The organism is Micromonospora sp. CPCC 206060, from assembly GCF_036906895.1.
Lineage (GTDB): Bacteria > Actinomycetota > Actinomycetes > Mycobacteriales > Micromonosporaceae > Micromonospora.
In genome coordinates, this window is the sequence record NZ_JBAKHU010000026.1 from 1 (window position 1) to 56,665 (window position 56,665).

Annotated in this window: 53 protein-coding genes and 1 pseudogene (1 of these 54 cut by a window edge); 21 read left to right on the top strand and 33 right to left on the bottom strand. The window is 72.6% G+C overall.

The window, feature by feature from the left end:
• The first annotated feature begins 293 nt into the window (after window positions 1–293).
• A complete protein-coding gene (locus V6U90_RS17580; protein WP_334437634.1) occupies window positions 294–1,445 on the top strand; it encodes a hypothetical protein in 1,152 nt (383 codons plus the stop codon).
• A gap of 50 nt (window positions 1,446–1,495) precedes the next feature.
• On the opposite strand, the gene dxs is transcribed toward V6U90_RS17580, so the two are convergent.
• Window positions 1,496–3,466 carry a 1-deoxy-D-xylulose-5-phosphate synthase gene (dxs, locus tag V6U90_RS17585; RefSeq protein WP_334437350.1) on the bottom strand — a complete coding sequence of 657 codons (1,971 nt, stop codon included), beginning with the start codon at window positions 3,464–3,466 and terminating at the stop codon, window positions 1,496–1,498.
• 130 nt (window positions 3,467–3,596) lie between these two features.
• On the opposite strand from dxs, the gene V6U90_RS17590 reads away from it, so the two are divergent.
• Window positions 3,597–3,779 (top strand): hypothetical protein, encoded by a 183-nt coding sequence (locus tag V6U90_RS17590; RefSeq protein ID WP_334437353.1) that lies wholly within the window; start codon window positions 3,597–3,599, stop codon window positions 3,777–3,779.
• 10 nt (window positions 3,780–3,789) lie between these two features.
• On the opposite strand, the gene V6U90_RS17595 is transcribed toward V6U90_RS17590, so the two are convergent.
• From V6U90_RS17595 to V6U90_RS17605, 3 genes are read right to left on the bottom strand one after another with little or no spacing between them, the layout of a single operon-like run.
• On the bottom strand, window positions 3,790–4,953 hold the full coding sequence (locus tag V6U90_RS17595; protein WP_334437357.1) for an anhydro-N-acetylmuramic acid kinase: 1,164 nt from the start codon (window positions 4,951–4,953) through the stop codon (window positions 3,790–3,792).
• Window positions 4,954–5,002: 49 nt separating this feature from the next.
• Entirely contained in the window at window positions 5,003–6,229 is a 1,227-nt protein-coding gene (locus tag V6U90_RS17600) for a class I SAM-dependent RNA methyltransferase (RefSeq protein WP_334437360.1), read from the bottom strand.
• The gene (locus tag V6U90_RS17605; protein WP_334437363.1) at window positions 6,226–8,391 is read right to left on the bottom strand and encodes an APC family permease; all 2,166 of its coding nucleotides are present in this window, start codon (window positions 8,389–8,391) and stop codon (window positions 6,226–6,228) included. The genes V6U90_RS17600 and V6U90_RS17605 overlap by 4 nt, the downstream gene beginning before the upstream one ends.
• 188 nt (window positions 8,392–8,579) lie before the next feature.
• Between V6U90_RS17605 and V6U90_RS17610 the strand changes: the two genes are divergently transcribed.
• Window positions 8,580–9,245: a potassium channel family protein gene (locus tag V6U90_RS17610; protein ID WP_334437366.1), complete on the top strand. Its 666-nt coding sequence runs from the start codon at window positions 8,580–8,582 to the stop codon at window positions 9,243–9,245.
• A complete protein-coding gene (locus V6U90_RS17615) occupies window positions 9,242–9,937 on the top strand; it encodes a potassium channel family protein (protein ID WP_334437637.1) in 696 nt (231 codons plus the stop codon). Before V6U90_RS17610 ends, V6U90_RS17615 begins: the two co-directional genes overlap by 4 nt.
• Before the next feature lie 26 nt (window positions 9,938–9,963).
• On the opposite strand, the gene V6U90_RS17620 is transcribed toward V6U90_RS17615, so the two are convergent.
• The 4 genes from V6U90_RS17620 to dut form a co-directional block, all read right to left on the bottom strand.
• A complete protein-coding gene (locus tag V6U90_RS17620; protein WP_334437368.1) occupies window positions 9,964–10,638 on the bottom strand; it encodes a DUF3159 domain-containing protein in 675 nt (224 codons plus the stop codon).
• A gap of 41 nt (window positions 10,639–10,679) precedes the next feature.
• Window positions 10,680–11,060, bottom strand: a complete 381-nt coding sequence (locus V6U90_RS17625; protein WP_334437370.1) for an OB-fold nucleic acid binding domain-containing protein — start codon at window positions 11,058–11,060, stop codon at window positions 10,680–10,682.
• 179 nt (window positions 11,061–11,239) lie between these two features.
• The gene (locus V6U90_RS17630; RefSeq protein WP_334437374.1) at window positions 11,240–11,911 is read right to left on the bottom strand and encodes a DUF3710 domain-containing protein; all 672 of its coding nucleotides are present in this window, start codon (window positions 11,909–11,911) and stop codon (window positions 11,240–11,242) included.
• A gap of 25 nt (window positions 11,912–11,936) precedes the next feature.
• On the bottom strand, window positions 11,937–12,434 hold the full coding sequence (gene dut, locus V6U90_RS17635) for a dUTP diphosphatase (RefSeq protein WP_334437376.1): 498 nt from the start codon (window positions 12,432–12,434) through the stop codon (window positions 11,937–11,939).
• Between the two features lie 85 nt (window positions 12,435–12,519).
• On the opposite strand from dut, the gene V6U90_RS17640 reads away from it, so the two are divergent.
• Window positions 12,520–13,011, top strand: a complete 492-nt coding sequence (locus V6U90_RS17640) for a DUF3093 domain-containing protein (protein WP_334437379.1) — start codon at window positions 12,520–12,522, stop codon at window positions 13,009–13,011.
• Between the two features lie 70 nt (window positions 13,012–13,081).
• On the opposite strand, the gene V6U90_RS17645 is transcribed toward V6U90_RS17640, so the two are convergent.
• Complete coding sequence (locus V6U90_RS17645; protein WP_334437382.1) at window positions 13,082–14,032, bottom strand: hypothetical protein; 951 nt, start codon at window positions 14,030–14,032, stop codon at window positions 13,082–13,084.
• Window positions 14,033–14,164: 132 nt separating this feature from the next.
• On the bottom strand, window positions 14,165–14,461 hold the full coding sequence (locus V6U90_RS17650; RefSeq protein WP_007075406.1) for a DUF4193 domain-containing protein: 297 nt from the start codon (window positions 14,459–14,461) through the stop codon (window positions 14,165–14,167).
• A 439-nt stretch (window positions 14,462–14,900) separates the two neighbouring features.
• On the opposite strand from V6U90_RS17650, the gene V6U90_RS17655 reads away from it, so the two are divergent.
• Window positions 14,901–15,422, top strand: coding sequence for a LytR C-terminal domain-containing protein (locus V6U90_RS17655; protein ID WP_334437639.1), 522 nt, complete (start codon window positions 14,901–14,903; stop codon window positions 15,420–15,422).
• A gap of 98 nt (window positions 15,423–15,520) precedes the next feature.
• Here V6U90_RS17655 and V6U90_RS17660 read toward each other — a convergent pair whose 3' ends face one another.
• Window positions 15,521–16,333 carry an inositol monophosphatase family protein gene (locus tag V6U90_RS17660; protein WP_334437480.1) on the bottom strand — a complete coding sequence of 271 codons (813 nt, stop codon included), beginning with the start codon at window positions 16,331–16,333 and terminating at the stop codon, window positions 15,521–15,523.
• A 287-nt stretch (window positions 16,334–16,620) separates the two neighbouring features.
• Here V6U90_RS17660 and V6U90_RS17665 point away from each other — a divergent pair, with 287 nt between their 5' ends.
• Both V6U90_RS17665 and V6U90_RS17670 read left to right on the top strand, forming a co-directional pair.
• On the top strand, window positions 16,621–18,225 hold the full coding sequence (locus V6U90_RS17665; RefSeq protein ID WP_334437482.1) for an RNA polymerase sigma factor: 1,605 nt from the start codon (window positions 16,621–16,623) through the stop codon (window positions 18,223–18,225).
• Window positions 18,226–18,469: 244 nt separating this feature from the next.
• A complete protein-coding gene (locus V6U90_RS17670) occupies window positions 18,470–18,703 on the top strand; it encodes a DUF7455 domain-containing protein (RefSeq protein WP_074474066.1) in 234 nt (77 codons plus the stop codon).
• A gap of 139 nt (window positions 18,704–18,842) precedes the next feature.
• Here the strand turns inward: V6U90_RS17670 and V6U90_RS17675 are convergent, their stop codons facing one another.
• The 3 genes from V6U90_RS17675 to V6U90_RS17685 form a co-directional block, all read right to left on the bottom strand.
• Window positions 18,843–20,564 (bottom strand): DEAD/DEAH box helicase, encoded by a 1,722-nt coding sequence (locus V6U90_RS17675; protein ID WP_334437485.1) that lies wholly within the window; start codon window positions 20,562–20,564, stop codon window positions 18,843–18,845.
• Between the two features lie 241 nt (window positions 20,565–20,805).
• A complete protein-coding gene (locus V6U90_RS17680; RefSeq protein ID WP_334437487.1) occupies window positions 20,806–21,456 on the bottom strand; it encodes a trimeric intracellular cation channel family protein in 651 nt (216 codons plus the stop codon).
• A gap of 39 nt (window positions 21,457–21,495) precedes the next feature.
• A complete protein-coding gene (locus V6U90_RS17685) occupies window positions 21,496–21,714 on the bottom strand; it encodes a DUF3039 domain-containing protein (protein WP_334437489.1) in 219 nt (72 codons plus the stop codon).
• Between the two features lie 85 nt (window positions 21,715–21,799).
• Between V6U90_RS17685 and V6U90_RS17690 the strand changes: the two genes are divergently transcribed.
• The gene (locus V6U90_RS17690) at window positions 21,800–22,735 is read left to right on the top strand and encodes a pseudouridine-5'-phosphate glycosidase (protein ID WP_334437491.1); all 936 of its coding nucleotides are present in this window, start codon (window positions 21,800–21,802) and stop codon (window positions 22,733–22,735) included.
• Window positions 22,732–23,655: a carbohydrate kinase family protein gene (locus V6U90_RS17695; RefSeq protein ID WP_334437494.1), complete on the top strand. Its 924-nt coding sequence runs from the start codon at window positions 22,732–22,734 to the stop codon at window positions 23,653–23,655. Before V6U90_RS17690 ends, V6U90_RS17695 begins: the two co-directional genes overlap by 4 nt.
• A 34-nt stretch (window positions 23,656–23,689) precedes the next feature.
• Here the strand turns inward: V6U90_RS17695 and V6U90_RS17700 are convergent, their stop codons facing one another.
• Window positions 23,690–24,064: a DUF3099 domain-containing protein gene (locus tag V6U90_RS17700; RefSeq protein WP_334437496.1), complete on the bottom strand. Its 375-nt coding sequence runs from the start codon at window positions 24,062–24,064 to the stop codon at window positions 23,690–23,692.
• A 165-nt stretch (window positions 24,065–24,229) separates the two neighbouring features.
• Between V6U90_RS17700 and V6U90_RS17705 the strand changes: the two genes are divergently transcribed.
• Window positions 24,230–24,517 carry a hypothetical protein gene (locus V6U90_RS17705; RefSeq protein ID WP_334437499.1) on the top strand — a complete coding sequence of 96 codons (288 nt, stop codon included), beginning with the start codon at window positions 24,230–24,232 and terminating at the stop codon, window positions 24,515–24,517.
• A 13-nt stretch (window positions 24,518–24,530) separates the two neighbouring features.
• Entirely contained in the window at window positions 24,531–24,842 is a 312-nt protein-coding gene (locus tag V6U90_RS17710) for a hypothetical protein (RefSeq protein ID WP_334437501.1), read from the top strand.
• 54 nt (window positions 24,843–24,896) lie between these two features.
• Here the strand turns inward: V6U90_RS17710 and V6U90_RS17715 are convergent, their stop codons facing one another.
• Complete coding sequence (locus tag V6U90_RS17715) at window positions 24,897–25,481, bottom strand: HhH-GPD-type base excision DNA repair protein (protein ID WP_334437503.1); 585 nt, start codon at window positions 25,479–25,481, stop codon at window positions 24,897–24,899.
• A gap of 112 nt (window positions 25,482–25,593) precedes the next feature.
• Window positions 25,594–26,481, bottom strand: coding sequence for a helix-turn-helix domain-containing protein (locus V6U90_RS17720; RefSeq protein ID WP_334437505.1), 888 nt, complete (start codon window positions 26,479–26,481; stop codon window positions 25,594–25,596).
• Window positions 26,482–27,095: 614 nt separating this feature from the next.
• Between V6U90_RS17720 and V6U90_RS17725 the strand changes: the two genes are divergently transcribed.
• Both V6U90_RS17725 and dtd read left to right on the top strand, forming a co-directional pair.
• On the top strand, window positions 27,096–28,580 hold the full coding sequence (locus tag V6U90_RS17725) for a DUF7782 domain-containing protein (RefSeq protein ID WP_334437508.1): 1,485 nt from the start codon (window positions 27,096–27,098) through the stop codon (window positions 28,578–28,580).
• 4 nt (window positions 28,581–28,584) lie between these two features.
• Complete coding sequence (dtd, locus tag V6U90_RS17730; protein WP_334437510.1) at window positions 28,585–29,007, top strand: D-aminoacyl-tRNA deacylase; 423 nt, start codon at window positions 28,585–28,587, stop codon at window positions 29,005–29,007.
• Between the two features lie 70 nt (window positions 29,008–29,077).
• On the opposite strand, the gene V6U90_RS17735 is transcribed toward dtd, so the two are convergent.
• Window positions 29,078–29,866: a sporulation protein gene (locus tag V6U90_RS17735; protein ID WP_334437512.1), complete on the bottom strand. Its 789-nt coding sequence runs from the start codon at window positions 29,864–29,866 to the stop codon at window positions 29,078–29,080.
• Between the two features lie 387 nt (window positions 29,867–30,253).
• Between V6U90_RS17735 and sigB the strand changes: the two genes are divergently transcribed.
• Window positions 30,254–31,222, top strand: a complete 969-nt coding sequence (sigB, locus tag V6U90_RS17740) for an RNA polymerase sigma factor SigB (protein WP_442933609.1) — start codon at window positions 30,254–30,256, stop codon at window positions 31,220–31,222.
• 59 nt (window positions 31,223–31,281) lie between these two features.
• On the opposite strand, the gene V6U90_RS17745 is transcribed toward sigB, so the two are convergent.
• Complete coding sequence (locus tag V6U90_RS17745) at window positions 31,282–31,782, bottom strand: MarR family winged helix-turn-helix transcriptional regulator (RefSeq protein WP_334437518.1); 501 nt, start codon at window positions 31,780–31,782, stop codon at window positions 31,282–31,284.
• Between the two features lie 88 nt (window positions 31,783–31,870).
• Between V6U90_RS17745 and V6U90_RS17750 the strand changes: the two genes are divergently transcribed.
• Window positions 31,871–33,199, top strand: a complete 1,329-nt coding sequence (locus V6U90_RS17750) for an MFS transporter (RefSeq protein WP_334437520.1) — start codon at window positions 31,871–31,873, stop codon at window positions 33,197–33,199.
• Window positions 33,200–33,254: 55 nt separating this feature from the next.
• Window positions 33,255–33,592, top strand: a pseudogene (locus tag V6U90_RS17755) (VOC family protein).
• 69 nt (window positions 33,593–33,661) lie between these two features.
• Here the strand turns inward: V6U90_RS17755 and V6U90_RS17760 are convergent.
• The 3 genes from V6U90_RS17760 to V6U90_RS17770 all read right to left on the bottom strand — a co-directional run bounded on the left by V6U90_RS17760 (window position 33,662) and on the right by V6U90_RS17770 (window position 38,385).
• Window positions 33,662–36,223: a bifunctional acetate--CoA ligase family protein/GNAT family N-acetyltransferase gene (locus V6U90_RS17760; protein WP_334437522.1), complete on the bottom strand. Its 2,562-nt coding sequence runs from the start codon at window positions 36,221–36,223 to the stop codon at window positions 33,662–33,664.
• A gap of 23 nt (window positions 36,224–36,246) precedes the next feature.
• The gene (locus tag V6U90_RS17765; protein WP_334437525.1) at window positions 36,247–37,428 is read right to left on the bottom strand and encodes an acetoin utilization protein AcuC; all 1,182 of its coding nucleotides are present in this window, start codon (window positions 37,426–37,428) and stop codon (window positions 36,247–36,249) included.
• A gap of 114 nt (window positions 37,429–37,542) precedes the next feature.
• Complete coding sequence (locus V6U90_RS17770) at window positions 37,543–38,385, bottom strand: sulfurtransferase (protein WP_334437528.1); 843 nt, start codon at window positions 38,383–38,385, stop codon at window positions 37,543–37,545.
• A gap of 156 nt (window positions 38,386–38,541) precedes the next feature.
• Between V6U90_RS17770 and V6U90_RS17775 the strand changes: the two genes are divergently transcribed.
• The gene (locus V6U90_RS17775) at window positions 38,542–39,237 is read left to right on the top strand and encodes a metal-dependent transcriptional regulator (protein WP_442933606.1); all 696 of its coding nucleotides are present in this window, start codon (window positions 38,542–38,544) and stop codon (window positions 39,235–39,237) included.
• 64 nt (window positions 39,238–39,301) lie between these two features.
• On the opposite strand, the gene V6U90_RS17780 is transcribed toward V6U90_RS17775, so the two are convergent.
• From V6U90_RS17780 to nrdR, 5 genes are all read right to left on the bottom strand, one after another.
• Window positions 39,302–39,847, bottom strand: a complete 546-nt coding sequence (locus V6U90_RS17780; RefSeq protein WP_334437535.1) for a hypothetical protein — start codon at window positions 39,845–39,847, stop codon at window positions 39,302–39,304.
• A 129-nt stretch (window positions 39,848–39,976) separates the two neighbouring features.
• A complete protein-coding gene (gene lhgO, locus V6U90_RS17785; protein WP_334437538.1) occupies window positions 39,977–41,161 on the bottom strand; it encodes an L-2-hydroxyglutarate oxidase in 1,185 nt (394 codons plus the stop codon).
• Between the two features lie 11 nt (window positions 41,162–41,172).
• A complete protein-coding gene (locus V6U90_RS17790) occupies window positions 41,173–41,445 on the bottom strand; it encodes a DUF5522 domain-containing protein (RefSeq protein WP_334437540.1) in 273 nt (90 codons plus the stop codon).
• Window positions 41,446–41,535: 90 nt separating this feature from the next.
• Window positions 41,536–44,415, bottom strand: coding sequence for a vitamin B12-dependent ribonucleotide reductase (locus tag V6U90_RS17795; RefSeq protein ID WP_334437542.1), 2,880 nt, complete (start codon window positions 44,413–44,415; stop codon window positions 41,536–41,538).
• A gap of 64 nt (window positions 44,416–44,479) precedes the next feature.
• Window positions 44,480–44,989: a transcriptional regulator NrdR gene (nrdR, locus tag V6U90_RS17800; protein ID WP_208815542.1), complete on the bottom strand. Its 510-nt coding sequence runs from the start codon at window positions 44,987–44,989 to the stop codon at window positions 44,480–44,482.
• 648 nt (window positions 44,990–45,637) lie between these two features.
• On the opposite strand from nrdR, the gene lexA reads away from it, so the two are divergent.
• Window positions 45,638–46,429 carry a transcriptional repressor LexA gene (gene lexA, locus V6U90_RS17805; RefSeq protein WP_442933607.1) on the top strand — a complete coding sequence of 264 codons (792 nt, stop codon included), beginning with the start codon at window positions 45,638–45,640 and terminating at the stop codon, window positions 46,427–46,429.
• Between the two features lie 127 nt (window positions 46,430–46,556).
• On the opposite strand, the gene V6U90_RS17810 is transcribed toward lexA, so the two are convergent.
• Window positions 46,557–48,218, bottom strand: coding sequence for a hypothetical protein (locus V6U90_RS17810; protein ID WP_334437547.1), 1,662 nt, complete (start codon window positions 48,216–48,218; stop codon window positions 46,557–46,559).
• A gap of 154 nt (window positions 48,219–48,372) precedes the next feature.
• Window positions 48,373–49,794: a GTPase HflX gene (gene hflX / locus V6U90_RS17815; protein WP_334437549.1), complete on the bottom strand. Its 1,422-nt coding sequence runs from the start codon at window positions 49,792–49,794 to the stop codon at window positions 48,373–48,375.
• A 254-nt stretch (window positions 49,795–50,048) separates the two neighbouring features.
• Here hflX and V6U90_RS17820 point away from each other — a divergent pair, with 254 nt between their 5' ends.
• Window positions 50,049–51,530: an NAD-dependent malic enzyme gene (locus V6U90_RS17820; RefSeq protein ID WP_334437551.1), complete on the top strand. Its 1,482-nt coding sequence runs from the start codon at window positions 50,049–50,051 to the stop codon at window positions 51,528–51,530.
• A gap of 175 nt (window positions 51,531–51,705) precedes the next feature.
• On the opposite strand, the gene dapF is transcribed toward V6U90_RS17820, so the two are convergent.
• Genes dapF through V6U90_RS17835 form a run of 3 tightly spaced genes read right to left on the bottom strand, consistent with a single transcriptional unit; the run spans window position 51,706 to window position 54,354 of the window.
• A complete protein-coding gene (gene dapF / locus V6U90_RS17825) occupies window positions 51,706–52,557 on the bottom strand; it encodes a diaminopimelate epimerase (protein ID WP_334437553.1) in 852 nt (283 codons plus the stop codon).
• A gap of 7 nt (window positions 52,558–52,564) precedes the next feature.
• A complete protein-coding gene (gene miaA, locus V6U90_RS17830) occupies window positions 52,565–53,521 on the bottom strand; it encodes a tRNA (adenosine(37)-N6)-dimethylallyltransferase MiaA (RefSeq protein WP_334437556.1) in 957 nt (318 codons plus the stop codon).
• On the bottom strand, window positions 53,518–54,354 hold the full coding sequence (locus V6U90_RS17835) for a class III extradiol dioxygenase subunit B-like domain-containing protein (protein WP_442933608.1): 837 nt from the start codon (window positions 54,352–54,354) through the stop codon (window positions 53,518–53,520). The genes miaA and V6U90_RS17835 overlap by 4 nt, the downstream gene beginning before the upstream one ends.
• Before the next feature lie 265 nt (window positions 54,355–54,619).
• Between V6U90_RS17835 and V6U90_RS17840 the strand changes: the two genes are divergently transcribed.
• A complete protein-coding gene (locus V6U90_RS17840; RefSeq protein WP_334437561.1) occupies window positions 54,620–55,828 on the top strand; it encodes a DUF349 domain-containing protein in 1,209 nt (402 codons plus the stop codon).
• Window positions 55,829–56,076: 248 nt separating this feature from the next.
• Here the strand turns inward: V6U90_RS17840 and miaB are convergent, their stop codons facing one another.
• Window positions 56,077–56,665: the end of a tRNA (N6-isopentenyl adenosine(37)-C2)-methylthiotransferase MiaB gene (gene miaB, locus V6U90_RS17845; protein WP_334437564.1), read on the bottom strand. 908 nt of this gene lie beyond the right edge of the window; only the last 589 of its 1,497 coding nucleotides appear in the window; the start codon falls outside the window, past its right edge; the stop codon is at window positions 56,077–56,079.

Sequence of the window (56,665 nt, forward strand, 5' to 3'; positions counted from 1 at the left end):
CGATCCGACTTCTCCCCTATATCCGTGCGTCTGTCCTTTGTGGCGGTCACCCGGGCGCACAGCGCCGGCGCGGGCGGGGCCGGGCCGGCGCGGGCGGGGCCGGGCCGGCGCGGGCGGGGCCGGGCCGGCGGCCTAGGTGCCGCCTTTCACTCACTTCTGGTCTCGTACGATGTGGCTTCCGCAGAGCACCGAGGATCGGGGGCGCACCCGTGGGTTCAGCCCGTCGTCGTGACGGCAGCCGAGGGACGAGTCGCGGTGGCGGCCGGGGCGGCACCGGTCGCCGGGCCGGTGCGGTGCTGACCCTGACCCTGCTGGTGGCCGCGTGCGGGCCGGTCCCCGAGCGGCCGGCGACCCTGCCGGCCGGCTACGACACCCTCGACGGGTCGTTGCGGGTCTGGCCGGCCCGGGGTGGGCTGGCCGGCGACCCGGCCGTCACCGCCGCGATCACCGATGCGGTACGCGACTGGCGGTCCCCCGGCGACGACCAGGTGCACCTGCCCTCCTCCGGCATCCTCTGGGCCGGGCTGGTGGACGGGAGCCCGCTCGCGCTGGTCGCCGCCGACGTGCCCGGCGGGAGCGCATCCTGGCTGTTGCAGCTCACCGGGTCCGACGGCCGGTACACGGTCAGCCGGGCCGCCGAGTACACCGACCCCGGTTACCTGGTCTACGCGGACGTGCTGCCGGTGCAACTGGCTGACGGCCGGCGCTACCTGACCTCCGCCCGGGTGGATCGGCTGACCGGCCCGGACGGGGCCGCCCTGACCGGCACGGACGGCCTCACCGGCCCGGTGACCGTACCGGCCTGCGCCGCGGTACCGGTCACCGCGAGCCTGCGGGCCACCGAGTCGCTGCCCCAGGGCCGGCCCGCCCATCACCTGCTCGACCTGGGCACCGGCGTCCCGGCACCGCGCTATCCGCTGGTCGACGACGCCTCCGGGGCCGGCCGGGAGGCGCTGGCCGGGCTGGACACCTGCGCACTCGGTGCCGAGGAGGGGCCGTTCGGCAGCATCGTCCGGCGGGACGGTGAACGGGAGGTCCCGGAGGCGGCGCCCGATTCCTGGCCGATGGACTCGGTCACCCTGCGCCCGCTCGCTGAGCTGCCGGCCGGCGTCGGGACGGTGGGCGAGCTGCACGAGCTGAGCTGGCGCAGCGCGACCGGCACGATGACAGCGGTGGTGTACCGCGCCGCCACCGGCACACCGGTGGTGGTCTCCCCGGCCGACCGGGCCAACCAGCTCCAGGTGTACGAGGTGCCCGTGCCGGGTCGGCCGGTCGTCGTACTGACCTGGCGTCCCGGCCCGGACAGCGCCCTCGCGGTGCCGCCGGACCTGCCCCGACTGGTCGACCGGCCGGGGCTGGTGGTGGTGCCGGCGCCGGCGGACGACACGACGTTCAGCCTGGCCGAGCCGGATCGCACCCACCAGCGCTCGGTGGACGGCCGCTGAGGGCTCCGGTCGGTGGGGACCTGTCCGTCAGGTCCCCACCGACCGGATCGTCAGTTCTGCGAGGTGCGCTGCGGCATCCCGAGCCCGCCGGCCGGCAGCCGTACCGGCTCGATCGGTTCGGCGTCGAGCTGGGAGATCCAGCCGGTGACGTCCCGGGCCACGTCCTGCGCGGTCAGCCCGAGGTCGCCGAGGATCTGCGCGCGGGTGCCGTGCGGGTGCCAGTCGGCCGGCACCCCGAGGTCCCGCAGCGGGACCCGGATGTCGGCGTCCCGCATCGCCTGGGCGAGCGCCGAGCCGACCCCGCCCACCCGGACCCCGTCCTCGACGGTGACCACGAGCCGGTGCGCGGCAGCCAACTCGACCAGTTCGGCCGCGACCGGGCGGACCCAGCGCGGATCGACCACGGTGACGCCGTACCCCTGCTCGGCGACCCGGGTGGCGACCTCCACGCCGAGACCGGCGAAGGAGCCGACCGCGACCAGCAGCACGTCGTGGCGCGCCGACTCGGCGAGCACGTCGACGGTGCCGACCCGGCGGACCGCAGGCAAATCGGCGGCGACCGAACCGGTCGGGAAGCGCAGGATGGTGGGGCCGTCGTCGACGGCGATCGCCTCCCGCAGCTCCTCGCGGAGGGTGGCGGCGTCCCGGGGGGCGGCCAGCCGCAGGCCGGGCACCACGCCGAAGACCGACATGTCCCAGATGCCGTAGTGGCTCGGCCCGTCCGGGCCGGTGATCCCGGCCCGGTCCAGCACGAAGGTGACCGGCAGCTTGTGCATCGCCACGTCCAGCAGGACCTGGTCGAAGGCCCGGTTGAGGAAGGTCGCGTAGACCGCCACCACCGGGTGCAGGCCGCCGAGCGCCAGCCCGGCCGCCGAGGTGGCCGCGTGCTGCTCGGCGATGCCGACGTCGTACACCCGCTCCGGATACTTGCGGGCCAGCTTGGCGATGCCGGTCGGCTCGGCCATCGCGGCGGTGATCCCCACCACGTCCGGCCGTTCGTCGGCGATCGCGACCAGCTCGTCGGCGAAAACGTGCGTCCACTTCACCGACGGCGGGGCCAGCAGCTTGCCGGTCTCGGCGTCGAACGCGCTGCCCGGACCGTGCAGGCAGTCCGCCTCGTCCTCCTCGGCCGGGCGGTAGCCGTAACCCTTGCGGGTGACGGCGTGCACGATCACCGGACCGCCGAAGTTCTTCGCCGCCCGCAGTGCCGTCTCGACCGCGTCGACGTCGTGGCCGTCCACCGGACCGACGTACTTGATGCCGAGGTCCTCGAACATGGCCTGCGGGGCGACCACGTCCTTGATGCCCTTCTTGACCGCGTGCAGCACCTCGTACATCGGGCGGCCGACCAGCGGGGTGGAGCCGAGGGCGTCCTTGACCACGTCGAGGACCTTCTCGTAGCCCGGGTTGAGCCGCAGCGAGGAGAGGTGGTCGGCGAGACCGCCGATGGTCGGGGCGTACGACCGGCCGTTGTCGTTGACCACGATCACGAGGGGGTTGCCGGCGGTGGCGATGTTGTTCAGCGCCTCCCAGCACATGCCGCCGGTCAGGGCGCCGTCACCGACCACCGCCACCACGCTGCGCGGCTCGCCCCGCAGGGCGTACGCCTTGGCCATGCCGTCGGCGTAGGAGAGGGCGGTGGAGGCGTGCGAGTTCTCGATCAGGTCGTGCTCGCTCTCCGCCTGCGACGGGTACCCGGAGAGGCCGCCCCGCTGGCGGAGCTGGTCGAACCCGGCCTGCCGGCCGGTAACGATCTTGTGGACGTACGCCTGGTGGCCGGTGTCGAAGAGGAACTTGTCCCGCGGGGAGTCGAAGACCCGGTGCATGGCGAGGGTGAGCTCGACCACGCCGAGGTTGGGGCCGAGGTGGCCACCGGTCCGGGAGACCTTCGCGACCAGGAAGTCGCGGATCTCGGCCGCGAGTACGGTCAACTCCTCGACGGACATCCGCTTGACGTCCTGTGGACCGCGTACCTTGGCCAGTAACCGACCCTGGTTGGCCGAACCGTCGTCAACACTCATGACCGCAGAGTCTATCGGCCCCGGCCACAACCGCAGCCTGGGCCGAGATCACCCTCAGCCGTCCGGACGGCGTCGGTGGCGGCCCCCGGCTACCCTTGGTCGCTCATCCTCGTTCGATTGGCGGCGTGCGATGACCACCCCCGTCGCTCCCGGGCCGGGCACCGGCCGGTACGCCACCGGCCAGCTCCTGGCGCTGGTCCTGGTCGCCCTGCTGGCCCTCCCCCTGCTCCCGCTCCTGGCGCTCGTCGTGGCCTGGATCCGGCTGCGCGACCGCCGCCGGGAGGCGCCGGGGCGGTCCGTCGGCGATCCGTAGCAGCCAGCCGTCAGTCGGCGACCCGCAGTAGCCGGGGCGCCACCGGCGCCGGGTGTACCGGCGGCGGACCGGACGGGGTCCACGAGCCGAGCACCGCGCCGTACCGCGCGCCGGTCACCGAGGGCAGCGCACCGGGCAGACCGTGCCAGGACAACCAGCCGAGCAGGGCAAACGCGTACGCCTCCTTGGCCTGGGCGGGTACCCCCAGCTCGTCGGTGCCGCGCAGCCGCCACCGGCCGGCCGCCAGCTCGACCAGCCGGGCCCGCAGTACCGGGTTGCGCAGGCCGCCGCCACCGGCCACCACCTCGTCCACCCCGTGCCGGGCACAGGCGTCGGTGACGGTCCGGGCGGTCAGTTCGGTGAGGGTGGCGAGCACGTCGTCGGCGGGGATCCACTCCCCCAGACCAGCCAGCACGTCCGCCAGGTAGCCGGCGTGGAACAACTCCTTGCCGGTGGACTTGGGCGGCGGCGCGGCGTAGTACGGCTCGGCGAGCAGCCGCTCCAGCAGCGGGCCGTGCACCCGGCCGGCGGCGGCGTGCCGCCCGTCGACGTCGCAGGGCTGGCCGTGGAACCGCTCGGCAGCGGCGTCGATCAGCGCGTTCGCCGGGCCGATGTCGTACCCGACGACCGGCGCGTCCGGCGCGACCACGGTGAGGTTGGCGATGCCGCCGAGGTTCAGCGCCGCCCGGGGTGGTCCGGCGGGGCGGGCCAGCAGCAGCGCGTCGAACGCCGGGACCAGCGGGGCACCCTGCCCGCCCGCCGCGATGTCCGCCGAGCGCAGGTCGGACAGGACCGGTACGCCCACCCGGGCGGCCACCCAGGACGGGGCGCCGAGCTGGAGGGTGCCCCGGGCCCGGCCCTCCTCGACCCAGTGGAAGACCGTCTGCCCCGGCGAGACGACCAGGTCGGCCCGGCCGCCGGCCAGCTCCACGCCGACCGCCGCCGCCTCGGCGAAGAGCTGTCCCAACCGGTTGTCCAGCCGGCACACCGCCCCGATCGTGGTCGTCCCGGGCGGCAGCAGCCCTGCGATCTCCGCCCGCAGCTCCGCGTCGTACTCCAGGCTCGCCGACCCCAGCGTCCGTAGCCAGAGGGTCTCCCCCTCGGCGGTGAACTCCGCCGCCACCACGTCCACCGCGTCGTACGACGTCCCCGACATCAATCCCACAACCCGCATGTAAGGAAGGGCCCCTTCTTAACGCGACTGGTAGAGGAAGGGCCCCCGCTTAACGCCTGGCATCGGGGACCAGCAGACCGACCAGCTCCACGTGCTGGGTCATCGGGAACAGGTCGAAGCCGCGCAGCTCGGCCAGGCGCCAACCCGCACCGGTGAAGGTGCGTACGTCCCGGGCGAAGGCGGCCGGGTCGCAGGCGACGTACGCGACGGCACGCGGTCCGGCGGCCACCACCGACCGGACCACCGGGGTACCCGCGCCGGTCCGGGGCGGGTCGAGCACCACCAGGTCGACCGGTCCGGTGATCCGCCGCCGGGCCAGCGCGGTCTCCACCCGGGCGGCCACGATCTCGATCTGCGGCAGGTCGGTCAGGTTGTCCCGGGCGGCGGCCACGCCCTGGGCCGCCGCCTCGACCAGGGTGACCCGACCGGACCGGCCGACCCGCTCGGCGAGCGCGGCGGCGAACAGTCCCGCCCCGCCGTACAGGTCCCAGGCCGACTCACCGGGCTGCGGGGCGAGCTGCGCCAGTACGGCCGCCACCAGGGTGTCCGCCGCTGCCGGGTGGACCTGCCAGAACGCGTCGGTGGGCAGTCGCCACTCGCGTCCGGCGGCCACCTCGCGGACCACCGGCGGACCGCTGACCGGGGTGGTGGTCCCGTCGGCGACCGTGGCCACGGTGACGTCCCCGCCGGTCGAGGCGACCGTGGCGACCACCTCGGCGTCCGACCAGCGGGCTCCGCTGTCGGCGAGGACCGGCAGGTCCCGGATCGCCGGGTGGGCAATCAGGCAGCGGTCCACCGGCACCACCTCGTGCGAGCGGTGCTTGAGCAGCCCGGCCCGGTCGGCCGCGTCCACCGCGTACCGCACCCGGGAGCGCCAGCCCAGCGGGCCGCCGGGGAGCGCCTCGACCCGCACGTCGAGCCGGTCCAGTTCGGCCGGGGTGAAGCCGGCCAACCGGGTCAACTGCTCCACCACCACCGACGTCTTCCAGTCCAGCTGGGCGGCCGGCGCGACGTGTTGCAGGTCACATCCACCGCACCGGCCCGGTCGGGCGTACGGGCAGGGCGGCTCGACCCGCTCGGCGGCGGGGTCGAGGACGGTGACCGCGTCGGCCCGCAGGAAGCCGCGGTGCACCTCGGTGATCTCGGCGACCACCCGCTCCCCCGGCAGGGCGTGCCGGACGAAGACCACCTGACCGTCCAACCGGGCGACACAGTGCCCGCCGGGCGCCACCGCACCGACGGTCAGCTCCACCCGCTCCGCTTCCCCGGGGCTCACCGGTCACCGCCCGACGGCCGGTCGGCCGGACCACCCGACGCGGCCGGACCGGACCGGCCACCCGGACCACCCGACGACGCCGGCCCGGCCGGGCCGCCCGACGGCCGGTCGGCCGGGGTGGGGACAGCGGATTCCGGCGCCACCGGTACGGCCGGCGGCAGGGTGCTGCGCGGGGCGACCCGGGGACCACGCGCCGGTCCCCGGCTGAGTGTGGCGTCGTACCGGGCGAGATCCTTGCCCTTGGTCGAGGCGAGCTGCCACGGCACGCTGGTCACCATCACTCCCGGTTCGAAGAGCAGGCGCCCCTTGAGGCGCAACGCGCTCTGGTTGTGCAACAGGTTCTCCCACCAGCGGCCCACGACGTACTCGGGGATGAAGACGGTGACCACGTCGCGGGGCGACTCCCGGCGGGCCGAGGCGACGAAGTCCAGGATGGGACGGGTGATCTCGCGGTACGGCGAGTCGATCACGGTCAACGGGACCGGTACGTCGCGTCGTTCCCACTCGGCCTGGAGGTTCCGGGTGTCCTTCTCGTCGACGTTGACGGTGACCGCGGTCAGCGTGTCCGGCCGGGTCGCCTGGGCGTAGGCGACCGCCCGCAAGGTCGGCTGGTGGACCTTGCTGACCAGCACGATCGCGTGGTTGCGGGCCGGCAGCACCGGACGGCCGTCGTCGGCCGGGGTCAGCTCGGTGGCGACCCGGTCGTAGTGCCGCCGGATGGCCAGCATCAGCGCGTAGATCACCGCCATCGCCGCGATCGCGATCCACGCGCCGAGCAGGAACTTCGTCACCAGCACGATGACCAGCACCAGCCCGGTCATCCCCATGCCGAAGCTGTTGATGGCCCGGGACCGGATCATCCGCCGCCGGGCCTCCGGGTCCCGCTCGGTGCGCAGCAGCCGGTTCCAGTGCCGGATCATCCCGGCCTGGGACAGGGTGAACGAGACGAACACCCCGACGATGTAGAGCTGGATCAGCTTGGTCACCTCGGCCTGGAACCCGATGATCAGCACGATCGCGAAAACGGCGAGGAACACGATCCCGTTGGAGAACGCGAGCCGGTCGCCCCGGGTGTGCAGCTGCCGGGGCAGGAACCGGTCCTGGGCGAGGATCGAGCCGAGCACCGGGAAGCCGTTGAACGCGGTGTTGGCGGCCAGGAAGAGGATCAGGGCGGTCATCCCGGCGACCACGTAGAGCAGCATCGACCCGGACCCGAAGATGGTCTCGCCGAGCTGGGTGGTGACGGTCTTCTGCACGTACCCGTCGGGGCCGGAGACGATCTGGAGACCCGGGTCCTCGACGAACTGGAGACCGGTCAGGCGGGCCAGCCAGATGATGCCGACCAGCATGGTGATCGCGGTGACGCCGAGCAGCAGCAGGGTGGTGGCCGCGTTGCGGCTCTTCGGTGTCTTGAACGCCGGTACCCCGTTGGAGATCGCCTCCACGCCGGTGAGCGCCGCGCAGCCGGAGGAGAAGGTGCGCAGCAGCAGGAAGACCAGGGCGAACCCGGTGACGCTGTGCTCGGCCTGGATCACCAGGTCGGCGCTGGGGGCGCGCAGGTCGTGGCCGAGGACGAAGACCCGGATCAGGCCGGTGAGGATCATCCCGACCATGACGATGATGAAGCCGTAGGTGGGGATCGCGAAGGCGGTACCGGACTCGCGCAGGCCGCGCAGGTTCATCGCGGTCAGCACTACCACGGCGGTGACCGCGATGAGCACCTTGTGGGCGGCCACGAAGGGGATGACCGAGCCGAGGTTGGCCACCCCGGAGGAGACCGACACCGCCACGGTGAGCACATAGTCGACCAGCAGTGCGCTGGCCACCCCCACCCCGAACCGGGGGCCGAGGTTGACCGTGGCCACCTCGTAGTCACCACCGCCGGAAGGGTAGGCGTGCACGTTCTGCCGGTAGCTGGCGACCACGGTGAGCATGACCACCACGACCGCGAGGCCGATCCACGGGGAGAAGAGGTACGCCGACGCTCCCGCGATCGACAGGGTCAGCAGGATCTCGTCCGGCGCGTACGCCACGCTGGACAACGCGTCGGAGGCGAAGACGGGCAGCGCGATGCGCTTCGGCAGCAGGGTGTGCTGAAGCCGGTCGGACCGGAAGGGTCGGCCGACGAGCAGGCGTTTCAGCAACGAGGTGGGTCTGGCCACAACCGCTAAGGGTACGACCAGTGCGGGCTGGGCACCGGGGGGTGGCTGATCGAGGCCACATTGACGGCGGAGTACCGTCGGGCGGCGCCGACTCGGCCCGCCGTGGCACGCTGAGCACCGGTGGGCCACCATGGCACGCTGGGCGTCGCAGGCACCGGCCGGCGCCACGCGCGATTGCGGGAGGGACCGTGCACGTCGTGATCATGGGGTGCGGACGGGTGGGTTCGACCCTCGCGCACAGCCTGGAGGCGCGCGGCCACTCGGTCGCCGTGATCGACCAGGACGCCGACGCGTTCCGCCGGCTCGGCCCCGACTTCGCGGGGATCACGGTCACCGGTGCCGGCTTCGACCGGGATGTGCTGCGCCAGGCCGGTATCGAGCGGGCCGACGCGTTCGCCGCCGTCTCCAGCGGTGACAACTCCAACATCATCTCGGCCCGGCTGGCCCGCGAGACGTTCGGTGTCTCCCGGGTCGCGGCCCGGATCTACGACCAGCGACGGGCCCAGGTCTACGAACGGCTCGGTATCCCGACCGTGGCCACCGTGCGGTGGACCGCCGACCGGATGGTCCGGCATCTGGTACCCGAGGGGAACGTGGAGATCTTCCGGGATCCCACCAGCACCGTGTCGATCATCGAGGTGCCGGTGCACAAGGACTGGATCGGCCGGCCGCTGCGGCTGCTGGAGGAGTCGACCGGCGCGCGCTCGGCGTACCTGCTGCGGTTCGGTATCGGCACGCTGCCCACCGTCTCCACCGTCATCCAGGAAGGGGACCAGCTGTTCATGCTGGTCACGGACGACGTGGCGAGAATGGTCACGTCGGTGGCGGGAGCGCCGCCGGAGAGGGGGCACTGACCGTGCGGATCGCCATCGCCGGGGCCGGCAACGTCGGCCGGTCGATCGCCCAGGAGCTGATCGACAACGGCCATCAGGTGATGCTCATCGAGCGGCAGCCCAAGATGCTCCGGCCGGACCGGGTACCGGCCGCCGACTGGGTACTCGCCGACGCGTGCGAACTGGCCAGCCTGGAGGAGGCCAACCTCGCCGGCTGTGACGTGGTGGTCGCCGCCACCGGGGACGACAAGGTCAACCTGGTGGTGTCGTTGCTGGCCAAGACGGAGTTCGCGGTCCCCCGGGTGGTGGCCCGGGTGAACCGGGCGGAGAACGAGTGGCTCTTCACCGAACAGTGGGGCGTGGACGTGTCGGTGAGCAAGCCGCGCGTGATGGCCGCCCTGGTCGAGGAGGCGGTCACCGTCGGCGACCTGGTCCGGTTGATGACCTTCCGGCAGGGCGAGGCGAACCTGGTCGAGATCACCCTGCCGCCGACCGCGCCCTACGTCGGCCATCCGGTCCGTTCGGTGCCGCTGCCCCGGGATTCCGCCCTGGTGGCCATCCTGCGCGGCAAGCGGGTCCTGGTGCCCACCCCGGACGACCCGCTGGAGGCGGGCGATGAGCTGATCTTCGTCTGTGTCGCCGAGGTGGAGGATTCTGTCCGGGCGGTGGTCCTCGGCCCGGACAGCGTCGAGCGGACCCGCAACGCGGGCTGACCGGCCCGGCGGCGTCCGCCCCGTGCTCAGCCGGGCAGGGCCGCCATCGAGCGGGTCACCCGGCGTACCGTCCAGACGGTGATCGCCAGCAGCAGCGCGTACGGCGGGTAGCCCAGCACCAGTCGGGCCACACCCAGCGCGGTGTCCTTGTCGGCGAGGTACAGCGCCGCCTGCACGCCCACCTTGGCCAGCCAGACCACGCCCCAGAGCACGGTCAGCCAGGTGAAGGTGCGGACCAGCCGGGGCTCCTGCCGCCACTCGGAGCGGCCACCGGCCACGATCACCGACCAGATCCAGCCGACCAGTGGCTGCCGGATCGCCGCCGACGCGAGCAGAGCCAGGCCGTAGACGATGCCGTAGAGGATGCCGGGAAGGTAGAAGTCCTTCTCGTCGCCGGTGCGCCAGGCGATCGCGGCGCCGATGCCGATGCCGAACAGCCCGTTGACCGCGTGCCGTACCGGCCGGCGCTGGGCCAGCCGGACCACCGCGATGGCCACCGCGACGGAGACCGAGGCGATCACCGCTGGGCGCAGGTCGGTGAGGATGTTGGCCACCACGAAGATGACCACGGGAATGCTGGACTCGACCAGTCCACGCCAGCCACCGAGCTGGTCGGCCATCTGTTCGGCCAGGCTGGGCAGCCCTTCCTCGCCCGCCGGATCACTCTCCGGCTGCGCCGTCCGATGCTGTCCAGTCGTCATCTGCGTGTCTTCCGTTCGGGGCGGAGACCCGCCCGGTCCGGTCACCGGGGCGGCTCAAGCTCGTAGTACGGGTTGTAGATGACTTTACGGTCATCGCGTACCGCAACGCGACCACGCGCGATGAGTTGCCGACCCGGTTCGATACCGGCGATGTGCCGGCGACCGAGCCAGACCAGGGTCACCACGTCGCTGCCGTCGTAAAGATCGGCCTCCAACGTCGGCAGGTTGGTCCTGGGGGTGTACACGACGGTACGCAGCCGGCCGGAGACCGACACCAGTTGCCCGCGCTGGCACTGCCGGGCGGGCATCCCGCCGGCCTCGGCGCTCTCCCGGCGCAGCTCCTGCGCCTCGATCTCGGCCTCGGTCGCGGTCAGCCGGCGCAGGATACGGCGCAGCGACACCCGAGCCTCGTCGGTCGACATGGCCTCCGCGTCACCCTTCCTGGGCGGCGTCCGCCGGGCACCGGCCCGACTCCGGCCCCACGTGGGCCGTACCGACCAGCGTACGCCGACGTGGGCACCGGTCACGACCGGCCGTCCCGTCGGTGGTCGCGGCGGCACCACCGGGGTGGGCTCCGCCGCGACCACACGGACGCGGACGCTCAGACCTCGGACGGCTCCTCGGCCGGCTCGCCGCCGTTCTGCTGGGCGGCCTGATCGGCGACCTCGCGCGGCAGGCGCAGTGGCAGCGGCTCCCGCACCGGCTTCGCCTCCTGCCCCCGGTCGACCACCAGCCCGTGCAGACACTCGGCCAGTGGCCCGGCAGCGGCCGGGTCGGTGGCGGCCGCACCCTGGTAGACGCCCCGGACCATCCAGCGCGGCCCGTCCACGCCGACGAACCGCAGGTCGGTCAGGCCGTCCGGGGTCCGTACCCGGGCCCGCAGCTCGACGCCGTACTCACCGTCGGTTTCCTGGGCGGCGGCCCCGTCGTTGAACAGCGACTGCCGGATCTCCTCGCGTACCTCGTCCCAGATCCCGTCGGTACGCGGCGCGGCGAAGACGCCCAACTGCAGGGCGCTGTCCCCGTACACCAGCACGACCTGTTGGATCACGCCCTCCGGGTCGGCCTGCACCCGCACCTCGACGTCCGGGACCGCGGGGATCCGCAGGCTGCCCAGATCGAGCAGCTGCACCCCGGACGGCGCCTCCGCAGCGTCGTACGGACCCTTCCGCGGGGTCTGCTCGGCGTCGGACCGGTCACGGGTCGTCGACCCGTCCGCCCGCCCGTCACCGGCCTGCCGCCGGGAGTCGCCCTTCTTCCGGGAGAAGATCACTGTGCCCGCCTTCCGATGCTCGCACTCACTCTGTCACCTCTGGCGCCGGCTCGCCGGCCCGTGCCGGTACCAGGCTGGCATGGCCGCCGGTCGATCCGTGCCCGCCGGTCCCCCGGGGGGAGTCGGGCAGTTCGTCGACGAAACGGAACTCGGCCCGCTCCACCCGCTGCACAACGAGCTGAGCGATCCGGTCGCCACGGGAGATCTTCGCCGGGCTGACCGGATCATGGTTGATCAGGTTGATCAGAATCTCGCCCCGGTAGCCGGCGTCGACCGTACCGGGCGCGTTGAGCACCGTCACACCCAACCTCGCCGCCAGTCCCGACCGGGGATGGACCAGGCCGACGTGGCCCGGCGGCAGGGCGATCGCCACGCCGGTGGGGACCAGCGCACGGCCGCCCGGAGGCAGTTCCACGTCGCAGGCCGCGACGAGATCGGCGCCGGCGTCCCCGGGATGGGCGTACGCGGGTGGCGGCAGATCGGGTACGAGTCGGCGCACGGACACGGGTACGGCTTCGGTCACGGTTCTCCCTGCTTCCGTCGGGGGGTGCGGATGTCCCTGCCATCCTGCCCGGTGACCCGCCCGCCGTGCGCCGTACCCTCGTTCTGTGACCTCGTCGCGATCCTCGGCAACCGTCCCGACGGCCCCTGACCACCGCGAACGGCTCAGCCTGCCCTGGTGGCTGTGGCTGGCCGGCCTCGCCGCCGCCGGGATCCTGGCGGCGGAGATCTGGATGGGCGCCGACGGGATCCGGGCCTGGCTACCCTTCGCGGTGGTGCTGCCGGTCGCGGTGGCCGCCCTGTGGTGGCTGGGCCGGATCGAGGTGGCGGTACGCGACGGCGAACTCTGGGTGGACGACGCCCACCTGCCGCTGCGGTACGTCGCCGACGTGATCCCGCTGGACGCCGCCGGCCGGCGCGAGGTGCTCGGCCCGGGGGCCGACCCGCTCGCCTTCGTCGTGCAACGTCCCTGGCTGCCCGGCGCGGTGCAGGTACTCCTCGACGATCCGGCCGACCCGACCCCGTTCTGGGTGGTGAGCAGCCGCAACCCGGTACGCCTCGCCGAGGCGGTGCTGGCCGCCCGGGCCGCCCGGCAGTGACCCGCCTCAGGACCGCCCGCATCCGGCAGTGACCCGGGTCAGCACCGCCCGCGCCCGGCAGTGACCCGGTTCAGGGGCCGATCCGGGGCGGCGCCTCGATCGCGGCCCGTGGCTTCTTCCGCAGGTCCTCCCGGAGCTGGTCGCCCAGCCCACGGGTGGCCCGGCGGTTGAGGTAGCTGGCCACGGCGGCACCGGTGAGGAACGGTCCGAGGGTGGTCAGGTTGCGCCCGAACCGCTTGAGCAGGCTGTCCCGCAGTTCCCGGCGGGCGGCGGTACCGAGCACCGCGCCGACGCCGACGCCCGGCATCATCGGGTTGATCCCGCGCTGGCTCGCCCAGGAGTGGATCAGCGCGACGGTCCGCGCGGTGGCGCCGGTGGGCAGCGCCACCCGGTACACCTCGTGCAGTTCCCCGATCAGCTTCAACTCGATGGCGACCACGGCAACGGTCTCCGCCGCGAGCAGCACCGGCGCGGAGAGCAGGGTCGGGGTGACCGCCCACTCGACGGTGGCCACTCCCCCACCGGCCGCACCGACCCCGGCGGTGGCCCGGGCGGCGTTACGGACGAGCCGCTCGGCGAGCGCCTCGTCGTCGAGGCCGGGGAAGTGGCGGTGCAGGGTGGCCCGGTCCCGGATCGGGATGTGCGGGGCGATGTCGCTCACCGCGTCGGTCATCCAGCGGATCGCGGCTTTCGGCTTGAACAGGTCACCGAGCCCCCGGGCGCGGGACGCGGCGACGACCCGGCCGAACAGGCGACGCCGCTGGGCCGGCGCGATGTCGTCGGCGGTCAGCGCCGCCACGCTGCTGCCGAAGTCGTCCGCGTCGGCGGTACCGGACGGTGTGCCGCCCGCACCGGACGGTGAACGGCCGGCCGCGCCGCCCGCACCGGCAGCGTCGGACCGGGTGCTACCGGCCGGGCGGTCGGAACCGATGGTCCCGCCACCGGACGCGGGCAGGGCCGCGTCCCCGGCCGTCGGTCGGGCGGAGGTCGACGCCTCCGCCGTGGAGTCCGGTTCACTCATGGTCTGACCTCCACCGGCGTCGAACGGGCACGTCGAACTGTCAATCCGAGTCAAACAGCTCGTTGCCACGCCCGCACGACAAGCCGGCCGCGGCGACCCCAATTTCGGGGTCGCCGCATCCGCCCGCCGTGGTCAGACGCACTCGCGGCAGATCAGTTCACCGTTCCGCTCGACGGCGAGCTGGCTGCGGTGGTGCACCAGGAAGCACCGCGCACAGCGGAACTCGTCCTGCTGCATCGGCAGCACCTTGACAGTGAGCTCCTCGTCGGCGAGGTCGGCGCCGGGCAGCTCGAAGCTCTCGGCCACCTCGGCCTCGTCGACGTCCACGGCGCCCGACTGTGAGTCGACGCGCCGTGCCTTCAGCTCTTCCAGGCTGTCCTCGCCGAGGTCGACCTCGTCGCGACGCGGGGCGTCGTAGTCGGTGGCCATCGGTTTCACTCTCCCATATCGATATGGTCGCTTCCGGCTGTAACGCCGGACGACGCCGTTTCGGTTCCCACTGGCCGACCGTCCTCCTGTCGGTCTCCCGACCCGGCGGACCGGCCAGGCCGACGCCGCCGGAGAAACTCCCCCAGCGAGTGCGGCACCTTACCCCCCTTTGGGCGAGGCATGTATACCTCCCTCGCGGCATGCATGTACGCCCCCGCACGCAAAGTTGTTCCCAATGTGATCCAGGCGACACGAAGATAGGGGTAGTACTACCCGGTTCGTGGTCGGCGCGCCGGCATGTCCGGCTGTTTCCACGCGAGCGTCGGACAACCGCTAACCTCAGCGGCGTACTCGGCGCCGACACACCGGGTGGGACCGGTCCCCGCCACAGGAGTCGGCCATACACCTGGACGGAGAGCCCCAGATGAGCTTTGCGCGAGTGCGAGCACTCGTTGTCGTCGGCGTACTGGTGGTCTTCGCCCTGGTCTTCGTGGTGGTGGCGGTGGTCCGCGACTCGCAGCGCGGGGTCGGCGCCGCCCAGGGCTGCCCGGACGGGTGGGTACTGGCCGACGTCACCCTCCGTGAGCCGAAGGACGTCAAGATCAACGTCTACAACGCCACCGACGAGGCTGGTCTGGCCGGCACCATCGCCGACGACTTCCGTAACCGGAAGTTCCAGGTCAAGAAGCAGGGCAACGACCCGATGAAGAAGGGCGTGGACGGCGTCGCCGTGCTGCGGTACGGGCCGAAGGCGGTCGGCTCCGCCCACCTGTTGCGCGCGTACTTCCTCAACCAGTCCGACAACGAGTACGACCCGAAGCGCAAGGACGACATGGTGGACGTGGTGCTCGGCAACGGGTTCCAGCAGCTGGCCACCACCACCGAGGTGAACCAGTCCCTCGGCGACCTCGGGTCGCCGCCCCTGCCGCCGAACGCCTGCCCGGCGCCGGCCAAGAAGTAGCCCTCGGGCCCCACGGTCGGCGGGCGTGCGCCCGGTACGCCATGGCCGCCGGGGCCGGGTCTACCGGCGACACGGGTCGCCGGAGCCGGGCCCGGGCGTCACGGCCCGCCGGAGGCGTCCAGGTCGGCCAACCGGTCGTGCAGCGGTCCGAAGAGTGCCGGCGGGGCGGCGATGACCAGGTCCGGTCCGGCCGGGCGGCCGGTCAGCCCGTCCACCCGGAGACCCGCCTCCGTGGCGACCAGCCCACCGGCGGCCAGGTCCCAGGCGGCCAGCCCTTTCTCGTAGTACGCGTCGACCTGCCCCTCGGCGGCCCGGCACAGATCGATCGAGGCGGCCCCGAAGCGGCGGATGTCACGGACGTGCGGGATCAACCGGGCCAGCACGGCGGCCTGGTGCTGCCGGCGGGCCGGCGCGTAGCCGAAGCCGGTGGCGACCAGGGACTGGGCCAGCTCGGTCTCGGTGGAGCCGGACAGCCGCCGCCCGTCCCGGTAGGCGCCGCCGCCCCGCACGGCCGTCCACTCGTCCCCGGTGGCGGCGTTGCGGACCACCCCCGCCACGACCACCCCGTCCACCTCGGCGGCCAGCGAGACCGCATAGCAGGGGATGCCGTAGAGGTAGTTGACCGTCCCGTCGATCGGGTCGATGATCCACCGCACCCCGCCGCCGGCCGCGCCGTCCTCGCCGTACTCCTCGCCCAGCACGGCGTCCCCCGGCCGTCGACGGCGCAGGTCCGCCACGACCTGCTGCTCGACGGCGCGGTCGGCGGCGGTCACCACGTCGGTCACCGTGCTCTTGGTGGCCACCGGGGAGACCCCCTCGGCCCGCATCCGGGCGGCGGTGGTGGCGGCGGCACGGGCCACCTCGACGGCGATCTTGAGCAATTCCTGCGGCGCCGGCACCGGACCGTGCATACTGTCCCCTTCTCGCACGTAGGCGGCGGCCCGGGTCGACCGCAGGTATCATCCTTACAAAGTCCACAAGTGCGCCCAAATCAGCGGCCCCTGCCGCACGGCGCGCCGTGCGGCGCAGGATGATCGCCGCAGACGGCGTTACAATTCACGCGCTGCCCACGCGCCACGGACCGCCAACGACCGGCCGGCCCGGGACACGGGGGTCCCTCAACCACATCGTCCGGCACGGCGTCCCGCTGCGCCGGTCGGTCCGGCCGTGCTCGCTCATCGCCTCCGGAAGGTCATTCGTGACAGAACCCCGCCACACCGGCGCCGACGTACGCTCGCTCACCGACACCTTGATCGCCCACGCGCAGAGCGCCGGCGGCCAGCTCACGTCGGCCCAGCTCGCGCGCACGGTCGAGTCCGCTGAGGTGACCCCGGCCCAGGCCAAGAAGATCCTGCGTGCGCTCTCCGACGCGGGAGTGACCGTCGTGGTGGACGGCTCGGCGAGCACCCGCCGGCGGGTCGCCGCCGCCCGGTCCGCCACCCCGGCCTCCCGGGCAACGACCGCCAAGACCACAAAGAAGGCCGCCGCGCCCGCCCCGAAGCAGGCCGGGGCCTCGGCCGACGAGGCGGCCCCGGCCGTGCGGAAGGCGGCGCCCCGCAAGGCCGCCACCACCGCCGCAGTGGCCGCCAAGGCTGCTGCGCCGGCCAAGGCCGCCGCCAAGACGACCCGGGCAGCCAAGACCACCGCTGCGGCCGGTACGGGAACCGCCCCGGGCAAGGCCAAGTCGGCCGACGGCCCGGACGGCGACATCGATCCGGAGCAGCTGGCCGCCGAGATCGAGGACGTGGTGGTCGAGGAGCCGGCGGAGCTGGCCCAGGCCGCCGAGGCCGACGCCGCGGGCGCCGCGACCGACAACGACTTCGAGTGGGACGACGAGGAGTCCGAGGCGCTCAAGCAGGCGCGCCGGGACGCCGAGCTGACCGCCTCCGCCGACTCGGTCCGGGCGTACCTCAAGCAGATCGGTAAGGTCCCGCTGCTCAACGCCGAGCAGGAGGTGGAGCTCGCCAAGCGGATCGAGGCGGGGCTCTACGCCGCGGAGCGGCTACGCGCCGCCGAGGAGGGCGAGGAGAAGTTCACCCGGGAGATGGCCCGGGACCTGGGCTGGATCTCGCGGGACGGCGAGCGGGCCAAGAACCACCTGCTGGAGGCGAACCTGCGGCTGGTGGTCTCCCTCGCCAAGCGGTACACCGGGCGGGGCATGGCCTTCCTCGACCTGATCCAGGAGGGCAACCTCGGCCTGATCCGCGCGGTCGAGAAGTTCGACTACACCAAGGGTTACAAGTTCTCCACCTACGCGACCTGGTGGATCCGGCAGGCCATCACCCGCGCCATGGCCGACCAGGCCCGCACCATCCGCATCCCGGTGCACATGGTCGAGGTCATCAACAAGCTCGGCCGGATCCAACGTGAGCTGCTCCAGGACCTGGGCCGCGAGCCCACTCCGGAGGAGCTGGCCAAGGAGATGGACATCACACCCGAGAAGGTGCTGGAGATCCAGCAGTACGCCCGGGAGCCCATCTCGCTCGACCAGACCATCGGCGACGAGGGCGACAGCCAACTCGGCGACTTCATCGAGGACTCCGAGGCGGTCGTCGCGGTCGACGCGGTCTCCTTCTCGCTGCTCCAGGATCAGCTCCAGCAGGTGCTCCAGACGCTCTCCGAGCGGGAGGCTGGTGTGGTCCGACTGCGTTTCGGCCTGACCGACGGCCAGCCGCGCACGCTGGACGAGATCGGCCAGGTGTACGGGGTGACCCGGGAGCGGATCCGGCAGATCGAGTCGAAGACGATGTCGAAGCTGCGTCACCCGTCCCGTTCGCAGGTGCTGCGCGATTATCTCGACTGAGGCGATTCGTCAACCATTAGTGTCGGTTTGATCACCACCCGTACAACACGCCGAACTGATCGTTCGGTTGCCCGGTTGTGATCGTTGACGTGGCACCCTTGGTGCACGGCACACTGTCTCCACCATGTGTGACCTCGGTCCCCCGCGGGCACACTGGGAAGGCCGCGCCCCACAAGGGTGTTGCACGATAGGTGAGCAATGACCGAAGAGAGTGTTCATCGGTGACGACCCGAGGAGGAAGGCGATGACCCCGACCCTCACGCCGCCGCCCGAGACGGTGGCTCCCCCAGCCGCCGATGAACGGTGCGACCGCTGCAATGCTGCCGGTAAGCTCCGGATCACTCTGGCGGGTGGGAGCGAGCTGGTGTTCTGTGGGCACCACGCGAACAAGTACGCCGAGGATCTTGTCAAGATCACTGTGCGGTTCGCGACGGACCCGGAGTTCAGCTGGCGTGGCGCCGATCTAATGGCGAACTGAACAACGACCCGACGGACATAACTGACGGGAGGCGCCCCGAAGGGTGCCTCCCGTCATCCGTATCGGCCCCGGATCCACCCAGAGCCGGGACGGGCAGTCCCATACCCGGCAAAGCCGGGCCAGGACGGCTCCGGCAGGCTCAGAGGGTCTGGACGGTGGCGATCCGTTCCTCGAGCTGCTCGATCGTCGCCTGCGCGCTGGGCGGCCCGCCGCAGAGCCGGCGCAACTCCGCATGGATCTTGCCGTGCGGGAGACCGGTCCGGTGGTGCCGGGCGGCCACCAGAGCGTTCAGCTGCCGCCTGAGCGCCACCCGACGCTCGCCGGCGGTCAGCGGCACCGGGGGGCGCTCCGCCGCCTCAGCGGCCGGCTCAGCCCGCCTGCGCCGCTGCGCCGCCAACTGCTCCGCCTGCCGCTTGTTCAGTAGGACGGTCACCTGGTCGGGGGTGAGCAGACCGGGCAGACCCAGATATTCCTCCTCCTCCGGGGTGCCGGCCTGCGCGGCGGTACCGAAGGACGCCCCGTCGAAGATCACCTGATCGAGTTCGGCGGTGGCGGAAAGCGCCTCGAACCGCTTCTCCAGCTCACCGCTGGCCTGCTCGTTGCGCTGGGCGCGCTCCAGCAGGTCGTCGTCGAAACCCTCCCGCTTCTTCGCGGCGCCGATCACGTGGTCCCGCTGGGCCTCCATCTCGCTGGCCAGACCGAGCAGATGCGGAACGCTGGGCAGGAAGACCGAGGCCGACTCCCCGGGACGCCGGGCCCGGACGAACCGCCCGATCGCCTGGGCGAAGTAGAGCGGGGTGGAGGCGCTGGTGGCGTAGACACCCACCGCCAACCGCGGGATGTCCACCCCTTCGGAGACCATCCGGACCGCGACCAGCCACCGTTGCTCGGAGGCGGCGAACGCGGCGATCCGGGCCGAGGCGCCCACGTCGTCGGAGAGCACCACCACGGCCTTCTCCCCGGTCAGCCGCTCGACCAGCCGGGCGTACGCCCGGGCGGACTGCTGGTCACTGGCGATCACCAGGCCACCCGCGTCCGGCATGCCGCCCTTGCGCATGACGGTCAGCCGGGCGTCGGCGGCCCGAAGCACCTGGGGCATCCAGTCGCCGGCCGGGTCGAGGGCGGTCCGCCACGCCTGGGCGACCAGGTCCTGGGTCATCGGCTCACCGAGCCGGGCGGCCAACTCGTCCCCGGCACTGGTCCGCCAGCGGGTCTCCCCCGAGTACGCCAGGAAGAGCACCGGCCGGACCACGCCGTCGCGCAACGCGTCCGAATAGCCGTAGACCGCGTCCGCCCGGGACCGGGGCAGACCGTCGCCACCCCGCTCGTAGGTGACGAACGGGATGGGGTTGTCGTCGGAGCGGAACGGCGTACCGGTGAGCATCAGCCGGCGTACCGCCGGCTCGAAGGCGGCCTTGACCCCGTCACCCCAGGAGCGGGAGTCGCCGGCATGGTGGATCTCGTCCAGGATGACCAGGGTCCGCCGGGTCATCGTCCGCCGCCGGTGCACCTGTGGCGCGATTCCGACCTGGGCGTACGTGACGACGGCACCGTGGAAGTCCGCCGACGAGTGCAGGTCGGCGTTGCGGAACGCCGCGTCGAGGTGGATGCCGACCCGGGCGGCGGCAGCGGCCCACTGGGTCTTCAGGTGCTCGGTGGGGGCCACCACGGTGACCGCCTCGACGGTGCCGTCGGCGAGTAGTTCGGCGGCGATCCGCAGGGCGAAGGTGGTTTTACCGGCACCCGGGGTCGCCACCGCGGTGAAGTCCTCGGCACGCCGCCGCAGGTACTCGAAGAGCGCCTTGCGCTGCCAGGACCGCAGCGCGGGAAAGGTGTCGATCGCCGGCAACCGGACACCCACGCGAACCGCTCCTCTCGCCGTCACACCACCCGCCGCCACGAACGCCGGGTGCGCAGCCACCTCGGCCAGCCGGCCGGGACCGCTCGGGAACGGCCGTCGACCAGCAGCGGGCCACCGCCCAAGAAAACGCCTCCGCGAGGCCGCTGGCGCGCGAAGGCCGACCCAGCATAACCAGCCGACGCCCCGGCAGCCCGGCGACACCGCCGCCGGTGTCCGACCCCACCGGATGCCCGGCGGTGGGTCAGGACCCCTCGGGCGGGCGGCGTCCGACCCGGGGCTGGGCGGTGGCCACCGGCGCCGACCAGCGACGCCGCAGCGCGACCAGGCGTACCCCGAAGACCAGGGCCACCGCGGCGGTGAGCGGTGCCGGCCCTGTCAGCCGGGCGTGGTCGAGGACGACCACGGTGACCGAGCCGAGCAGGGCGGCCACCGCGTAGATCTCCCGGCGCAGCACCACCGGGATCTCCCCGGTGAGCAGGTCCCGGCCGAGGCCACCGCCGATCGCGGTGAGCATGCCGATGAAGCAGGCCCCGACGGCGGGTACCTGGGCGTCGAGCGCCTTGAGGGTGCCGGTGATCGTGAACAGGCCCAGTCCGGCCGCGTCCAGCACCAGCACGGTGGTACGCAGGCGGGCGAACTGGGGGTGGAACCAGAAGACGATGCCGGCGGTGACCGCCGCCGTGCCGGCGTACCGCCAGTCGGCGAAGGCCAACGGCGGGACCTCGTCGATGACCAGGTCCCGGAAGATGCCGCCACCGAGCGCGGCGACGAAGCCAACGAAGATCACACCGAACAGGTCGAGCCGTTTGGCGACCGCGGCCGAGGCGCCCGAAGCGGCGAATACGGCCACCCCGGTCAGGTCGGCGAACAACAACGCGGTGGAGGTGGTCACCGCCGCAGGTTACGCGCGCCGCCGGGGCAGCCGTCCCGTTCAGTCGCCCCAGGAGTCGTAGATCTCCTTGCAGGCGGGACAGACCGGCGAACCCGGTTTGGCCGCCTTGGTCACCGGGAACGTCTCACCGCAGAGCGCGACGACGTACGTACCCATGACCGCGCTCTCGGCGATCTTCTCCTTGCGGACGTAGTGGAACATCTCCGGGCCGGTGTCGGCGTCCTTCAGCTCCGGCCGCTCGAGGACCTCTGTGCTCACGTTGCACCTCCAACTTTTCAGTTTGGCAGGTCATGATGGGACGGTCCACCGGGGGCGACGCGGGAGCGGGTCGTACGGTGACCAGGTGACTGACTTTCAGATCCGCTACGGCGAAGAGGTGGCCCGGGCCCTGCGGGACGGGCGGCCGGTGGTGGCGCTGGAGAGCACCATCGTCTCGCACGGGCTACCCCGCCCCGACAACCTCCGGGTGGCCCGGGAGATTGAGCAGGCGGTACGCGACGGCGGGGCGGTGCCGGCGACCATCGGCATGGTCGGCGGACAGCTCATGGTCGGCCTGGACGACGCCGAGCTGACCCGGCTGGCCACCGTCGACGGGGTGGCCAAGCTCTCCGTACGCGATCTGGCGGTGGCCGCCGCGACCGGCGCGGACGGCGCCACCACGGTTGCCGCCACCAGTGCGGTCGCTGCGGCGGCCGGGATCGGCGTGTTCGCCACCGGCGGTCTCGGCGGGGTGCACCGGGAGGCGACCCAGACCTTCGACGAGTCCGCCGACCTGACCACCCTGGCCCGTACCCCGATCGCGGTGGTCTGCGCCGGGGTCAAGTCGATCCTCGACGTCGGGGCGACGCTGGAGCGGCTGGAGACCCTGGGCGTCGGCGTGGTCGGCTACCGGACCCGGCGTTTCCCCGGGTTCTTCGTCACCGACGGCGGCTTCGACCTGGACTGGTCAGTGGACACGCCCGAACTGGTCGCGGCGGTGCTCGCGGCCCGCACGGAGCAGGGGGTCCACGGCGGTGGGCTGCTCGTGGCCAACCCCCTGCCGGAGGACGAGCAGCTCGACCGGGACGTGCACGACCGCACCCTGGCCGAGGGGTTGTCCCGGATGGCGGCCGAGGGGGTGACCGGCAAGGCGGTGACCCCGTTCCTGCTGGCCCACTTCCACTCCGCCACCAAGGGCGCCAGCCTGGCGGTGAATGTCCGGATCATCCTGCGCAACGCGGATCTGGCCGCCCGGATCGCGGTCGCGGCCACCCGGCGACCGGCCGTCGCACCCGCGTGACCGGCGGTCCCGTCCCCGCCGGGCCGGGCGCCGGGCGGGTGGTCGTGGTCGGTGACGTGGTCACCGACGTGGTCGCGGTACTCGCCGCGGCACCCGCCACCGGCTCGGACACCCCGGCCCGGATCCGGTTCACCGGGGGCGGCCAGGCGGCCAACACGGCGGCCTGGCTCGCCGCCCAACGGGTACCGGTCACCCTGGTCGGCGCGGTCGGCGGGGACGATGCGGGCCGGGCCCGGGTAGCCGAACTCACCGGGCTCGGCGTCGACTGCGCGGTCACCCGGCACCCCGACGCACCGACCGGCACGGTGATCGTGCTCGCCGCCGCCGGGGAACGGACCATGGTCACCGAACGGGGCGCCAACCTGCGGCTCTCCGCCGCCGACGTGGACGCCGCGCTGGCCGGTACGCCGGACGCGCGGCATCTGCACCTGTCGGCGTACACCCTGCTGGACGCCGCGTCGCGGGGCGCCGGGCTGCGGGCGTTGGCCGCCGCCCACGAACGGGGGCTCACCACCAGCGTCGACGCGGCCTCCGCGGCCCCGCTGCGGCGGGTGGGCGCGGCGGCCTTCCTGAGCTGGGTACGCGACGTGGACCTGCTGCTCGCCAACGCCGACGAGGCGGCGGTGCTGGCCGGTGGGGTGGAAGCGGTGGCCCAGGCGCGGGCGCTGACCCCGATGGCCCGCCGGGTGGTGGTGAAGCGGGGCGCGGCCGGAGCGGTCTGGGCGGACCGGGCCGGGACGCTGGTGGAGGTGCCGGCCCGGCGGGTCGACGTGGTCGACGTGACCGGAGCGGGTGACGCCTTCGCCGCCGGGCTGCTCGCTGCCTGGGTGGGGGGCGCGGCACCGGTGGCGGCGCTGGAGCGGGCCGGGGAACTCGGTGCGGTGGCCGTGGCGACCGTGGGGGCACGGCCTGCCGGCTGAGCCGGCGGACGACGGCGCCGGGACGGGTGTCGGATCAGGCGTCCGGCCGGGCGTCGGTGTCGACGTCGACGATCCGGTGCGGGCGTTCCTCGGCGGTCAGTGCCGGGGTGACCGGCTCGGCCGGCTCCCCGCGACGGAAGCGGTTGACCAGCCGGTGCTCCTCCTTCGGCGGCCGGTCGTTGGCGATCAGCACGGCCAACCAGGGCAGCAGGATCATGCCCACCCCGCAGAGCGGCAGCCAGAGCCAGAGCAGCGGCGCCTCCACGATGACCAGCACCGCTCCGGCGATGACACAGAACACCCGGATGGACATCATCACCACGTAGCGCACCTGGCGGCTGTGAAGCTGGTCCTGCTGGCTGCGTGGCGCGTCGGTGATCAGGATCGGCTCATACGCCTGACGTTTCACGACGGTCCTCCTCGCGGGAATCGCCTCCATCCTGTCACCTTCCCGGTCACCGTCCTGGACAGGCGGACGAAACCCGCAGCCCACGAAGACCGCAGCCTACGAAGACCGCAGCCGGCGAAAACCGCAGCAGGTGCCCGCGTGTTACGCCCGTGGTACGCTCCGCCCGTGGGCGCCAGGTTCAGCTTCACCGAGGTGGCGTTGGCCAACCTGCGGGTCTACGACGTCACCCCTGGGGAAGTCTGGGAGGCCCTGCACAGCTCCCGACGGGTGATCCGGCACCTCGGTGACGACGTGATGGTGGTCTACGCCGCGGCCCGCCGGGGACGCCGGTTGGCCGTGCTGCTCGCCGAGGCCGACGGGGTGGACAACGACTGGGACATCCTCTCCGCCCGGGACCTGAGCGACATCGAGGCAAAGCGGTACGACGAGGCGGTACGCGGATTTCGCCGATGAGGAGGCGGACAGGATGGACCGGCACGACGCCATCGACAGGTTCCACGCCGGCGACGAGCGGTTCGCCGAGCTGATCGACACCAGCCAGCCGGCCGAGCTACCCACCCCGGACACCGACGTGCCGATGGTCAGCCGCTCGGTACGCCTTCCCGTGGAAACGTACGAGCGGGTACGTGCCGCCGCCGAGGCGCGGGGCATCGGGGTGACCACCCTGATGCGCCAGTGGATCGAGGCCGGCCTGGCCGATCTGGACGACTCGGCGACGGTGTCCCTGGCCGACGTACGGCGGGCCCTGGCGGCACTCGCCCACCCGACCGCCGCCTGATCCCGCCCCGACACCGGCGCCCGACCGCTTCGGCACCCGGGCGGTCGCCGGCGGTCAGCCCCGGGCGTCTCTGGCGGCCCGGGCCGCCGCCTTGGCCTGCTGCTTGGATTCGCGTACCCGCAGCAGCGACTCCGCGTCGGTGACGTCCGCCACCGAGGCGTACGCGTCATCCGGGCCGTAGCCACCGGCCGCCTCCCGCCAGCCGGGCGGCCGTACCCCGAACCGCTTACCGAGCAGCGCGACGAGGATCTGCGCCTTCTGCCGACCGAACCCGGGTAGCGCGGCCACCCGCTTCAGCAACTCGGCGCCGCTGTCGGCGGTGCCCCACAACCGGCCGGCGTCCCCGTCGTACTGCTCGACCAGCGCCCGGCAGACCTCCTGCACCCGGCCTGCCATCGCCTTCGGGAACCGGTGCAGGGCCGGCGGCTGGGCGAAGACAGCGACCAGCGCCTCGGCGTCGTACCCGGCCAGTTCCCGGGCGTCCGGCTCGTGGCCCAACCGTTCGGTCAGCACGTAGGGCGAGGAGAAGGCCTTCTCCATCGGGATCTGCTGGTCGAGGACCATGCCCAGCAGGAGGGCCAGCGGGTTCCGGTTCAGCAGCTCGTTGGCGCGATCGTCGATAGGCAGGTGGAGCGTCATGGGCCCATCCTGCCCGGCCGCTCCGCGATGACCGGCACGAACCGCCGGTCGCACCGACCGGCCGGTCGCCCCCGCTGGCTACCTGAGCTACCTGAGCTTCCCGGCCACCGGTTCAGCCGCGTTCGGCGCCCACGCCGACGAGGCCACCGATCATGTCCCGGGACTCGTCGGGCGGCAGCGCCAGCTCCACCAGCCGGGACCACACCTCCTCGTAGGCGGCCACCTCGCTGGGCCGGGTCAGGTAGCGGGCCCCGGTCAACGACTCGCTGTACACCGTGGTGGGCTCGATCGGCCCCCGGTCACCGCTGACCGGGAAGTCGAGGATGGTGAACGGACCGGCCTCACTGGCGCCGGTAGGACCGACGGACAGGGGCAGGATCCGCACGCTCACGTTGGGCAGCCGGGAGACGGTGACCAGGTGCGTGAGCTGGGCCGCCATGCCGTCCGGGTCGCCGATCCGCCGTTGCAGCACCGCCTCGGAGAGCACCACGTCGAAGCACGGCGGGTCGGGTACCTGCCGGGTCAGCAGCGCCTGACGGCCGAGCTGGAGGGAGACCGCCTGGTCCCGCTCCGGCCTGGCCGACGCCGGACGGTTGTCCACCACGGCACCCGCGTAGTCCGGGGTACGCAGCAGTCCGGGCACCAGCTCACCGTTGTAGTGGCGGAGCCGCCTGGCGGTCATCTCCAACTCGACGTAGAGCGAGAACCAGTTCGGTACGGCGTCACCGTACTCACGCCACCAGGCCTTCTCCCGGGTCTGGGTGGCGAGCGCGGCGAGCACCCGGGTGGTCTCCGCGCCGGCCCGGTAGAGGTTGCACAGGACCTTGACGTCCCGTGGCCGTACCGGAACAGCCCCACACTCGACCCGCCAGATCTTCTGCCGGGAACAGCCCAGTGCGAAGGCCGCGTCGTCCTGCGAGATTCCGGCCTGCTCCCTTAACTGGCGCAGATGCCGACCCAACTGCCGGCGCGACACGGTCGAACCCACCGCCATTGTCATGAAGCCCCCGTTTCCGTCTCCCGCACCCGGCATCCCGGCCACGCCGGGCTGACGCTTATCCCGCATCGCCACGTCGTCCGATATTTCCAGGAACAAAGGCAACGGGCAATGTCTTGCTTACCAGGAATACGAAATATAAAGCTTCACTGGGCCTTGACCGGCACGCAACGAGCCGTTGACCGGTCGGTACCGGACACGCTCCACCCCCCTGTGACGGAAGGAATCCGGCGCTCCAGCCGATCGGAGGACAGCGCGGGACGCGTCCGGCGGAGACCAGAGCGGCGCGTCGGAGGTTGAGTTGCGCAGCCCGCAGCGGCGACGAGCCTCTGTCGAATTCATGACATTGCCGCCCGCCCCACCGCAGCCCGTACCGGTCACAAATTTGCGATTGTTGTCGAACCAGCAGGGTAACGACCCGGAAATTGCAGGAAGCAATCATCACGGGCCGCCGGGGGTACCCCGGCCGCAACGACCGCAGACGCGACCGGTCATCCACCGGGCCGGTCGCGGCAACCGCCCCCCGGCCCTGGCTGCGGCCACCCCGACCGGCCGGGTGACGCACCGACGTCCCGGGCGGTGCCGGCCGCCGCCGGATCAGGGGGCAGGATGGCAACGTGGACGAACACGACATGCTGCTCTCCCCCGCCGGAGTCGACCAGCTTCGCACCGCGCTGGTCAGCGCCGGCTACACCTCCAGTGGAATCGCCGAGCGGTTGGGACCGCAGGCCACCGCCGGGATGACCCGCAACGACTACCGGGCGGCGTTACGGGTCACCGAGGACCGGGACCGGCTGGCCACGTTGATCCGGCTCTTCGTCTGCGGGCAGACCGAACCGGAACCGGCGGTGGTGGCGGCGCTGGCTCCGCTGTCCCTGACCGACGCGCTCGCCGCCGGGCTGGTCGAGCGGCACGGGAACGGGCTGCGGCAGGGCATCGACCTGGAGCCGTACGGCGACACCTGGTGGGTCGTCTCCGACGTCCCGGCCACCGCCCGTCCCGGTCAGCCCCTCGCCGCCGACCATGTACTCGGCATCGGAGGCGCGTCCACCACCCTGGTCGGAGCCACCATGCGCCGGGAGGTGGGGACCGCGCTGGACCTCGGCACGGGCAGCGGCGTGCAGGCGCTGCACCTGGCGACCCACGCCCGCTCGGTGACCGCCACCGACCTCTCCGCCCGGTCGCTGCGGTTCGCCGCCACCACCGCCGCGCTCAGCGGCCAGCGGTGGGAACTGCTCGCCGGGGACCTGACCGCACCGGTCGCCGGACGCCGCTTCGACCTGGTGGTGAGCAACCCACCGTTCGTGGTCGGGCCGGGTACCACGACGCACAGCTACCGGGACTCGGGACGGGTCGGGGACAGTCTCGCCACCGAACTCGCCGCCGCCGCGCCGGGCCTGCTCACCGAGGGCGGCACGATGCAGTACCTGGCCAACTGGGTGCACGTGGCCGGCGAGGACTGGCGGGAGCGGGTGGCCGGCTGGTTCGCCGGGAGCGGCCTGGACGCCTGGGTGATCCAGCGCGAGGTCGCCGACCCGATGGCGTACGTCGACCTGTGGCTGGCCGACGCCAGTGAGCACACCGATCCGCAGCGGGTGGCCGGGTGGCTGGACTGGTTCGACGCGCACAAGGTGGAGGCGATCGGTTTCGGGGTGATCAGCCTCCGCCGGGGCGGGCACGACGATCCGGTGGTCCGGGTGGAGGAGCTGCGCCAGCCGGTCCAGCCGCCGATGGGCGACCGGATCGCCGCCTGGTTCGAGCGGCAGGACTGGCTACGGGTACGCGACGCCGACGCGCTGCTGGCCGGCCGGTACCGGGCCGCCGAGGGACTGCAACTGCGCCAGGAGGCCACCATGGGCCCGGACGGCTGGGCGGTCGACAAGCAACTGCTCGCCATGCCGACCGGTCTGCGCTGGACCGAGGAGGTGGACCCGCTGGTGCTGGCGCTGGTGGGCGGCGCGGACGGGCAGGTGCCGCTGCGCGACCAGCTCGCGGTGCTCGCGGTCGCGCACGAGGTGGCCGAGTCCGAACTCGCCGAGGCGGCCGTACCGATCGTCGGTCACCTGATCGAGCGGGGCTTCATCGAGCCGGTGGCGGGCTGATCCGGTGCGGGCTCTGGTGCAGACGGTCAGCCGGGCCAGTGTGACGGTCGACGGTACGATGGTCGGCGCGATCACCGACGGCCTGCTGGTACTGGTCGGGGTGACCCACGACGACACGCCGCAGATCGCGCGGACCCTGGCGCGCAAGGTGCACGAACTGCGCATCCTCGACGATGAGCGGTCGGCGGCGGACACCGGTGCGCCGGTGCTGGTGGTCAGTCAGTTCACCCTCTACGGGGACGCGCGTAAGGGGCGGCGGCCGAGTTGGACCGCCGCCGCGCCGGCCGCCGCAGCGGAGCCGCTGGTGGAGACGTTCGCCGACGAACTGCGGGCCCGGGGCGCGAAGGTGGAGACCGGCCGGTTCCGGACCCACATGCTGGTGGAGAGCGTCAACGTCGGTCCCCGTACGGTGCTGCTGGAAATCTGACCGCCGGCAGACATGGTCGAGGGGTCGCGTCACCGACCTGCCGGTGACACGACCCCTCGGTGAGCGGGGATCAGAAGAAGAGGCCCCGCCGCTGCAGCGACTGCCGCAGCCAGCCGTCGAGTTCGGCGGCCCAGTCGACCCGGTCGACCGCGTTGTAGTCCACCGTGAACCGACCGAAGGCGTCGCGCCCCTCGGTGAACACCCCGCCCCGCTTGTCGATCTCCAACACCACCTGGAGCTGCTGCGCGGTGGCGATGAAGGTCAGTTCGAGCTGGTTGATCGCGTGGGCGTACTGCGGCGCCGGGTAGAACTCGATCTCCTGGTAGAACGGCAGCGTCTGGTGCACGCCGTAGATGTGTCCCCGCTCCACGTCCGCCCGGGAGAACCGGAACCCGATCCGGAGCAGCGCCTCCAGCAGCCGCTCCTGCGCCGGCAGCGGGTGCACCGCCACGGCGTCCAGGTCGCCCTTGTCCACCGCCCGGGCCACCTCCAGCTCGGTACGCAGCCCCATCGTCATGCCGGCCAGGTGCCGGCCGTACAGCTCGGTGACCGGGGTCTCCCACGGCACGGCGAAGCGGAACGGGATGTCGTACCGCTGTCCCGCCTCCAGCCGGAACGCGTTGGCGGCCCGCTGCCGGAAGAACTCCTGCGTGGTGTCGTACTCGCTGTCCCCGCTCTCCACCTCGACCCGGGTGACCAGGCCCAGTGCCACGTACTCGATGTCCACCGCGTGGTCGCCCCCGATGACCTGGACGTGCCCCTCCAGGTGCCCACCGGGCCGGCAGTTGGGGTTGGTCAGCACCGTCTCGACCGACGGACCGCCCACACCCATCGCCTGCATCATCCGCTTGAAGACCACGACCGTCCTCCGTTGTGCTCGTCTGGTGGCCGATCCGGCCAGTGGGTGGCAGAGTAACCGTGCCCGGCAAGACCTGAGCTGGTACTCCGCCCGTCACCGTCCCCGGCGGGTACGCCCGACGGGCAGCCGGTACCGCCTGATCGGACTTTAGCCCGGAAGCATGACACTTCGGACGAAGAGCCGAACGGTACTCCCGAATTCATGCCAGTCTGCTGATCGCCTCACTCCCGTCTCACGCCCCACCGACAAAGCTGTGGGTCACCGGCACCGATCGGCTGCCGTACGCGCCAGCAATCGACGCGGGGAGGCGACTGAAACATGGTCCTGCAGATGACCGAGCACGACGTGAACCCGGCCACCACGGTGGGAATCGACAACCACGCGCTCATGGAGGTCCCGACGGCGGAGACGCCGATCGACCTCGACGCGACCGACGAGCGCGGTGTCTCGGCTGATCTGGTCCGGGCCTACCTCAACGGGATCGGCCGCACCAAGCTGCTCACCGCCGAGCAGGAGGTCAACCTGGCCAAGCGGATCGAGGCGGGCCTCTTCGCGGAGGAGAAGCTGACCACCTGCACGCCGGTCTCGCCCGAACTGCGGGCCGATCTGGAACTCGTCATGGCCGAGGGCCGGGCGGCGAAGGACCACCTGCTGGAGGCGAACCTGCGGCTGGTGGTCAGCATCGCCAAGCGGTACACCGGGCGGGGCATGCCCTTCCTCGACCTGATCCAGGAGGGCAACCTCGGCCTGATCCGCGCGGTCGAGAAGTTCGACTACACCAAGGGTTACAAGTTCTCCACCTACGCGACCTGGTGGATCCGGCAGGCCATCACCCGCGCCATGGCCGACCAGGCCCGCACCATCCGCATCCCGGTGCACATGGTCGAGCAGGTCAACCGGATGGTCCGGGCCCGCCGGGAACTCTCGGTCACCCTGGGTCGGGAACCCACCGTGGCGGAGGTGGCCACCGCACTCGGCATCCCCGAGTTCCAGGTCATCGAGCTGATCTCGTACGACCGGGAGCCGGTCAGCCTGGACCAGGCGGTCGGCGAGGACGGCGAGAGCGCCCTCGGTGACTTCGTCGCCGCCGTCGACCCGCGTGCGGAACCGGGCGACACGGTCGCCCAGGGCCAGCTCCGCAACGAGGTGAGCATCGTCCTCGCCACCCTCTCCCAGCGGGAGCAGGCGGTGATCCGGCTCCGGTTCGGGCTGGACGACGGTCGGCAGCGCACGCTGGACGAGGTGGGCCGGGAGTTCGGCCTCTCCCGGGAGCGGATCCGGCAGATCGAGAAGGTCACCCTGACCAAGCTGCGCCAGCCGGCGCGCGCGCAGCGCCTGGAGGCGTACGCCTGCTGAGGTGCAAGGAAGGGCCCCCTCTTATCGCTTTCTGCATAGGAGGGGGCCCTTCTTAACGCCTACTGTCGTTCAACGGTGCACAGCAGCCGGCGGAGCAGATCGGCCAGGTGCCGCCGCTCCGTCGCGGTCAGCACGCCGAGGATCCGCTCCTCCTCGTACCCCATGCTGCCGAACGCCTCCTGCCAGACCCGCAGACCCGCCTCGGTCAACTCGACGACCACCTTGCGACGGTCGGTCGCAGAGGGCAGCCGGTTCAGGTACCCCCGTCGTTGCAGGGCGTCGAGTCGCCCGGTCACCGCCGCCGGGGACATCCGTAGCTCAGTCGCCAGCTCGGAGGGTCCGGCCCGGTGGGGCACACCCCGACCGGCCAGCGCGTGCAGCGTCTCGTACTCGAAGGCATGCAGGTCGTGGGCGGCGAGGGTCTCCTCCCGGTGTCGCTTCAGGTGGCGGACCAGGAAGTACATCCGGGTGACCGCGCCCTCGACGTCCGGGTCGAGATCGGGCAGGACGCGGCTCCAGCGGGCGATGTGCTCGTCAACGGAATCCCGCGCTGCGTCCATGCCGACAGTGTGCCCGATCTCGGACAGGTTCTTCTCCACCATATATTTCGTTGACGAATATTTCGGCAACGAAATATAGTCCGATCCCATGACTCTCGGACGTGACTTCCGGCTGCTCTGGCTGGGTCGCACCCTCTCGGATACGGGCGACTACGTGATCCCGGCAGCCCTGGCCATCGCCGTCGTCCAGGCCACCGAATCGGCGGGCGCCCTGGCGCTGGTGCTCGCCTGCGCCACCGTCCCCCGACTCCTGCTGCTGCCGCTCGGTGGCGTCGTCGGCGACCGCTGGTCCCCCCGGCAGATCGCCCTGCTCGCCGACCTGGCCCGCGCCGGCACCCAACTCGTGATCGGCATCGAGCTGGTACTGGGTGCGTTCCGCCTGACCGACCTCGCCGTGGCGGCAGCACTGGCCGGAGCAGCCTCGGCGTTCGCCCTGCCCACCGCCAGTCCGCTCGTCGCCGGTACGACCGGAGTCGCCGACCGGGCCCGGGCCAACACGCTCCTCGGCATCTCCCGGGCCGCCGCCCGGGTCGTCGGCCCGGCGCTCGGCGGGGCCCTCGTGCTCACCGTCGGCTCCGGCTGGGCGTTCCTGCTCGACGCCGCCACCTTCGCGGTCAGCGCGGCCATCCTCGCCATCCTCCGGCCCGCCCCGGTCCCCGCCCGGTCCGGTGCCGGAGCACGACCGGGGTTGCTCCGTGACCTCGCCGACGGCTGGTCCGAGCTGCGCCGGCACCGGTGGTTCCCGGTCAGCCTGGTCGGGCACGCCACCTGGAACCTGGCCGCCGCCGTACTGCTGAGCCTCGGGCCGGTCATCGTGATCCGAGACCTTGGCGGTGAACGGACCTGGGTGGCGCTGCTCCAGGCCGGAGCCCTCGGGTTGCTCGTCGGTTCCCTGCTGGCCAGCCGGACCGGCGGCACCGGCCGGTTCCGGCTGCGCGTCGAACGGCCGGTCCTGATGGCCAACCTCGGCCTCGCCCTCTACGCCCTGCCGTTGGTCCTGCTCGCGGTCCGGGCCCCGGGGTACGCGCTGATCGGTGGGTACGCCCTTGCCCTGGCCGGGCTCGGCTTCCTCAACCCGGTCTGGGAGACCGCCGTCCAACAGCACATCCCCGCCGACCGGCTCGCCCGGGTCAGCGCGTACGACATCCTGGTTTCGCTGGCGGCGATGCCCCTGGGGTACGCGCTCGCCCCACTCGCCGCCCGGGAGTTCGGCACCACGGTCCCGCTGCTGCTCACCGCGGTACTGGTCTTCGTCACCACGGCCGGTACCGCCGCCGTACCGGCCGTACGGCGGCTCCGCACCGAACCCGTGGTGCCGGCTCCGGAGGTACCCGGCCCGTCCGCGCCCGGCGCCCCCGACCACGATCCACCCGTGGCGAGGCCCGATCCGGTACGCCCAGCACCTGGCCCGGCATAGCCGGGAGCTGATTCGGCCCGGGCCGGACGGTTTGCGCCCTTGTCATCGGCCTGCGGTGTCCCGGCCGGCCCGGCGAACCCTCAACGTCGTACCCGTCAGCGACATCGACCGTTCCGCGTCTTTCTACGCCGGCCAGCTCGGCTTCAACGTGGACCATGACACCCGGATCAGCGACGACATCCGGCGGGTGCAGCTCACCGCGCCCGGCTCGGGCCGCTCGATCGTGATCGGCAAGGCAGCCGTCCCGGACATGCCGCCGGGCTCGCTCAAGGGCCTCCAGCTGGTGGTTCCCGACCTGCGCGCAGCCCGCGCCCAGCTCGTCGTTTCGTCTTCTTCGATGACCCGGACGGCAACGGCTGGGCCGTGCCACAGATCTCCAGCCGGCGGAGCTGACGGACCTCCAGGTGTTAACAAGGGGCCCTTCCTATACAGAAAGCGTTAAGCGGGGGCCCTTCCTTACATCTATAGGCGGCGGGGGCCGGTGTCGGGACGGGTGGCGTCCGGGCCGAGCTCGACGCTGGCGTGCAGCACCGAGAGCCCGTCCGGACGGACCAGCACCGGGTTGAGCCGCAGGGAACGCACCCGGGGCTGCTCGTCGGCCAGCCGGCCGACCCGGAGCAGCAGGTCGGCCAGGGCTTCCCGGTCGACCTGCTGGGCGCCCCGGTAGCCGTGCAGCAGCGGGGCCGCCCGGGGCTCGTCGAGCAGCGCCGCCGCGTCGATGTCGGTCAGGGGTACCGCCCGCCAGGCCCGGTCACCGAGCAGCTCGGTGGCCACCCCGCCGAGCCCGAAACCGACCACCGGACCGAACGCCGGGTCCTCGACCAGTTCCACCACACACGCCACCCCGGGCGGGACCATCCGCTGGACCAGGACCTCGGCCCCGAACAGCGGGGACATCTCCTGGTACGCCCGGCGTACCGCGCCCGGATCGTCCAGGTCCAGCCGGACCGCGCCGAGGTCGAGCCGGTGCCGCAGGGCGGGACCGGCCGCCTTCAGCGCCACCGGGAAGCCCAACCGCTGCGCGGCTGCCACCGCCCCGTCGACGGTGTCCGCCCCAGCCGACTCCACCACCTCGATGCCGTACCCGCGCAGCAACCGGGGCGCCAGGTCCGGGCCGTCCAGGTCGACCGCCGCCGCCCCGACCGCCCGGTCCACCCCGGTCAGTTCGGGCAGCGATCCGCTCGGCTGGCGCAGCCACTCGGCGTACGCGCCGACCCGGGCCAGCGCCCGGACCGCCTCCTCCACCGACGGGTACGCCGGCACGCCGGCCGGCAACCCTCCGGCCAGGAAGGTCACCACGGTCGGCTTGTCCCCGCCGAGCGCCACCGGACCGAGCGCGGCGGCGAAGTCGGCGTCGGTGTCGACGAGCTGGCCGGGCAGCGGGGGCGCCACGACCGCCAGCAACGCGTCGACCCGCTCGTCGGCTCCGGCCCCGGACAACGCGTCGGCCAGTTCCGCAGCGCCCGCCCCGGGCCCCACGTCGAGCGGGTACCCGTCGACGACGGTGAGCCCCTGCGCCCGGCAGGCCGTGGTGGCCAGCCCGACCAGCGCGGTGGAGTTGCCGACGACGGCCACCCGCCGGCCGGCGGGCAGCGGCTGGTTGGCCAGCAGCACGCCGACGTCGAGCAGTTCCGCGACGGTGTCCACCCGGATCACCCCGGACCGGGCGAAGAGCGCGGTGACCGCCGCCGCGTCCGGGCCCGCCACCGGTCCCAGGCCCGGGGGACGGACCGGCGAGGCGAGCGCCACCACCGGCTTGACCCGACCGATCCGGCGGGCCAGCCGGGCGAACTTACGCGGGTTACCGAACGTCTCCAGGTAGAGCAGGATCGCGTCGGTGCCCGGATCGTCCTCCCAGTACTGCAACAGGTCGTTACCGGAGACGTCGGCCCGGTTACCGGCCGAAACGAAACTGGACAGTCCCAGGCCACGCCGGTCCGCCTCGGCCAACAGCGCCACCCCGAACGCGCCGGACTGGCTGAACACGCCGACCCGACCGGCGGCCGGCAGCCGGGGGGCGAGCGTGGCGTTGAGGCGTACCCGGTCGTCGGTGTTGGCGATGCCCAGGCAGTTCGGGCCGACCACCCGCATGCCCGCGGCGTGCGCCCGGCGGACCAGGTCCTGCTGGGCGGCGACCCCGGCCGGGCCGGCCTCGGCGAACCCGGCGGTGATGACCACCAGGCCGTGTGCGCCGGCCCGGGCCGCGTCGTCGACCACACCGGACACCGCGTCCGGGGACACCGCGACCACCGCCAGGTCGATCGGTACGCCCGCGTCGTCCGCCGAGCGGTACGCCGGGAGCCTGGCCACCTTCGCCGCGCCCGGGTGCACCGGGACGATCGTGCCGGTGAACCCTCCGTCGCGCAGGTGACCGAGCAGGGCGGCGCCGACCCCGTGACCGGTGGCGCTGGCCCCGTAGACGGCCACTCCTCGTGGGGCGAGCAGCCGGGCGATGGACCGGGCCTCGGTACGGTGCTCGCGGCTCCACTGCACCTGGCGGGTCTGCTCGGTGGGGGCGATCGGGAAGCTGAGGTGCACCACGCCGTCGGCGTACTGGCGTTGGACCTGGTAGCCGAAGTCGGCGAAGACCCGCAGCATCGCCCCGTTGGCCGGGAGCACCTCGGCGACGAACCGGCTGATCCCGGCCCGTCGGGCCGCGTCGGCCAGGTACTCCAGCAGCACCGGCCCGATGCCCCGGCCCTGGTGGGCGTCCTCCACCACGAATGCCACCTCGGCGTCCGGCGCGCCGAAACCGAGCCGCTCGTACCGGCCGACCGCGACGATCTGCCCGGCGGTCAGCACCACGAACGCCTCCCGGCCGACGTGGTCGACGGTGACGAACCGGTGCAGGTCCCGTTCCGGGATGCGCGGATACGGCGAGAAGTACCGCAGGTAGCGGGTGCGTTCGGAGAACCGCGAGTGCATCGCCACGATCGCCGGGGCATCCTCCGGCCGGATCTGCCGCACCTGCACCGTCGTACCGTCGGTGAGCAGCACGTCCACCGACTGGTCCACGGTGGTCACTGTGGTGTCCCTCCCCGCCCCGGTCAGTCGCGCGGGTCGTGCGGGTCGAGCCCGAGCAGCGGGAAGACCGCCTTGCGGGTGGCCATCACCGCCCGGCCGACCGCGTCCGGCTCCCCGCTCGGCTGCCACGGCTCGTACGACGGGTCCACATCGTCGGTCATCCGCAACGGCACCTCCCGGTCCGGCCGGCGGTGGCGGGCCAGCTCCCGCCAGGCCGGCGGGGTGAGGGTGGCCGGGTCGATGGGCGCACCGGTGGCGGTGGCGAGCAGGTGGGTCCAGGCCCGGGGCACCACCTCCACCAGGGCGTACCCGCCACCGCCGGTGGCCACCCAGCGGCCGGCGCAGAGCTCGTCGGCGAGCGCCCGCAGCGCCAGGTGTGCGGCGCGCTGCCCGTCCACGGTCAACCGCAGGTCGGCGAGGGGGTCGAGTCGGTGACTGTCGGCGCCGCACTGGGTGACCAGCAGTTGCGGGCGGAACGCCCGCAACACCGACGGCACCACCGCGTGGAAGGCGCGCAGCCAGCCGGCGTCGGTGATGCCGGGCGGCAGCGGCAGGTTGACCGCGCTACCCGGCGCGCCGGGGCCGCCGGTCTCGTCCGGGAAGCCGGTACCCGGGAAGAGCGCCAGCGGGGTTTCGTGCAGGCTGACGGTGAGCACCCGGGGATCGTCGTAGAAGATCGCCTGCACCCCGTCGCCGTGATGCACGTCGATGTCCACATAGGCGATCCGCTCCGCGCCGAGGTCGAGCAGCCGGGCGATGGCCACCGCCGGATCGTTGTAGACGCAGAACCCGGCCGCCCGGCCCGCCATCGCGTGGTGCAGGCCACCGGCCACGTTGACCGCGCGGCGGGCCTGCCCGGACCAGACCGCCTCGGCGGCGGCCAGGCTCGCCCCGGCGATCAGCGCGCTCGCCTCGTGCATCCCCTCGAAGATGGGATTGTCCGAGGTACCGAGCCCGTAGCCGGCGAAGAAGGAGTCGTACGGCGCGGCGCGTACCGCGTCGAGGTAGTCGGGTCGGTGCACCCGGGTCAACGCGGCGTCGTCCGCCGGATCGGGTTTCACCAGCCGCACCCCGGGACGATCCAGCACACCCAGCTCGCGGGCGAGCGCCATGGTCAACTCGACCCGGACCGGGTCCAGCGGGTGATCCCCCATGTCGTACGCGAGCAGGGACTCGTCCCACACCACCACCGTTTCTTCGGACATTGCGCCATCGTCGCATGCGTTTTTCCCGCTGGCCCCTCCTCCACCACAGACAGTGGCGAGAAACGGTGTGCCGCCACCCCGGCCGGTGGGCGCGCCGGGCCCACGGCGCGCCGGCTATCCGCCGGTGGCGACCGGGCGGGACGGGTCGGCCACCCACTCGCTCCACGACCCGACGTACAGTGCGGCGTCCGGACGGCCGGCCAGGTGCAACGCCAGCACGGCCTGCGCGGCGGTCACCCCGGATCCGCAGTACGCGCCGACCGGTACCCGGTCGGTGACACCCGCTCCGGCGAACCGGGACCGGAGCGCGTCGGCCGCGACGAACCGGCCGTCCGGTCCGACGTACCCGCCGGCCGGCAGGTTGACCGCACCGGGAATGTGCCCGGCGACCGGGTCGACCGGTTCGGTCTCGCCCCGGTAGCGCGGCGCGACCCGCACGTCGAGCAGGGTGCCGGAGTCGGCGAGTTCCGCGGCGCCGGTGGCGTCCAGGACCGGCAGGGCACCGGGCCGTACGGTGATGTCACCGACCGGCGGGGTGGGTTCGTCGGTGCTCACCGGACCGCCGGCGGCGACCCAGGCCGGGAAGCCGCCGTGCAGTACCCGCACCGCGTCGTGTCCGGCCCACCGCAGGGTCCACCAGGCCCGCGCGGCGGCCATCCCGTCCCCGCCGTCGTAGACCACCACCGGGTGGCCGGCGCGTACGCCCGCCGCCCGGAGTACCCGTTGCAGGTCGTCCGGCTCCGGCAGCGGATGCCGGCCCCGGGTGCCCGGGGTCCCGCACAGTTCGGCGTCCAGGTCGACGAAGACCGCCCCGGGCAGGTGACCGGCCCGGTAGTCGTCCCGGCCGGGCGGGCCGGTCAACCGCCAGCGGACATCGAGCAGGGTCGGCGGGTCGCCCCCGGCCACCTCGGCGGTGAGCGCGGGCACCTCGACCAGGAGATCTACCGTTTCGGACATGGCCACCAGTGAACACCATCCGGTACCGGACCGGGCGGTTCGATCGGGGTGACCGGCCCTGCCGCGAGGTAGCATCGTGCTCCGGGAGGCCGCTGACGTGAAGCATGACCTGGTCGACACGACCGAGGTTCTAGTTACCTCCATCGCCAGGAAGGGATGAAGGTGTCCAAAACGGATCTTGTCGACACGACCGAGATGTATCTGCGCACCATCCTCGAGTTGGAGGAGGAGGGCGTGCCGCCGCTGCGCGCCCGGATCGCGGAGCGGCTACACCAGAGCGGTCCCACCGTCAGCCAGACCGTCGCCCGGATGGAGCGGGACGGGCTGCTCACCGTCGAAGGTGACCGCCACCTCGCCCTCACCGACGCCGGCCGGGCACACGCGGTCGCCGTGATGCGCAAGCACCGGCTGGCCGAGTTGCTGCTGGTCAACGTGATCGGGATGCCCTACGAGGAGGCCCACGAGGAAGCCTGCCGCTGGGAGCACGTGATGAGCGACGCGGTCGAACGGAAGGTCTACGACCTCCTCAACCGGCCGACCCGGTCGCCGTACGGCAACCCGATCCCCGGGCTGGAGGCACTGGGCAGTTCGGGCCAGCCGACCCCGGTACCGGCCGGCACCGAACGCAACCTCGCCTTCCCGGGGCTGACCGGCACCGTCGTGGTACGCCGGATCTGCGAGAGCGTGCAGACCGACAGTGACGTGCTGCGCCAGTTGCACGCCGCCGGGGTGGACCCGGGTGCCACGGTGACCGTGGCGCAGGAACGGGACGGGGTCACCATCGACCGTTCCGGCGACACGATCCGACTGCCGCGCGAGGTCGCCTCCCGGGTGTTCGTCGCCGCCCAGTGAACCGGGGCGGCCCGTCGCACCTGGGGACGGGTCACGGCCGCCGCACCCAGAGAACGGGGTGCGGTCACAGCGCCCGGGTGTCCACCTGCTTCGCCAGCGTGACCAGTTTCGGGGTGAACCCCTCGGCATCGGTACGCGCCTGACCGACCGGGAGGGTGTACCGGAGGCTGGCCAACCGGCCATCGTCGGCGAGCCAGCCCACCTCGGCGACCGGTCCCTGTTTCTGTGCCGGCGCCACGGTCAGCCGGTACGCCGCCCGCCCCAGGCCCGGCACGGCCCGCGCACCCTTCGGCATCAGGTCGGCCTTGAACGCGGCCAGGTCGATGCTGGTCTCGCTCACCGACAGGGTGAGGTCGGGTACCGCGGTCTGCTCCGCGCGGATCACGCAGCTGTGCGTGTCACCCTGTTCGCTGGCCGCCGCCACGTCGAAGCGGACCCCGGTGGCCTCCTCGACCAGCGCGAAGTCCAGCAGCCGGCAGGCGCCACCGGCCGAGCCGGCCGGCGCGTCGATGACCACCGGATCGGGCGCGGGTACCGCGACCTGCTCGTCGGGCTGCGCACAACCGCCGAGCAGCAGTCCGATCCCCGCCAGGCAGAGCCGCCCGCGCACAGCCACCTCCCACCGACCCGCCGTCCACCGGCCGGTCCGTCGGACACCGTACGACCTCCGTCCGCCGGACGAAAGTCCCGCAGCTCAGCCGGCAGGCGGCTGGCCGGAACAGCTTGTCCGGCAGGCTGCTCAGGTGGGCAGGCGGCCGACCACGTACCGGGCGATCTCCAGGGAGCTGGTCGCCGCCGGGGACGGCGCGTTGAGGATGTGCACCTGCCGGTCCCCGGTGGCAATGAGGAAGTCGTCGACCAGGGTGCCGTCGGGGGCGATGGCCTGCGCGCGTACCCCGGCGGCGCTGGGCAGCAGGTCCGCCTCGGTCAGCTCCGGCACCAGGCGGGCCAGGCTGGCGGCGAACCGGCGACGGGACAGCGACCGGTGCACCTCGACCATCCCGTACCGCAGGTGCCGGCCGGCCAGCCGCCAGAGCCCCGGATAGCTGGCCAGGTCGGCCACGTCCCGGGGCACCACCCGCCGCCACGAGTAACCCTCCCGGGCCAGGGCCAGGACCGCGTTCGGGCCGGCGTGCACCGCGCCGTCGATCATGCGGGTCAGGTGCACACCGAGGAACGGGAAGCGGGGGTCGGGCACCGGGTACACCAGACCCCGGACCAGATGACGCCGGTCCGGCCGCAGCTCGTGGTACTCACCCCGGAACGGCACGATCCGGGCCGGCGGGGTGACCCCGGCCAGCCGGGCCAGCCGGTCGGCGTACAGGCCAGCGCAGTTGACCAGCACGTCGGCGGGTACCTCTCCGGCGGTGGTGGTGACCACCTGCCCGGTTCCGCGCCGGTGCACGCCGGTGACCCGGGCACCGAGCCGGATCTCGGCGCCGGCCTCCTGCGCGAGCCGGGCGAGGGCGGCGCACACCCGGGTGAAGTCGACGATGCCGGTACTGGCCACGTGCAGGGCGGCGACACAGCGCACCGCCGGCTCGTACTCCCGGGCCTCGGCGGGGTCGATCAGCCGTACCGGAAGTTCGTTCGCCACCGCCCGGGCGTGCAGGGCGCGTAACCGGGGCAGTTCCACAGTGTCCGTGGCGACGATCAGCTTGCCGCAAACCTGGACGGGGATGTCGTGCGCGGTGCAGAAGTCGACCATGGACCGGCTGCCGGCCCGGCACAGCTCGGCCTTGAGGCTGCCCGGTCGGTAGTAGACCCCGGCGTGGATCACCCCCGAGTTGTGGCCGGTCTGGTGTGCGGCCAGCCGGTCCTCCTTCTCCAGCACCGTCACCCGGGCATCCGGGTGATCCAGGGTGATCCGGTGGGCGACCGCCAGTCCGACGATCCCGGCGCCGACCACGACGTACCGCGTCATGGTCGCCGAGGTTACCCGCTGGCCGGCCGGTCACCGGCCGACTCGTCGGTGACGTACGGGCAGTGCCGGCAGCCGCGCCCGCAGCAGGTGCCCCGCCGGGCCAGGAACCCGGCGGTGAGCACGAACAGCCCGGTGGCCGGATCCCGGTACCCGGCCTCCCCCGCGGCCAACGCGGCGGCGTGCGCGGCGAGGATGGCCGGCAGCTCCGGGTGGTCCGGGGCCAGCCGGGACGGATGCGGCTCGGTCAACGCCCTCGGTGCCAGCGGCTTACGGACCTCACCCACCGCACGAGTGTAAGGAAGGGCCCCTTCCTATCGCTTTCTGCATAGGAAGGGGCCCCTGTTAACCGGTCCGCTGGACGGCCGGCCGGATGGTCAGCTGCAACCGCTGGTGGAGCCGCAGCCCTCGCAGACGTAGCAGCTACCGGCGGGGCGCATCTTCGTCCCGCAGGTGAAGCAGAGCGGCGCATCGGCAGCCTTGCCGATCACCGCCTCCAGCAGCTCGGTGGAGGACCCGACCCGGGGTGCCGGCTTGGCTGCCGCCGGCTCGGCCGCCTCGGCGGCCGGCTCCGGCTTGGTCTCCACGGGCGCGGAGGAGGCCATCGCGGTCAGGTCGACCCCGTTGCTCTCCGCCTCGGCTTCCGCCCGCAGCTGGGCGGCCCGCTCGGCGGCGGTGAAGATGCCCAGCTCGGCGCGGGTCTCGTAGGGCAGGAAGTCCAGGGCAAGGCGCCGGAAGATGTAGTCCATCACCGAAGCGGCCATCCGCACGTCCGGGTCGTCGGTCATCCCGGCCGGCTCGAACCGCATGTTGGTGAACTTGCTGACGTACGTCTCCAGCGGCACGCCGTACTGGAGGCCGATCGAGATGGCCACCGAGAAGGCGTCCATCACCCCGGCCAGGGTCGAGCCCTGCTTGGACATCTTGAGGAATACCTCGCCCAGCCCGTCGTCCGGGTACGACGACGCGGTCAGGTAGCCTTCGGCGCCGCCGACCGAGAAGGAGACCGTCTCCGACGGGCGCTTCTTCGGCAGCCGCTTGCGCACCGGCCGGTACTCGACGACCTTCTCCACGATCTTCTCGACCTGGGCCGCCGTGGCCGACGACGCCGGAGCGGCAGCCGGTTCGGCGGCCTTGTTCGGCTTGGCGGCCGACAGCGGCTGGCCGACCTTGCAGTTGTCCCGGTAGATCGCCAGGGCCTTCAGGCCGAGCTTCCAGCCCTCGAAGTAGATCTTCTCGACGTCCTCGACGGTCGCCGCCTCCGGCATGTTGACCGTCTTGGAGATGGCGCCGGAGATGAACGGCTGCACCGCGGCCATCATCCGTACGTGCCCCATCGGCGCGATCGACCGCTCGCCCATGGCGCAGTCGAAGACCGGGTAGTGCTCGGTCTTCAGGCCCGGGGCGTCTACCACGTGCCCGTGGTCGGCGATGTGCTCGACGATCGCCTCGACCTGCTCCTCTGGGTAGCCGAGGCTGCGCAGGGCGCGCGGCACGGTCTGGTTGACGATCTGCATGCTGCCGCCGCCGACCAGCTTCTTGAACTTGACCAGCGCCAGGTCGGGCTCGACCCCGGTGGTGTCGCAGTCCATCATCAGGCCGATGGTGCCGGTGGGCGCGAGCACGGACGCCTGGGCGTTACGCCAGCCGTTCTTCCCGCCGAGCTTGTTGCCCTGGGTCCACTGCCGGGTGGCCTCCCGGACGATGGCGGTGGCCACGGTGCTCGACGGCTTGATCTCGTCGTTGGCCGCCGCGTGCTTGCGCATGACCCGCTGGTGCGCCTCGGCGTTACGGGCGTACCCGTCGTACGCGCCGACGATGCCGGCCAGTTCGGCCGAGCGGCGGTACGCCGTGCCGGTCATCAGCGAGGTGATCGCGGCGGCGACCGAGCGCCCCTGCTCCGAGTCGTACGGCAGGCCGGAGGCCATCAGCAGGGCACCGAGGTTGGCGTACCCGATACCGAGCTGCCGGTAGGCGCGGGTGGTCTCGCCGATCTTCTCGGTCGGGAAGTCGGCGAAGCAGATCGAGATGTCCATCGCGGTGATGACCAGCTCGACCGACCTGACGAACTTCTCCACCTCGAAGCCCCCGTCGGCGCGGAGGAACTTCATCAGGTTGAGCGAGGCGAGGTTGCACGAGGAGTTGTCCAGGTGCAGGTACTCCGAGCACGGGTTCGACGCGGTGATCCGCCCGGTCTCCGGGCAGGTGTGCCAGTCGTTGATGGTGTCGTCGTACTGCAGGCCCGGGTCGGCGCACTCCCAGGCGGCCTGGGAGATGGTCCGGAACAGCTTCCGGGCGTCGATGTCCTCGATCACCTCCCCGTCGAGCCGGCCACGCAGCGAGAACTCGCCACCGGACTCGACCGCCTTCATGAACTCGTCGGAGACCCGCACCGAGTTGTTGGCGTTCTGGTACTGCACGCTGACGATGTCGGCGCCACCGAGGTCCATGTCGAACCCGGCGTCGCGCAGCGCGCGGATCTTGTCCTCCTCGCGCGCCTTGGTGACGACGAACTCCTCGATGTCCGGGTGGTCCACGTCGAGGATGACCATCTTGGCCGCCCGCCGGGTGGCCCCGCCGGACTTGATGGTCCCGGCGGAGGCGTCCGCGCCGCGCATGAAGCTGACCGGGCCGGAGGCGGTGCCGCCGGAGGAGAGCAGCTCCCGTGACGAGCGGATCCGGGAGAGGTTCACCCCGGAGCCGGAGCCGCCCTTGAAGATCAGGCCCTCCTCCTTGTACCAGTCGAGGATCGAGTCCATCGAGTCGTCGACGGCGAGGATGAAGCAGGCGCTGACCTGCTGCGGGGAGGGGGTACCGACGTTGAACCAGACCGGCGAGTTGAAGCTGAACACCTGGTGCAGCAGCATCCAGGTCAGCTCGTGCTCGAAGATCTCCGCGTCGGCCGGGGTGGCGAAGTAGCCGTGCTGCTCGCCGGCCGCCCGGTAGGTCCGGACCACCCGGTCGATGAGCTGCTTGAGCGACCACTCCCGCTCGTCCGTGCCGACGGCGCCACGGAAGTACTTGGTGGTCACGATGTTGGCCGCGTTGACGCTCCAGGACGTGGGGAACTCGACCCCCCGCTGCTCGAAGTTGATCGAGCCGTCCCGCCAGTTGGTCATCACGATGTCGCGGCGTTCCCAGACGACCTCGTCGTAGGGGTGCACCCCGTCGGTCGTCCAGACCCGCTCGACCTTCAGCCCGGCCACCGCGCCGGACCGGGTCCGTGACCTGCTTGCTGTCACACCGTCCCCCGCCATGTCATCCGCCCCCTCTGCCCGCGCGGTCACCCGCCGCGCGTGTCGATCTGTCAGAAACCAAAACTCAACTGGTACGACCGGCGGCCGGCTCCGCTGCCGGCCGGTCGTCGGTCAGCCCGGCCCGTTCCCGGGCCGCCGCCCGCAGCGACTCGATCTCGCGCTCGAAGTCGGCCAACGACTCGAACGACCGGTAGACGCTGGCGAACCGCAGGTAGGCCACCTCGTCCAGGTCGCGCAGCGGACCGAGGATCGCCAGGCCGACCTCGTGGCTGGGTACCTCGGCGGCGCCCTTGGCGCGGACCGTCTCCTCCACCCGCTGGGCCAGCAACGCGATCGCGTCCTCGGCCACCGGACGGCCCTGGCACGCCTTACGCACCCCACCGATGATCTTCGTCCGGCTGAACGGCTCGGTCACGCCGCTCCGCTTGACGACGGCAAGGACCGCCTCCTCGTGGGTGGTGAACCGCTTGCCGCACTCGGGACAGGAACGGCGACGGCGGATCAGCTGGCCGTCGTCGGCCTCCCGGGAGTCCACCACCCGAGAGTCGGGATGCCGGCAGTAGGGGCACCGCATCGCCGTTCCTCCTCAACGTCCGCTGTGACCGGGCGACCACGTCCGGGCACGCACAACTGCGGCGAGACCACCGGACGGCAGCCTCCCCGACGTCACGATCATCCGGAGAGCGGTGAGTAGTCAAACCCAACCTGTAGGCGACTTACACCCTTGTCACTACTACATCTAGGGGTTGACCGTATGCCGCCGGCCGGCCGAGGTCAAGTTGGCCGGCGTGTTGCGGGCGCGTCGCACACCAGCCCAACCGAGCCGGGCGGCCCGGGGTTACCCCCGGCCCGGGAGCCGTCGACCGACCCGGCCGGGGGTCGACCCGGACGGCCCGCGGCGGGCCACCGGCCGGACGACCGTACCCGCCCACCCGGTGGAACGCAGCCCGACCGGAGGGGACGTGTCGACGGCCACCCGCCCGCCAGCGTCCGACCCCGGAGCACTTCCAGGCGGGCCGCGTAGCATGGGCCTATCAGAACACCTGTTCGGATGTCGAGCATGTTCATCCCGACACGCCGAACAACGTCGTACAGATGTTTGAATATGACCGATCCCACCTATACGGTCGGGAACAACCGGTGGCGGTCGAGTTTCCGACCCAACCGGGCAACGCCGCACCACGAGCCGCCGAGGCACAGCGTCGACCAGGGAGGACGGGACGTGTCGACCGACGACCGGACCAGCCGGCAGCAGCAGCCACCAAGCGCCGAGGCCGGCCCGCCGGCGGGCCGACGTCGCCCCGGACCCCGGCCCCGGGCCCGGACCGGCGAGCCGACCCTGCGGGCGGTCACCCCGATGGTGGGGTCCTTCCCCGAGCCGGCGACGGTCGACCTGACCGCGCGTCAGCGTCGCATCCTGGAGTTCATCCGGGACTGGGTGGAGCGCCACGGTTACCCGCCGAGTGTCCGGGAGATCGGTGAGGCGGTCGGCCTGGTCTCCCCGTCGAGCGTCGCCTACCAGCTCAAGGAGCTGGAGCGGAAGGGCTTCCTGCGGCGGGACCCGAACCGTCCCCGGGCGGTGGACGTCCGGCCGCCGAGCGACATGGTCGACGACGAGTTGAGCCGCTCCCAGCGCCCCACGCCGGCGTACGTGCCGATGCTCGGCCGGATCGCGGCCGGTGGGCCGATCCTCGCCGAGCAGTCCGTGGAGGACGTCTTCCCGCTCCCCCGCGAACTCGTCGGCGAGGGTGAGGTCTTCATGCTCCAGGTCAAGGGCGACTCGATGCTCGACGCGGCGATCTGCGACGGGGACTGGGTGGTCGTCCGGCAGCAGCCGACCGCGAACTCCGGTGAGATCGTCGCCGCCATGCTGGACGGCGAGGCGACCGTGAAGACCTACCGACGGCGCGACGGGCACGTCTGGCTGATGCCGCAGAACCCGGCCTTCGACCCGATCCCCGGCGACGACGCCACCATCATGGGGCGGGTGGTGGCCGTCCTGCGGCGGATCTGATCCGCCGCCCGGCCGTCGCAGCACCTCGACCGGACCCGCCCGGGACCGGGACACGTCCCGCCCGGGCGGTCAGCCGTCCGCTCCCCATGTGGCCAGCCCGGACGATCAGCCTCTCCCCGGTCCGGTCTCAGCGCTGGTCGTACCCGTTGTCCCGGTCTCCCCGGTAGTGCCGGGGTTCGCCGTACCGGCCACCCGGTTCACCGTCGTAACCCGACCGCCGGCCACGCCGTGGTTCCGCGCCGCCCCAGCCGGCCGGCTCGTCGGGCTGCTGGCGACCGCCGTGACCGGACCGGCCCCCGGCGTACCCGCTGCCGCCTCCGCCGTACACCCCGCCCCGGGGCCCGCCCCGCTGCGGGCCGTCCTCCGGGCGCCCACCGCCGTAGACCCCACCGCCGCCCTTGGGCCGACCGGCCGCCGGTGGCCGGGGCGGGGCGGGCGCCCGGCCGCCACCGCCGTAGACCCCACCGGCACCGGCGGGAGCGGCGCCGCCGTACACCCCGCCCCGGGCACCCCGGCCCGGCGGACGCTCGTCCCCCCGGCCACCCGGCGGCCGGTCGGAGTACCGGTCGTCGGCGCCGTGGCCGCGCTCACCCGGGCCGTAGCCCGGCTCGTCCGGGTCGTACCCGTCCCGCCCGGCGGCCCGGCCGCTCCGCCCGGCCGCCGGGCCGCCGGCGGTCGCCCGGCGCCGGGCGCGGACGATCCCGAAGATCCCGAAGCCGACCAGGATCGCCCCGATCACCCCGACCGCGGCGATCATGTACTCGATGTCTTTGATGGTCAGCTCATCCAGCCAGGACCTGCTGGCTACGGCCTTCTTCGGCGGGGCGCCACCGGGCCGGTCCGCCACCCCGCTGGTCGACGGGGTGTACGCCAGGATGTCGATCGGGTCGTCCTCGCCGAGCTGACCACCGTCGGAGACGGTCAGGAAGGTCTTGCCGTCCGGGGTGTAGGCGATGGCCTCGCCGAACGGGTCGGCCAGCGGCGTCACCCGGGGCTTGCCACTGCTGAGCGCTTTGACGATGTCGCCGTCCGGCACGTCGTACTCGAAGGCGTCGGCGTAGGTGCGCAGTACCACCCGCTTGCCGTCCGGGGACCGGGCGGCACCGGTGATCGCCACCCGACCCGGCCCCTGCATCACGTTCTCGGTGGTGGTCTTGGGCAGGGTGACCTCGCCGGCCTTCTTCATCGGGACCGGGTCCTCGTTGTTGGTCTTCAACGCGGCGGCCGGGACGAAGATCTCCGCCTTGCCGATGGTTTTGGTGATGATGACCGGGGTGTTGTCGTCGGCCATCAGCAGCGCCTCGGCGTCGTGCGGCTTGCGCTCCGGGTAGGCGAGCCGGTGCAGGGCGGGCTTCTTGGCCCCGCTCACCGGCATGCTCCAGAGCGCCACCCGGGCCCGCCGCTCGGTGCTGGTGATGTTGTCGCCGATGTCGGCGATCCAGAGCGTGCCGCCGTCCGCGGAGAGTGCGAGGTCCTCGGTGTCGAACGGCCCGTTCCCGGAGTACTCGACCGCCCTGGTGATCTTGCACTTGCTGTCCAGGAAGAAGATCCGCTTCCGGCTCGGCACGTCCGTACCGTCGTTGATCACCACATAACCGGTCTTCGTGCCCACCAGACCGGAAAGCTCCCGCAGCTTGCTGTCGGTGATCCCGCAGCGCTTCTTGCCGGCCGCCGGCACGCCACCCTGACCGGTCGGACCGGGTGTCGGAGCCGCCAGGGCCGCCGGGCCGGCGGTGAACACACAGGCGAGGCCGAAGGCAACCGTGACCGAGGAGACAGCGCGCCGCATCAGGTCAGTGTCGCATGCGCCCCAGCGGCCCTGCGGCACACCGCGATCTCCACCCGGACCCCGTCCCCACCGGCACGGCCGATCCCTCCCGACCCGGAATGGACCGGGCCGGAAGGGATCGGTTCAGGCAGGCGCGGGGGCCGTCCCGCTCCGGTCAGCTCGTGAACGGGGCCAACTCGGCCGCGAGCGCCTCGTCGACCCGGACGTGCAACTGGGTGCCCTCCGCGACGTGCGCGGTGCTGAGCACCTCGCCGCGCCGGTGCACCCGGGCGACCAGGTCACCCCGGTCGTACGGCAGGGTGGCCCGGACCTCCACGGCAGGCCGGGGCAGCCGCCCCTCGATCGCCACCCGCAGGTCGTCGATACCCCGCCCGGACCAGGCCGAGACAAAGATCGCCTCCGGCCAGGCCCGCTTGAGCCGCAGCAGCGTCTCCTCGTCGGCGGCGTCGGTCTTGTTGACCACCAGCAGCTCCGGCAACCGGTCGGCACCCACCTCGGCGAGCACCTCCCGCACCGCGCGGACCTGCTCCTCGGGATCCGGGTGCGCGCCGTCCACCACGTGCACGACGAGGTCCGCCTCGGCGACCTCCTCCAGCGTCGAGCGGAACGCCTCGACGATCTGGTGCGGCAGGTGCCGGACGAAGCCCACCGTGTCGGAGAGGGTATAGACCCGGCCGTCCCCCGTGGTGGCCCGTCGGGTGGTCGGGTCGAGGGTGGCGAAGAGCGCGTCCTCGACCAGTACGCCCGCCCCGGTCAGGCGGTTGAGCAGGCTCGACTTGCCGGCATTGGTGTAACCGGCGATGGCCACCGCCGGCACCGCGTTACGGAATCGCCGGGACCGCTTGGTCTGGCGTACCGTGCGCATGCCCTTGATCTCGCGGCGCAGCCGGGCGATCCGGGTGCGGATCCGCCGCCGGTCGGTCTCCAGCTTGGTCTCACCGGGACCACGCAGGCCCACGCCGCCACCGGCACCGCCGCCGCGACCGCTACCACCGGTCTGCCGGGAGAGGGTCTCACCCCAACCCCGCAGCCGGGGCATCAGGTATTCGAGCTGGGCCAGCTCGACCTGGGCCTTACCTTCCTTGCTCTTGGCGTGCTGGGCGAAAATGTCGAGGATCAGCGCGGTCCGGTCGACCACCTTGACCTTGGTGCGCTGCTCCAGGTTGCGCAGCTGGGACGGGGACAGCTCCCCGTCGCAGATCACCGTGTCGGCGCCGGTGGACACGACCACCGCGCCCAGGTCGTCGACCTTGCCCCGACCGATGTAGGTGGCCGGGTCGGGCCGGGTGCGCCGCTGGATCAGCCCCTCCAGCACCTGGGAACCGGCGGTCTCGGCCAGGGCGGCCAGTTCGGTGAGGGAGTTCTCCGCGTCGGTCACGGTGCCCTCGGTCCAGACCCCGACCAGTACCACCCGCTCCAGCCGGAGCTGCCGGTACTCGACCTCGGTGATGTCGGTCAGCTCGGTGGAGAGGCCGGCTACCCGGCGTAGCGCCTGGCGGTCCTCCAGCTCCAGCTCACCGGTGGTGGCGTCGAGGTCTTCGTCCGCCATCCGAACGAAGCTCTCCTGGTCTCGCAAGCGGGCCTCCTGTCCGTTTTGGTCCGTGTCGACCAATCCTGACACGTGCAAGCGCACGTCGCACCGCTATATTCCCCCATTCCGCCACGCCAAAAGATGCTCCGGTGGCGCGGCGGTCCGGGGCACGGGCGGGAGTTCGGAGCGCGATCCTGGTCGCACCACACGGGGCCGCATGCCAGCGCCGCAGGCACTGCGGGTAGAAAGGCCCATGCGGCGGTCAAGCGGCCGCAGCCCACCAACGACGGAGGGACCACGTGGCGATCACCCGACTGCCGAGTGCCGGATTCTCGATCACCATCCGGATCGCTGTGACCGCGGACGCCTCGGCGATCGGCCGGCTGACCACCTGCGTGGGCGAGGCCGGTGCCATCGTCACCGCCCTCGACGTGGTGGACTCCGACCCGAACCACGTGGTCGTCGACCTGACCTGCGACACCGCCGACACCGGCCACGCCGACCAGGTGGTCGCCGCGTTGACCGCGCTGGACGGGGTGGAGGTCCGCAAGGTCTCCGACCGGACGTTCCTGCTGCACCTCGGCGGCAAGATCGAGGTCGCACCGAAGGTGGCGCTGCGCAACCGGGACGAACTGTCCCGCGCGTACACCCCGGGGGTGGCCCGGGTCTGCCAGGCGATCGCGGAGAACCCGGCCGACGCCCGCCGGCTGACCATCAAGCGCAACACGGTGGCCGTGGTCAGCGACGGCTCGGCCGTGCTGGGCCTGGGCAACCTCGGGCCGGCCGCGTCGCTGCCGGTGATGGAGGGCAAGGCGGCGCTGTTCAAGCGCTTCGGCGGGGTGGACGCCTGGCCGGTGGTGCTGGACACCCAGGACACCGACGAGATCGTCAACATCGTCCGGGCCATCGCCCCGGCGTACGGCGGCATCAACCTGGAGGACATCGCCGCGCCGCGCTGCTTCGAGATCGAGGCCCGGCTGCGGGAACTGCTCGACATCCCGGTCTTCCACGACGACCAGCACGGCACCGCGATCTGCGTACTGGCCGCGCTTACCAACGCGCTGCGCGTGGTGGGCAAGCAGCTCGCCGACGTGCGGGTGGTGGTCTCCGGGGCCGGTGCGGCCGGCACGGCGATCATGAAGCTGCTGCTGCGCCAGGGGGTCGGCGACATCATCGCGTACGACCGGCAGGGGGCCCTGCACCGTGGGCTGACCGGGCTCAACCCGGCCTGGCAGTGGCTGGCCGAGCACACCAACCGGGACAACTACTCCGGTGACCTGGCCGGGGCGGTCCGGGGCGCGGACGTCTTCATCGGGGTGAGCGCGCCGAACCTGCTCACCGGGGACGACATCGCCACCATGGCGAAGGACTCGATCGTCTTCGCGCTGGCCAACCCGGACCCGGAGGTCGATCCCCGGGAGGCGCGCAAGTACGCGGCGGTGGTCGCGACCGGCCGCTCCGACCAGCCCAACCAGATCAACAACGTGCTCGCCTTCCCCGGCGTGTTCCGGGGCATGCTGGACGCGCACGCCGAGGAGTTCACCGAGGAGATGGCGATCGCCGCCGCACGGGCCATCGCGGACGTGGTCGGCGAGGAGAAGATCAACCCGACGGTGATCGTGCCGAGCGTCTTCGACTCCCGGGTGGCTCCGGCGGTCGCCGCCGCGGTACGTGCCGCCGCGCACTCCCCCGCCCCGCCGCCGGCCGCCGACCCGGGTCCGGCGGACCTGCCGGAGATCGCCGCCGGGGCCGCCGCCCCGACCGGACCGCTGGCCCGCTGACGCCCTGATCCCCGCGCCCGCCGCCCTGACCACCCCTCCGCCTGTCGATCATGGAGTTGTGGTGCCCCACAAAAGGGGCTTAATGCTGCAAAAGACCCACCACAACTCCATGATCGACGTGGGGTGGGGTGGGGTGGGTGGTGGGGTGGGGTGGGGGTGGGGTGGGGTGGGGTGGTCAGGGGCGCAGGGTGGCGGGGTCGACCTCACCGGTGGCGACCAGCACGGCCGGCCCGGCCAGCCAGCACGTCGTACCGTCCAGGGTGACCGTCAACCGGCCGCCCGGCAGGTCGACCGCGACCACCCCGGTGTCCCGCCCGGCGTCACGCAGCGCCACCGCGGCCACGGCACACGCGCCGGTCCCGCAGGAAAGGGTCTCCGCCGAGCCCCGCTCGTGGACCCGCATCGCCACCCGCAGATCCGCGCCGGGTACCGGCTCGGCCGGTACGGTGAACTCGACGTTCACCCCGGACGGGAAGACCGCCGGGTCGAACCCGGGTGCCCGGGTCAGGTCGAGACCACCCAACTCCAGCCCGGCGGACAGGGCGCAGACCAGGTGCGGGTTACCGCAGTCGACCACCGCACCGGGCAGGGTCAACGGGCCGAGGGTGGCCGTGCTGGCGTCGTACACCCGGGGCAGCCGCATCTGCACGGCGACCGTGCCGTCCCCGACCACCGCACGCACGACGCCGGCCCGGGTGGCGATCGGCAGGGTCGCGCCGCCGCCCGGCGCCGCCGCGAGGCCCGCCGAGACCAGGTAACGGACGAACACCCGGGCGCCGTTACCGCACATCTCCGCGAACGAACCGTCGGAGTTCCAGTAGTCCATGAACCACTCGGCGTCGCCCGCCTGACCGACCGCCTCCGGATGCTTGGCCGCCCGGACCACCCGCAGCACGCCGTCCGCGCCGATCCCCCGCCGCCGGTCGCAGAGCGCGGCGACCAGGTCGGCGGTCAACTCCAGCCGACCGTCCGGGTCGGGCAGGATCACAAAATCGTTGCCGGTGCCATGGCCCTTGGTGAACTCCACGCCCCCATCATCCCCGACCGGCGGTGACCAGGTGCACGGCGGCGTCGGCCAGGTCCGGTCGGGCGGCGTCCAGCCAGCGGACCGCCGGGTCGCGGCGGAACCAGGACCGCTGCCGGCGGACGAACCGGCGGGTGGCCCGGACCGTGTCCGCCCGCGCCTCGTCCTCGCTGATCTCCCCGTCGAGGAGGCGCAGCACCTGCTGGTAGCCGAGCGCCCGGCTGGCCGTCCGCCCCTCGCGCAGGCCCAGGTCGACCAGGTGCCGGGACTCGGCGACCAGCCCGTCGGCCCACATCCGGTCCACCCGTACCGCGATCCGCTCGTCCAGCACGGCGGTGTCCAGGTCGACACCGATCTGCACCGACGGATAGAACGACACCGGCTGCGGCAGCGCGGCGGTGAACGGCGCGCCGGTCAGCTCGATCACCTCCAGGGCGCGGACGATCCGCCGGCCGTTGCCGGGCAGGATGCGCGCCGCCGCCTCCGGGTCGGCGGCCCGTAGCCGCTCGTGCAGCGGGGCGGGACCGACCGCCGCCAGCTCCTCCTCCAGTACGGCCCGCAACTCCGGGTCGGTGCCGGGGAACTCGAACTCCTCCAGTACCGCGCGGACGTAGAGCCCGGAGCCGCCCACCAGCAGCGGCACCCGTCCCCGGGTCAGAATGTCGTCGACCGCCGCGCGGGCGTAGCGCTGGTACTCGGCGACACTCGCCGGCTCGGTCACGTCCCAGATGTCCAGCACGTGGTGCGGCACACCCTCCCGCTCGGCGGGGGTGAGCTTCGCGGTACCGATGTCCAGGCCCCGGTAGAGCTGCATGGAATCGGCGTTGACCACCTCACCGCCGAGGGCGTGGGCCAGGGCCAGGCTGAGCGCGGACTTGCCGGCCGCGGTCGGCCCGACCACCGCGACGACGGTACCGGTCGGACGGTCTCCGGCACCCTCCGCCGGCACCCCGGGACCGGTGCTCACCGGGCCGGCTCCCAACCGGCCACGAAGTAGGCCACCCCGTAGGGAGCGGCGTGGTAGCTGAGGTCGCCGCGCCAGGCACCGCCGGCGGCGCGTACCGCACCGGCGAGCACCTGCCAGGCGGACCGGCCGGCGACCTTCAACTCGGTGGCCAGTGCCGGGTCCAGGTCCAGCAGGGCGTCGCTGTCCGCGCCGGCCAGCGCGGCGGCCACCCGGTCGTCGTACGCCTCGGCACGCGGGTCGGCGTAGCCCGGGGACTTCTCACCCCGGCAGGCCGTCCCGTCCCCCATCACCAGCAACGCCCAGGGCAGGCTCGCCCCCAGCCCCGCGCCGAGGGCGGCACACCGTTCGACCGGTTCGTCACGGGCCACACTGACCATCCGGCAGCCCGCCCCGGGGCCGTCCGGTGCCGTCCGGTCCACCAGCCAGCCACCCACGAGCAGACTCAACGGCAGTCGTTCAGCGACGCCGTCCGGCTCGGCAGCTCCGGCCCGGTCGGCAACGCTGGCCCGGTCAGGAGTCCCAGCCCGGTCACGAGTCCCAGCCCGGTCAGGAGTCCCGGCCCGGTCGGCGACGCCGGCTCCGGGCTGCCGGCCGACCTCCACCGCCACCCGGGCCCCCCAGGGCGCGAAGGACCCCCGGTAGGGCGGGTCGAGGTGGGCGGTCCGTTCACCGGTACCGAGGACGACGATGCTGCGTGCCCCGGCGTCGTACAGCCGGGCGACGGCCGCGTCACAGGCGGCGCGGAGATCGTCGAGTTCACCCGCGGCAGACCCGGCGATCTCGGGCACGATCAGGGGCGGATGCGGGCAGACGGCGGCAGCGACCAGAGGCACACCGATCACGGTAGCGGGGTGGGTACCGGGCTCCGCCGTGTCCCCACCGTGTCCCCGCCGACGACGCCGCCGGTCGTCGGCGGTAACCGCTGCGGGTGGCGCACAGATCGGGCGGACACCCCCTAGGACACCGTATGGTCACGGTCGGCGATAGCCGCTCGACGGGGACCGGGTTGGACCTGTGACAATGCCGGGGGAAGTTTGCTGCGCCGTGGCGGCGATCGCGGGTTCCACCCGTCGACGCCGGGAGAACGAGGATGGGCACATGAGTGACTGGACGGCCTTCGGACGGGTGGACGCGGACGGCACCGTCTACGTCAAGACCGCCGAGGGCGAGCGGGTGGTCGGTTCCTGGCAGGCGGGAGCACCGGAGGAGGGTCTGGCCCACTTCGCCCGGCGCTTCGCCGACCTCGTCACCGAGGTGGACCTGACTGAGGCCCGGCTCAATTCCGGGGCCGCTGACGCGACCGGGTCGTTGAGCACCCTCCAGCGGATCCGGGCCTCACTGGCCGAGGCACACGTCGTGGGTGACATCGACACGCTGGCCGCCCGGTTGGACAAGCTGGTCACCGTCGCCGAGGAGAAGGCCACCGAGGCGCGGGCCGCCAAGGACGCGGCCCGGGCCGAGGCGCTGGCCCGTAAGACCGCGCTGGTCGAGGAGGCGGAGAAGCTGGCCGCGGAGTCGACCGGCTGGAAGACCGCCGGGGACCGGCTGAAGGAGATTCTGGACGAGTGGAAGACCATTCGCGGGGTCGACAAGAAGGCCGACGGTGAGCTGTGGAAGCGGTTCGCGACCGCGCGGGACGGGTTCACCCGGCGCCGGGGCGCCCACTTCGCGGCCCTGGACACCCAGCGCAAGCAGGCCCAGGCGATCAAGGAGGAGTTGGTCACCGAGGCGGAGTCGCTGAAGGAGTCCACCGACTGGGTGTCCACCGCCAACCGGCTCAAGGAGCTGATGACGCAGTGGAAGGCCGCTCCCCGGGCCTCCAAGGAGGCTGAGCAGAAGCTCTGGGAACGGTTCCGGGCCGCGCAGGACGCCTTCTTCACCCGGCGCAGCGAGGTCTTCTCCGCCCGGGACAACGAGCAGCGCGGGAACCTGGAGCGTAAGCAGGCGCTGCTGGCCGAGGCCGAGGCACTCGACGTCGAGGGCGACCCCAAGGGCGCCCAGGCGAGGCTGCGGGACATCCAGGCCCAGTGGCACGAGGCCGGGCGGGTGCCGCGCGAGGCCGCCGCCGGGCTGGAGCGCCGGCTGCGGGCGGTCGACGAGAAGGTACGCGAGTTGATGGACTCGGCGTGGCGGCGGACGGCGCCGGCCGACAACCCGCTGCTGGCCCAGATGCGGGACCAGGTCGCCGAGGCCGAGCAGCGGCTGGCCCGGGCGCAGGCCGCCGGGGACGCCAAGCGGATCCGGGAGGCCGAGCAGGCGCTCGCCGCCAAGCGGCAGTTCCTCCAGCTGGCCGAACAGGCAAGCTGAGGCATTCCACCGGATCCCCCTTCCGCCGCTCGGCGGGAGGGGGATCCGTTTGTCTGGGCCTTGTCTGTGCCAGGCCCGGGTAGCGGGCAGGCCGGCGGCAGCGTGGCCAGCATCCCGTACCCGTACAGCCTGGACACCGCCAGCAACGTCGAGTCGATCGTGACGGGCGGCGCCGGCGCCGGACGGATCTCGGTCTGATCCCGGAGGTGGGGGTCCGCCGGTCCCTGGCGGGCCCCCACGCACTACGGTCAGTCGCAGCCGCAGGCGCCGCCGGGTGCCGGCGCCGCGGCCGGCGCACCGATGGTGGGCAGGCCGAGCAGCACGCCCGGGGTACGCGGGGTGCGGCCGGCCTCGGCGGCGTCACCGGCCCGGGTCCGCCGGTGTGCCAGCGGCTCGCCGTCGGCGTTGAGGTGGTGCGGGGCGGCGTAGGTGACCACGGTGTGCACGATGTCCCCGGGACGGATCCGCCCGGCCAGGGATCCGGCGGCGAAGTGGACGAGGCGGCCGTCCCGGGCCCGGCCGGACATCCGGCCGGTGTGCTCGTCCTTGCGCCCCTCGCCCACGGCGACCAGCACCTCGACAGTCTCGCCGACCAGCTTCCGGTTCTCCGCCCAGGTGATCTCCTCGACACAGGCGATCAGCCGCTCGTACCGCTCCTGGACGACCTGCTTCGGAAGCTGGTCGGGCATGGTCGCGGCCGGGGTGCCGGGGCGCTTGGAGTACTGGAAGGTGAACGCGGAGGAGAACCGGGCCTCGCGGACCACGTCCAGGGTGTGCTGGAAGTCCGGCTCGGTCTCGCCGGGGAACCCGACGATGATGTCGGTGGTGATCGCCGCG

What these genes read in the sequence shown, in the direction of transcription:
- dxs (WP_334437350.1), bottom strand. Translation starts at nt 3,466, where the DNA reads ATGAGTGTTGACGACGGTTCGGCCAACCAGGGTCGGTTACTGGCCAAG.
- V6U90_RS17590 (WP_334437353.1), top strand. Translation starts at nt 3,597, where the DNA reads ATGACCACCCCCGTCGCTCCCGGGCCGGGCACCGGCCGGTACGCCACC.
- V6U90_RS17595 (WP_334437357.1), bottom strand. Translation starts at nt 4,953, where the DNA reads ATGCGGGTTGTGGGATTGATGTCGGGGACGTCGTACGACGCGGTGGAC.
- V6U90_RS17620 (WP_334437368.1), bottom strand. Translation starts at nt 10,638, where the DNA reads ATGACGACTGGACAGCATCGGACGGCGCAGCCGGAGAGTGATCCGGCG.
- V6U90_RS17625 (WP_334437370.1), bottom strand. Translation starts at nt 11,060, where the DNA reads ATGTCGACCGACGAGGCTCGGGTGTCGCTGCGCCGTATCCTGCGCCGG.
- V6U90_RS17645 (WP_334437382.1), bottom strand. Translation starts at nt 14,032, where the DNA reads ATGAGTGAACCGGACTCCACGGCGGAGGCGTCGACCTCCGCCCGACCG.
- V6U90_RS17650 (WP_007075406.1), bottom strand. Translation starts at nt 14,461, where the DNA reads ATGGCCACCGACTACGACGCCCCGCGTCGCGACGAGGTCGACCTCGGC.
- V6U90_RS17660 (WP_334437480.1), bottom strand. Translation starts at nt 16,333, where the DNA reads ATGCACGGTCCGGTGCCGGCGCCGCAGGAATTGCTCAAGATCGCCGTC.
- V6U90_RS17670 (WP_074474066.1), top strand. Translation starts at nt 18,470, where the DNA reads ATGACCCCGACCCTCACGCCGCCGCCCGAGACGGTGGCTCCCCCAGCC.
- V6U90_RS17710 (WP_334437501.1), top strand. Translation starts at nt 24,531, where the DNA reads ATGGACCGGCACGACGCCATCGACAGGTTCCACGCCGGCGACGAGCGG.
- V6U90_RS17715 (WP_334437503.1), bottom strand. Translation starts at nt 25,481, where the DNA reads ATGACGCTCCACCTGCCTATCGACGATCGCGCCAACGAGCTGCTGAAC.
- V6U90_RS17720 (WP_334437505.1), bottom strand. Translation starts at nt 26,481, where the DNA reads ATGACAATGGCGGTGGGTTCGACCGTGTCGCGCCGGCAGTTGGGTCGG.
- sigB (WP_442933609.1), top strand. Translation starts at nt 30,254, where the DNA reads ATGGAGGTCCCGACGGCGGAGACGCCGATCGACCTCGACGCGACCGAC.
- V6U90_RS17745 (WP_334437518.1), bottom strand. Translation starts at nt 31,782, where the DNA reads ATGGACGCAGCGCGGGATTCCGTTGACGAGCACATCGCCCGCTGGAGC.
- V6U90_RS17750 (WP_334437520.1), top strand. Translation starts at nt 31,871, where the DNA reads ATGACTCTCGGACGTGACTTCCGGCTGCTCTGGCTGGGTCGCACCCTC.
- V6U90_RS17765 (WP_334437525.1), bottom strand. Translation starts at nt 37,428, where the DNA reads ATGTCCGAAGAAACGGTGGTGGTGTGGGACGAGTCCCTGCTCGCGTAC.
- V6U90_RS17770 (WP_334437528.1), bottom strand. Translation starts at nt 38,385, where the DNA reads ATGTCCGAAACGGTAGATCTCCTGGTCGAGGTGCCCGCGCTCACCGCC.
- V6U90_RS17775 (WP_442933606.1), top strand. Translation starts at nt 38,542, where the DNA reads ATGAAGGTGTCCAAAACGGATCTTGTCGACACGACCGAGATGTATCTG.
- lhgO (WP_334437538.1), bottom strand. Translation starts at nt 41,161, where the DNA reads ATGACGCGGTACGTCGTGGTCGGCGCCGGGATCGTCGGACTGGCGGTC.
- V6U90_RS17795 (WP_334437542.1), bottom strand. Translation starts at nt 44,415, where the DNA reads ATGGCGGGGGACGGTGTGACAGCAAGCAGGTCACGGACCCGGTCCGGC.
- nrdR (WP_208815542.1), bottom strand. Translation starts at nt 44,989, where the DNA reads ATGCGGTGCCCCTACTGCCGGCATCCCGACTCTCGGGTGGTGGACTCC.
- V6U90_RS17810 (WP_334437547.1), bottom strand. Translation starts at nt 48,218, where the DNA reads ATGCGGCGCGCTGTCTCCTCGGTCACGGTTGCCTTCGGCCTCGCCTGT.
- V6U90_RS17840 (WP_334437561.1), top strand. Translation starts at nt 54,620, where the DNA reads ATGAGTGACTGGACGGCCTTCGGACGGGTGGACGCGGACGGCACCGTC.